The 49,987-nt window shown below is 37.4% G+C and carries 50 protein-coding genes and 1 pseudogene; 39 read left to right on the forward strand and 12 right to left on the reverse strand.

The features are described 5' to 3' along the window. The 4 genes from C9E89_RS16205 to C9E89_RS16220 all read right to left on the reverse strand — a co-directional run bounded on the left by C9E89_RS16205 (window position 1) and on the right by C9E89_RS16220 (window position 3,273). The gene (locus C9E89_RS16205; protein ID WP_107009378.1) at window positions 1-744 is read right to left on the reverse strand and encodes an amino acid ABC transporter ATP-binding protein; all 744 of its coding nucleotides are present in this window, start codon (window positions 742-744) and stop codon (window positions 1-3) included. 13 nt (window positions 745-757) lie between these two features. Further along, window positions 758-1,435: an amino acid ABC transporter permease gene (locus C9E89_RS16210; RefSeq protein WP_107009379.1), complete on the reverse strand. Its 678-nt coding sequence runs from the start codon at window positions 1,433-1,435 to the stop codon at window positions 758-760. Between the two features lie 2 nt (window positions 1,436-1,437). Continuing rightward, window positions 1,438-2,280, reverse strand: coding sequence for an amino acid ABC transporter permease (locus C9E89_RS16215; protein WP_107009380.1), 843 nt, complete (start codon window positions 2,278-2,280; stop codon window positions 1,438-1,440). A 93-nt stretch (window positions 2,281-2,373) separates the two neighbouring features. Further along, on the reverse strand, window positions 2,374-3,273 hold the full coding sequence (locus C9E89_RS16220) for an amino acid ABC transporter substrate-binding protein (RefSeq protein WP_107009381.1): 900 nt from the start codon (window positions 3,271-3,273) through the stop codon (window positions 2,374-2,376). Window positions 3,274-3,745: 472 nt separating this feature from the next. On the opposite strand from C9E89_RS16220, the gene C9E89_RS16225 reads away from it, so the two are divergent. The 5 genes from C9E89_RS16225 to hisG all read left to right on the forward strand — a co-directional run bounded on the left by C9E89_RS16225 (window position 3,746) and on the right by hisG (window position 8,078). After that, a complete protein-coding gene (locus C9E89_RS16225; protein ID WP_107009382.1) occupies window positions 3,746-5,203 on the forward strand; it encodes an RNA polymerase factor sigma-54 in 1,458 nt (485 codons plus the stop codon). Window positions 5,204-5,374: 171 nt separating this feature from the next. Beyond that, entirely contained in the window at window positions 5,375-5,713 is a 339-nt protein-coding gene (gene hpf / locus C9E89_RS16230; protein ID WP_107009383.1) for a ribosome hibernation-promoting factor, HPF/YfiA family, read from the forward strand. A gap of 141 nt (window positions 5,714-5,854) precedes the next feature. Further along, on the forward strand, window positions 5,855-6,106 hold the full coding sequence (gene ibaG, locus C9E89_RS16235) for a BolA family iron metabolism protein IbaG (RefSeq protein ID WP_107009384.1): 252 nt from the start codon (window positions 5,855-5,857) through the stop codon (window positions 6,104-6,106). A 6-nt stretch (window positions 6,107-6,112) separates the two neighbouring features. Further along, entirely contained in the window at window positions 6,113-7,372 is a 1,260-nt protein-coding gene (gene murA / locus C9E89_RS16240) for a UDP-N-acetylglucosamine 1-carboxyvinyltransferase (RefSeq protein WP_107009385.1), read from the forward strand. Between the two features lie 4 nt (window positions 7,373-7,376). Beyond that, on the forward strand, window positions 7,377-8,078 hold the full coding sequence (gene hisG / locus C9E89_RS16245) for an ATP phosphoribosyltransferase (RefSeq protein ID WP_107009386.1): 702 nt from the start codon (window positions 7,377-7,379) through the stop codon (window positions 8,076-8,078). Between the two features lie 68 nt (window positions 8,079-8,146). On the opposite strand, the gene C9E89_RS16250 is transcribed toward hisG, so the two are convergent. After that, window positions 8,147-8,755 carry a hypothetical protein gene (locus C9E89_RS16250; RefSeq protein ID WP_147305727.1) on the reverse strand — a complete coding sequence of 203 codons (609 nt, stop codon included), beginning with the start codon at window positions 8,753-8,755 and terminating at the stop codon, window positions 8,147-8,149. A 364-nt stretch (window positions 8,756-9,119) separates the two neighbouring features. Between C9E89_RS16250 and hisD the strand changes: the two genes are divergently transcribed. After that, on the forward strand, window positions 9,120-10,421 hold the full coding sequence (hisD, locus tag C9E89_RS16255; protein ID WP_107009388.1) for a histidinol dehydrogenase: 1,302 nt from the start codon (window positions 9,120-9,122) through the stop codon (window positions 10,419-10,421). A gap of 161 nt (window positions 10,422-10,582) precedes the next feature. Then, on the forward strand, window positions 10,583-11,674 hold the full coding sequence (gene hisC, locus C9E89_RS16260; protein WP_107009389.1) for a histidinol-phosphate transaminase: 1,092 nt from the start codon (window positions 10,583-10,585) through the stop codon (window positions 11,672-11,674). Window positions 11,675-11,725: 51 nt separating this feature from the next. Here hisC and C9E89_RS16265 read toward each other — a convergent pair whose 3' ends face one another. Further along, window positions 11,726-13,105, reverse strand: a complete 1,380-nt coding sequence (locus C9E89_RS16265) for an anthranilate synthase component I family protein (protein WP_107009390.1) — start codon at window positions 13,103-13,105, stop codon at window positions 11,726-11,728. 248 nt (window positions 13,106-13,353) lie between these two features. Here C9E89_RS16265 and filA point away from each other — a divergent pair, with 248 nt between their 5' ends. From filA to filF, 6 genes are all read left to right on the forward strand, one after another. After that, window positions 13,354-14,253 (forward strand): putative pilus system protein FilA, encoded by a 900-nt coding sequence (filA, locus tag C9E89_RS16270; RefSeq protein WP_107009391.1) that lies wholly within the window; start codon window positions 13,354-13,356, stop codon window positions 14,251-14,253. Window positions 14,254-14,452: 199 nt separating this feature from the next. Next, a complete protein-coding gene (filB, locus tag C9E89_RS16275; RefSeq protein WP_107009392.1) occupies window positions 14,453-15,286 on the forward strand; it encodes a putative pilus system C39 family peptidase FilB in 834 nt (277 codons plus the stop codon). A 49-nt stretch (window positions 15,287-15,335) separates the two neighbouring features. Next, on the forward strand, window positions 15,336-16,556 hold the full coding sequence (gene filC / locus C9E89_RS16280) for a putative pilus system protein FilC (RefSeq protein WP_107009393.1): 1,221 nt from the start codon (window positions 15,336-15,338) through the stop codon (window positions 16,554-16,556). Window positions 16,557-16,568: 12 nt separating this feature from the next. Next, window positions 16,569-18,233, forward strand: a complete 1,665-nt coding sequence (gene filD, locus C9E89_RS16285; RefSeq protein WP_107009394.1) for a putative pilus system OmpP1/FadL family transporter FilD — start codon at window positions 16,569-16,571, stop codon at window positions 18,231-18,233. Between the two features lie 26 nt (window positions 18,234-18,259). Next, window positions 18,260-19,462 (forward strand): putative pilus assembly protein FilE, encoded by a 1,203-nt coding sequence (gene filE, locus C9E89_RS16290; RefSeq protein WP_228199055.1) that lies wholly within the window; start codon window positions 18,260-18,262, stop codon window positions 19,460-19,462. A 10-nt stretch (window positions 19,463-19,472) separates the two neighbouring features. Beyond that, window positions 19,473-21,416 carry a putative pilus system protein FilF gene (filF, locus tag C9E89_RS16295; protein ID WP_107009396.1) on the forward strand — a complete coding sequence of 648 codons (1,944 nt, stop codon included), beginning with the start codon at window positions 19,473-19,475 and terminating at the stop codon, window positions 21,414-21,416. 71 nt (window positions 21,417-21,487) lie between these two features. Here filF and C9E89_RS16300 read toward each other — a convergent pair whose 3' ends face one another. Continuing rightward, window positions 21,488-22,036, reverse strand: a complete 549-nt coding sequence (locus C9E89_RS16300; protein ID WP_107009397.1) for an NUDIX hydrolase — start codon at window positions 22,034-22,036, stop codon at window positions 21,488-21,490. Window positions 22,037-22,161: 125 nt separating this feature from the next. Here C9E89_RS16300 and C9E89_RS16305 point away from each other — a divergent pair, with 125 nt between their 5' ends. The 9 genes from C9E89_RS16305 (at window position 22,162) to C9E89_RS16345 (ending at window position 30,645) form a co-directional block, all read left to right on the forward strand. After that, complete coding sequence (locus C9E89_RS16305) at window positions 22,162-22,776, forward strand: CoA pyrophosphatase (protein WP_107009398.1); 615 nt, start codon at window positions 22,162-22,164, stop codon at window positions 22,774-22,776. Between the two features lie 29 nt (window positions 22,777-22,805). Then, complete coding sequence (locus tag C9E89_RS16310) at window positions 22,806-23,336, forward strand: gamma carbonic anhydrase family protein (protein ID WP_107009399.1); 531 nt, start codon at window positions 22,806-22,808, stop codon at window positions 23,334-23,336. Between the two features lie 151 nt (window positions 23,337-23,487). Continuing rightward, window positions 23,488-24,153, forward strand: a complete 666-nt coding sequence (gene tsaB / locus C9E89_RS16315; protein ID WP_107009400.1) for a tRNA (adenosine(37)-N6)-threonylcarbamoyltransferase complex dimerization subunit type 1 TsaB — start codon at window positions 23,488-23,490, stop codon at window positions 24,151-24,153. Between the two features lie 15 nt (window positions 24,154-24,168). Then, entirely contained in the window at window positions 24,169-24,993 is an 825-nt protein-coding gene (locus C9E89_RS16320; RefSeq protein WP_107009401.1) for an undecaprenyl-diphosphate phosphatase, read from the forward strand. Continuing rightward, window positions 24,987-25,793, forward strand: coding sequence for a class I SAM-dependent methyltransferase (locus tag C9E89_RS16325; RefSeq protein ID WP_107009402.1), 807 nt, complete (start codon window positions 24,987-24,989; stop codon window positions 25,791-25,793). Before C9E89_RS16320 ends, C9E89_RS16325 begins: the two co-directional genes overlap by 7 nt. Before the next feature lie 150 nt (window positions 25,794-25,943). After that, entirely contained in the window at window positions 25,944-27,386 is a 1,443-nt protein-coding gene (locus tag C9E89_RS16330; RefSeq protein WP_107009403.1) for a C13 family peptidase, read from the forward strand. Window positions 27,387-27,399: 13 nt separating this feature from the next. Next, window positions 27,400-28,236 (forward strand): S-formylglutathione hydrolase, encoded by an 837-nt coding sequence (gene fghA / locus C9E89_RS16335; RefSeq protein ID WP_107009404.1) that lies wholly within the window; start codon window positions 27,400-27,402, stop codon window positions 28,234-28,236. A 184-nt stretch (window positions 28,237-28,420) separates the two neighbouring features. Further along, a complete protein-coding gene (locus C9E89_RS16340; protein ID WP_107009405.1) occupies window positions 28,421-29,536 on the forward strand; it encodes a YjgN family protein in 1,116 nt (371 codons plus the stop codon). Between the two features lie 20 nt (window positions 29,537-29,556). Then, a complete protein-coding gene (locus C9E89_RS16345) occupies window positions 29,557-30,645 on the forward strand; it encodes a M48 family metallopeptidase (RefSeq protein WP_107009406.1) in 1,089 nt (362 codons plus the stop codon). A 48-nt stretch (window positions 30,646-30,693) separates the two neighbouring features. Here the strand turns inward: C9E89_RS16345 and C9E89_RS16350 are convergent, their stop codons facing one another. Next, window positions 30,694-30,972: a DUF2218 domain-containing protein gene (locus tag C9E89_RS16350; RefSeq protein ID WP_107009407.1), complete on the reverse strand. Its 279-nt coding sequence runs from the start codon at window positions 30,970-30,972 to the stop codon at window positions 30,694-30,696. 189 nt (window positions 30,973-31,161) lie between these two features. Between C9E89_RS16350 and rpe the strand changes: the two genes are divergently transcribed. From rpe to C9E89_RS16390, 8 genes are all read left to right on the forward strand, one after another. Continuing rightward, on the forward strand, window positions 31,162-31,848 hold the full coding sequence (rpe, locus tag C9E89_RS16355; protein ID WP_107009408.1) for a ribulose-phosphate 3-epimerase: 687 nt from the start codon (window positions 31,162-31,164) through the stop codon (window positions 31,846-31,848). 233 nt (window positions 31,849-32,081) lie between these two features. Continuing rightward, the gene (locus C9E89_RS16360; RefSeq protein ID WP_228199056.1) at window positions 32,082-32,624 is read left to right on the forward strand and encodes a hypothetical protein; all 543 of its coding nucleotides are present in this window, start codon (window positions 32,082-32,084) and stop codon (window positions 32,622-32,624) included. A 54-nt stretch (window positions 32,625-32,678) separates the two neighbouring features. Continuing rightward, the gene (locus C9E89_RS16365) at window positions 32,679-34,433 is read left to right on the forward strand and encodes a multicopper oxidase domain-containing protein (RefSeq protein ID WP_107009409.1); all 1,755 of its coding nucleotides are present in this window, start codon (window positions 32,679-32,681) and stop codon (window positions 34,431-34,433) included. Further along, entirely contained in the window at window positions 34,420-35,352 is a 933-nt protein-coding gene (locus C9E89_RS16370) for a copper resistance protein B (protein WP_107009410.1), read from the forward strand. Before C9E89_RS16365 ends, C9E89_RS16370 begins: the two co-directional genes overlap by 14 nt. A gap of 228 nt (window positions 35,353-35,580) precedes the next feature. Further along, entirely contained in the window at window positions 35,581-35,898 is a 318-nt protein-coding gene (gene sugE / locus C9E89_RS16375) for a quaternary ammonium compound efflux SMR transporter SugE (RefSeq protein WP_107009411.1), read from the forward strand. An 85-nt stretch (window positions 35,899-35,983) separates the two neighbouring features. Then, window positions 35,984-36,301 carry a quaternary ammonium compound efflux SMR transporter SugE gene (gene sugE, locus C9E89_RS16380; RefSeq protein ID WP_107009412.1) on the forward strand — a complete coding sequence of 106 codons (318 nt, stop codon included), beginning with the start codon at window positions 35,984-35,986 and terminating at the stop codon, window positions 36,299-36,301. A gap of 25 nt (window positions 36,302-36,326) precedes the next feature. Then, entirely contained in the window at window positions 36,327-36,809 is a 483-nt protein-coding gene (locus tag C9E89_RS16385) for a methylated-DNA--[protein]-cysteine S-methyltransferase (protein WP_107009413.1), read from the forward strand. A gap of 35 nt (window positions 36,810-36,844) precedes the next feature. Beyond that, window positions 36,845-37,516: a nuclease-related domain-containing protein gene (locus C9E89_RS16390; RefSeq protein ID WP_107009414.1), complete on the forward strand. Its 672-nt coding sequence runs from the start codon at window positions 36,845-36,847 to the stop codon at window positions 37,514-37,516. 132 nt (window positions 37,517-37,648) lie between these two features. Here the strand turns inward: C9E89_RS16390 and C9E89_RS16395 are convergent, their stop codons facing one another. Next, window positions 37,649-38,416 (reverse strand): hydroxymethylpyrimidine/phosphomethylpyrimidine kinase, encoded by a 768-nt coding sequence (locus C9E89_RS16395; protein WP_107009415.1) that lies wholly within the window; start codon window positions 38,414-38,416, stop codon window positions 37,649-37,651. Window positions 38,417-38,517: 101 nt separating this feature from the next. Here C9E89_RS16395 and C9E89_RS16400 point away from each other — a divergent pair, with 101 nt between their 5' ends. Then, complete coding sequence (locus tag C9E89_RS16400; RefSeq protein ID WP_107009416.1) at window positions 38,518-39,165, forward strand: HAD-IA family hydrolase; 648 nt, start codon at window positions 38,518-38,520, stop codon at window positions 39,163-39,165. A gap of 30 nt (window positions 39,166-39,195) precedes the next feature. On the opposite strand, the gene C9E89_RS16405 is transcribed toward C9E89_RS16400, so the two are convergent. Next, a complete protein-coding gene (locus C9E89_RS16405) occupies window positions 39,196-39,939 on the reverse strand; it encodes a sporulation protein (protein WP_107009417.1) in 744 nt (247 codons plus the stop codon). 169 nt (window positions 39,940-40,108) lie between these two features. On the opposite strand from C9E89_RS16405, the gene C9E89_RS16410 reads away from it, so the two are divergent. The 3 genes from C9E89_RS16410 (at window position 40,109) to C9E89_RS16420 (ending at window position 43,015) form a co-directional block, all read left to right on the forward strand. Beyond that, on the forward strand, window positions 40,109-41,224 hold the full coding sequence (locus C9E89_RS16410) for an acyltransferase family protein (protein WP_107009418.1): 1,116 nt from the start codon (window positions 40,109-40,111) through the stop codon (window positions 41,222-41,224). Window positions 41,225-41,594: 370 nt separating this feature from the next. Beyond that, the gene (locus tag C9E89_RS16415; protein WP_107009419.1) at window positions 41,595-42,041 is read left to right on the forward strand and encodes an ABZJ_00895 family protein; all 447 of its coding nucleotides are present in this window, start codon (window positions 41,595-41,597) and stop codon (window positions 42,039-42,041) included. A 77-nt stretch (window positions 42,042-42,118) separates the two neighbouring features. Next, window positions 42,119-43,015, forward strand: coding sequence for a TIGR01777 family oxidoreductase (locus C9E89_RS16420; protein WP_107009420.1), 897 nt, complete (start codon window positions 42,119-42,121; stop codon window positions 43,013-43,015). A gap of 7 nt (window positions 43,016-43,022) precedes the next feature. Here C9E89_RS16420 and thiO read toward each other — a convergent pair whose 3' ends face one another. Together thiO and hemB are read right to left on the reverse strand one after the other, a co-directional pair. Further along, complete coding sequence (gene thiO, locus C9E89_RS16425; RefSeq protein WP_107009421.1) at window positions 43,023-44,138, reverse strand: glycine oxidase ThiO; 1,116 nt, start codon at window positions 44,136-44,138, stop codon at window positions 43,023-43,025. A gap of 270 nt (window positions 44,139-44,408) precedes the next feature. Continuing rightward, window positions 44,409-45,422 carry a porphobilinogen synthase gene (gene hemB, locus C9E89_RS16430; protein WP_171405154.1) on the reverse strand — a complete coding sequence of 338 codons (1,014 nt, stop codon included), beginning with the start codon at window positions 45,420-45,422 and terminating at the stop codon, window positions 44,409-44,411. A gap of 104 nt (window positions 45,423-45,526) precedes the next feature. Between hemB and C9E89_RS16435 the strand changes: the two genes are divergently transcribed. The 5 genes and pseudogenes from C9E89_RS16435 to C9E89_RS16455 form a co-directional block, all read left to right on the forward strand. After that, on the forward strand, window positions 45,527-46,054 hold the full coding sequence (locus C9E89_RS16435; protein WP_107009423.1) for a thioesterase family protein: 528 nt from the start codon (window positions 45,527-45,529) through the stop codon (window positions 46,052-46,054). A gap of 323 nt (window positions 46,055-46,377) precedes the next feature. Continuing rightward, window positions 46,378-47,532, forward strand: a complete 1,155-nt coding sequence (locus tag C9E89_RS16440) for an HlyD family secretion protein (protein ID WP_107009424.1) — start codon at window positions 46,378-46,380, stop codon at window positions 47,530-47,532. 6 nt (window positions 47,533-47,538) lie between these two features. Next, window positions 47,539-49,065, forward strand: coding sequence for a DHA2 family efflux MFS transporter permease subunit (locus tag C9E89_RS16445; RefSeq protein WP_107009425.1), 1,527 nt, complete (start codon window positions 47,539-47,541; stop codon window positions 49,063-49,065). Between the two features lie 151 nt (window positions 49,066-49,216). Beyond that, window positions 49,217-49,383: pseudogene (locus C9E89_RS16450) on the forward strand (IS5/IS1182 family transposase); the annotation flags it as partial. Between the two features lie 69 nt (window positions 49,384-49,452). Next, window positions 49,453-49,987 (forward strand): hypothetical protein (locus C9E89_RS16455; protein ID WP_147305728.1); only part of this gene is annotated, 535 nt, incomplete at its 3' end.

Raw genomic sequence — 49,987 nt, forward strand, 5'->3', positions numbered from 1 at the left:
TTAAACTACCATCGCAATTTTATCTAAGAAAAACTTAGTGCGTTCATGGCGTTCTTCAGGTTTATTGAAAAAGTCATTTGTTGCACAATCTTCTAAAATTTTGCCTTGATCCATAAAAATCACACGACTAGATACTTTACGGGCAAAACCCATTTCATGAGTTACACACATCATAGTCATGCCTTCTTTGGCTAGGCTGCTCATCACTTCAAGTACCTCACCTACCATTTCTGGGTCTAGTGCTGAGGTTGGTTCATCAAAGAGCATACAAACAGGGTCCATACAAAGACCACGTGCAATCGCAACACGTTGTTGTTGACCACCTGAAAGTTGACCAGGAAATTTATTTTTGTGTGCAGCTAAACCAACACGATCTAAATATTGTAAGGCTTTTTTTTCAGCTTCAGCTTTAGAGCGTTTGAGTACTTTGATTTGTCCAATGGTTAAATTGTCCAAAACAGTCATATGTGGGAATAGTTCAAAGTGCTGGAAAACCATTCCGACACGTGAGCGAAATTTTGCAAGATCTGTTTTTGGGTCTTTAAGCGCTGTTCCATCGACAACAATATTTCCTTGTTGAAAAGGTTCTAGTGCATTCACTGTTTTGATCAGTGTAGATTTCCCTGAACCAGAAGGTCCACAGACCACAACAACTTCACCTTTTTCAATTGATGTTGTACAGTCAGTTAAAACCTGAAAATCTCCATACCATTTTGAGATCTGTTGTATTTCTATCATTGGCATATTGATTCTCCAATTATCGAATTATTGCTATTTTTTGATGTAAACGCTTTACGAGTCTTGAAAGCGCAAAGGAGATACAGAAGTAAATGATTGCAACGACCAAGTAGAATGTTGCTTTAGTTTCGGCACCATATGTGTTCGCTAGTGTATTTGCATTGCCTAAGAAGTCGGGTGCGCTGATCACATAAACCAAGGAAACATCTTGAAATAACACAATGGACTGTGTCAGTAATACAGGCAACATATTTCTAAAAGCCTGTGGAAGTACCACATTGGACATCGTTTGCCCATAAGTAAAACCAAGTGCATATCCTGCATTGACCTGTCCCTTAGAGACGGATTGAATCCCTGAACGAACAATTTCTGAGAAAAAAGCCGCTTCAAAAATTGCAAAAGTCACTACACTAGAAAAGAGAGGTCCATAATATGTATCTGACTGAAACTCAAAAAACTTGGGAAGCAAAAAGTAAAATATAAAAATGACTTGAATCAGTGGTACGCCACGGAAGAAATCAACATATACTTTTGCAAAGTTACTCGCCACTTTGTTATTTGATAGACGCATCATGGCTAAGGGTGTACCAATGAGTATCCCACCAATGATCGATAAAATAGTGACTGTAACCGTAAATTTAAACCCAGCAAGAAGTGTTTGAAGAACATCTTGGTTTTGTAAAATACTAAAATCCATAGTTATTTACCTCCTGAGCCTAAACCAGGAACGGTCATACGTTTTTCAATCCAAGCCATGATTAACTTAATGGTATAAGTGATGATCAAATATACAGGTGTGGAAAGAATGAGAATGACAATATCTTGTGAGGTTTCTTCACGCATGGTTTTGGTATAAGCAAAGAAATTCAAAATACTTAAAGCATAGAGTACTGCTGAGTTTTTGAAAATATTCATTGCTTCTGAAGTCAGGGTTGGCCAAACGATACGGTATGCAACAGGGAGTATGACATAGCGATAGCTTTGACTTTGATTTAAACCAATCGCCAAGGCAGCATTTTTTTGCCCACGAGAAACAGTATTTATTCCTGAACGTATTTGTTCTGCAATACGCGCCGCCGTATAAAGTCCAAGTGCAAATACCCCAATTACAGCAGGATTATCATTGAGAATGTTTTGCCACCAGCCTCCATTGACCATTTCACCGCTACCTGTACTTAAGCTTTTTGGTAGTAATTCTGGAAATACAAAAGCCCAGAAAAAAAGCTGTACAATTAATGGGATATTTCGAAATAATTCCACATAACAAGTACCAATAAATGCTAATTTTTGATTTGGTAATGTTCTTAGAATACCAATCAGTGACCCCAATAAAAAAGCAATAAAGAATGCAGCAACGGCTGTCCAGACCATTGTCCAAACACCAGAACCAAGAAGTTGTAGCCATGTTGGTGCATCTGCGACTGCTGAATAGCTTTCGCCCCCAATAGCTTTACAAATAGATTCTGCCCACGCGGCTTTCTCTAAACTATATTCATTTGAAGGTAGACAATATGATGTCCAGTTAAGTGAGCCTACTGCCATGTGTGCTCCTTGTCATTTTAATTTTTCATGAAGTTAATGGATCAAAGCCGTTAAAATGTTTTGATCCATATGTTCTTTTTAAATTGAGATGATCTATTTAATCCCTGCATCTGTTGGTTTAGCCATCAAGTTTTTATAGGACGAACTCATTGGCATATTCATATTAATATTTTTAGGTGGAATTGGAGATAAGAACCATTTTTTGTATAGTGCAGCCATTTGCCCATTTTTCCACATACCTGTAACCACACGATCTGCAATCGCTTTATAGGCAGCATCGCCTTTTGGAATCATGATGCCGTAAGGCTCAGATGAAAGTACAGGTCCAACAACTTTGAAATCTTTAGGGTTAGATGATTTAGCGATTAAGCCTGCCAAAATATTATCATCCATGACAAAAGCAGCAGCACGACCTGACGCAACCATTGCAAATGAGTCTGAGTGATCTTTACCATAAACGTTGTTTACGTTGACTTTTTCGCCTTTTTCACCCATTTTGATGTATTTGTCAGAAGTTGTTCCTTGTGTTGTAACCACTGCTTTACCGTTCAGATCAGCGATTGATTTAATTGGAGAAGTGGCTTTGACAGCCATACGAACTTCTGTTGCATAGTAGTTGGTTGAGAAACTTACTTGTTGCTGGCGCTGGATAGAGTTTGTAGTTGTTCCACATTCCATATCAATATTGCCTGCAAGCATCTCAGGAATACGGGTTGACGATGTCACCGCTTTATATTCCACTTTAAGATTTGGTAGGTTTAAAGTTTTTTTCAACTCATTGGCAAAATTATTACAGATGTCAACGGCATAACCCATAGGTTTGCCACCCACCACATAGGAAATTGGATCAGAAGACTCACGATAACCGATGATGACTTTTCCAGATTGCTTAATTTTTGCAAGTGTGTCGGCTGCTTGAACCTGAGTAAATGCACCACCTGCAATTAAGACACCTAAAACCGTTGTTAAAACTTTGGTTGAGTTTTTATTCATTTTGATCACTCCAATCACAATTTATTTATGTCAATTCATCATGCTCAGTAAAAACAAAGCACGTCTTATGCCAAACTTTTTATTTAGAAATAAGGATCCTTCATATTTCTTATATCATTACTTTTATACGTTCATTTATGATAAGTAAAGTAATAAACAATATAAATTTTGTGCAAAAAACGAATAGATACTGAGTGATTGGGGTGGATGCTCATTTTATATAGTAAAATTGGTACGGATGTATTGCATTGAGTATTATTCTTGATTTAAATAAAACAAAGATGAAACTGTGCATAATTTCTTATCAAAACTAAGGATAATAAAAACTTATTCATTTTAATATGCACTATTTTTCTGAAATTTTTGAATATTGAGCTGCTATTTTTACTATGAACAGGTGAATTGCTGTGCTATAACAATAAAAAGGCATGATTTTTGCTTATTAGAAATGTGATTTTAAGGATGTCGCAAGATGAAATTATCGGTTGGGTTGAAAGTTGCAAACTCATTATCATTAACACCTCAATTGCAACAAGCCATTCGATTATTACAACTTTCTAGTTTAGAGCTTGAACAAGAAATCCAAATTCAATTAGATAGTAATCCTTTGCTTGAAAAAGTTGAAGATGAAAATAATGAAAACCTTGAAAGTTTAGAAAATCTTAAACAAGAACAACCAGAATATGAATTATCTGAAAGTTTAAATGCAGATCATTTACCTGATGAGTTGGCTGTAGATACAAATTGGGATGATATTTATACACACCAATCTACAGCAATGGAACGTCCTGAGTTTGATGATCGGGAAGATAACCGTTATGCCAATGCTTCATTGAAAGAGCATATGCTTGCACAAATTAATTTATTGCATTTCTCGCCTGTTGATAAACTCATTGCTTATTGCATTATTGACGCCTTAGATGAAAAAGGTTTTTTAGATGCGAGTCTTGATGAAATTGTGAGTTCAGTACAGCATTTATTACAGCAAATGGATTATGAAATAGAGGTTGAGGAAGACGAAGTTATTGTTGTGCTTAAACATATTCAACGTCTTGAACCTACGGGTATAGGAGCAAGAAATTTAGCAGAATGTCTTTTTGTACAAGTAGATGCATTGCCAAATACAACTTTGTTTAAAAAAGAAGCCTCTCTTTTGTTAACGCATTATGAACTGTTGCTAAGTAATGATTTAAATAAACTGATTAAACAAACAGGTTTAGATGCTGAACAATTAAAGTCTGCGGTGGATTTATTAAAAACCTTGAAGCCTTATCCTGGGGCGGAATTTGATCAAAAAGAATCTGATTATCAGATTCCAGATGTTGTTGTATCTAAGAAAAATGATCATTGGCATGTGCAACTTAATCCTGATATTTTGCCTAAATTACGTATTAATCCATTTTACTCAGGCATGATCAAACGTGCTGATCAAAGTGATGATAATCAATATTTGCGTAATCAAATGCTAGAAGCGAAGAATTTTATTAAAAGTGTTGATGAACGGCATAAAACCTTACTCAAGGTGACGACTTGTATTGTGCAACATCAACGTGACTTTTTAGAGCTCGGCGCAGAAGGAATGAAACCTTTGGTGCTACGTGATGTTGCAGATGAAGTGGAATTACATGAGTCTACAGTTTCCCGTGTCACGACCAATAAGTTTCTACTCACTCCACGTGGTTTATTTGAATTAAAATACTTTTTTTCAAGTCATGTCGGAACAACATCAGGTGGAGAAGCTTCTTCAACGGCAATTCGTGCAAAAATTAAAAAATTAGTCGCCGATGAAAATCCTCGTAAGCCATTGTCAGATAATAAAATTGCAGATTTGCTTAAAGAGGATGGGGTGGATGTAGCAAGGCGAACCGTTGCAAAGTATCGTGAATCGTTACATATTCCATCGTCTTCAGACAGAAAAGTCTTGATCTAAAATTTAAAGTGTGAGTATTCTAGAGATTCATTATGACGAAATAATGAATCTCTTTTTGTTTATATAGGTTACCAAAATGATGAATTAATACATTACGAATATTACTTTGTTATAGTTCAATCATTTTGGTGATGACATTTCATATCCTGAGAGAAGGAGAGGGATAGAATTATGCAAATTACAATTCGTGGACATCATTTAAGTATTACGCCTGCAATTGAAGAGAATATTCGTAATAAATTTGCTGAAATGACCAAACATATCGATCAGGTTAACAGCATGCAGGTCAAACTGAGTAAGGATCATCAGTTAGATAAAAGATCAAAAAAAGGCAGTGCCAATCATATTGCAGAAGCGATTGTACGATTGCCGGGGGTGGAACTCTTTGCACAAGCCTGTGCAGATGATATGTATAATGCAATTACAAAACTTACAGATAAATTAAAAAGACAATTGGAGCGACATCGTAAAATGCAGTTAAATTATCAAGCGATATTTGCACCGAGCTAATCATTTTATTTATTTGAAAAGAGGTTGAAATATACCTCTTTTTTTTATCAATAATTTTTGTACAAGATAATGCAATATTGTGATGAGTTTATAGTAAAATACTCGGTTTTTACACTGTCAGTCCTATAAAGAGGTCATGCAATGAATAGTGAACAGCTCACTGAAATCCTTAAAGCAGCTTTTCCTGATGCTGAAGTTGCTGTCAGTGGACAAGCAGGTAAGTTTGACCTCCGTATTGTTGATGATCAATTTGAAGGCAAACGTACTGTTGCACGCCAACAAGCAGTTTATCAACCACTTAATTCTTACATTGCCAGTGGTGAAGTACATGCTGTAACAATTCGTGCAATGACTAAAGAAGAATGGCGCAAAGCTAGTCTTTTTGGAGCTTAATAATAAATGGATAAGTTTTTAATTACAGGTGGCACAACACTTGAAGGCGAAGTCCGTATTTCGGGCGCGAAAAATGCAGCATTGCCTTTATTAGCGGCAATGATTTTGGCTGATACGCCCATTACCTTAAGAAATGTGCCTAATCTTAAGGATGTTAATACTTTAGTAAAACTAATCGGTGGCTTAGGTGTCACCATGAAGTATGAAGGCGATACCGTTATTGCGGATACGTCTACACTCGACAATCAGTTTGCCCCTTACGAACTTGTTAAAACCATGCGTGCATCAATTTTGGTGCTTGGTCCTTTGGTGGCGCGCTATGGCAGTGCAAAAGTTTCACTTCCTGGTGGTTGTGCCATTGGTTCACGCCCTGTCGATCAGCATTTAAAAGCCTTAGAAGCTTTAGGTGCTCAAATTGAAGTCGAAGCAGGTTATGTGCATGCTAAAGTTGATGGTCGCTTAAAAGGTGGTGAAGTCGTCTTTGATATGGTGACAGTTGGCGGTACTGAAAATATCTTGACTGCGGCAGTACTTGCAGATGGTGTTACAACAATCCGTAATGCTGCACGTGAACCTGAAATTACCGACCTTGCGCAAATGCTCATTAAAATGGGTGCAAAAATTGAAGGTTTAGACACAGATACCTTAGTGGTTACAGGTGTTGAAAGCTTACATGGTTGTGAATATTCAGTGGTTGCAGACCGTATTGAAACAGGTTCATATCTTGCGGCTGCTGCGATCACAGGCGGTAAAATAAAAACCACACATACCGATCCAAACTTGCTTGAATCAGTACTCGATAAATTTGAAGAAATGGGTGCAGAAGTTACTCGTGGTGATGACTGGATCGAACTTGATATGATGGGTAAACGTCCAAAAGCAGTCAGCTTTCAGACTTTACCACACCCTGATTTTCCAACTGATATGCAAGCACAAATCATGGCAGTGAATGCGATTGGTCGCGGTTTTGCAACGATTTCAGAAACGATTTTTGAAAACCGTTTTATGCATGTACCTGAATTGGCACGTATGGGTGCAAATATTCAGGTTGAAGGTAATGATGCTGTCGTGACAGGCGTGGAAAAATTATCTGCTGCACCTGTCATGGCAACAGATTTACGTGCTTCTTTCTCTTTGGTTTTAGCTGCCTTGGCCGCTGAAGGGGAAACTTTGATTGACCGTATTTATCATATTGACCGCGGTTATGAAGATATCGAAGCAAAATTACAAGGTCTAGGTGCCCAAATTAAGCGAGTGAGCGAGTAAGTTAATGAGCGATATGAGAAACGATGATCCAAACTTTGACGTAATGGGCAATTTTGATCATGGTTTAACTTTAGCACTAAGTAAAGGTCGTATTTTAAAAGAAACTTTACCTTTACTAGAAACCGCTGGAATCAACTTATTAGAAGATCCAGATAAATCTCGTAAGTTAATTTTTCCAACGACACATAAGCATGTACGTATTTTGATTTTACGTGCTTCAGATGTACCGACTTATGTAGAAAATGGTGCGGCAGATATTGGTGTTGCAGGTAAAGATGTATTGATGGAACATGGCGCGCAAAATGTCTATGAACCATTAGATCTTAAAATTGCCAACTGTAAATTGATGACCGCAGGTAAAGTTGGTATGGAACGTCCTAAAGGTCGTTTAAAAATTGCCACTAAATATGTCAATTTAACCCGTCAATACTATGCGAGCCTTGGTGAGCAAGTCGATGTAATTAAACTTTACGGTTCAATGGAGCTTGCGCCATTGGTGGGTTTAGGTGATTACATTGTCGATGTGGTCGATACTGGAAATACTTTACGTGCCAATGGTTTAGAGCCTTTGGAAGAGATTTGTAAAGTATCTTCACGTTTGATTGTTAATAAAGCCAGCTTTAAGCGCAAACAAACGTTATTGAACCCAATTCTTGCTCAGCTTGAAAAAGCAGTTGAAGAACGTGAAAATGCGAAAAAAGCTTAAATAGATTTAAGTGTAAATGACCGCCCAAAAGGGCGGTTTTTTATTTGTCTAAATTTTATTTTCATATTTCAAGAATTTGCTTTTGAGCCAAGTATATATGTCCTAAGGATCAAGATGTTTGCGATTAAAATCATGAATAAATAAAAATAACTCGCATATTTTTGCTTTTGATAATATTGCGTCAGTTCAGTATATGACCATGTTGTTGTTTCAGTTTCTAAATTGAGTAGCAGCGCTTCCTGTAGACTAAAATAAGGATATTCTGCAAAGTATTTAATTTTGGCAATTTGTTGATCAAATTTGATCAACTCTGGACATGCTTCTTTTGTATCAAAAAAATCACATTTAATTTTGAGTTGCGGATGTCCTTGCAGATTTAATAATTCTATATCGGTATAGATTGAAGAGCTTCTACCCGAACCTACGGTGTATTTATTTACATGAATTTTTCCTTCAGCGACTGTTTTTGCAGTGTTGAATTGAGTAGCTGTTAATGCATTGATCGATTTAAAATTGGAATAATTGGTGAAAAGGTAAAGATTAGCGATGATCAGTGACGCAATAATGCTTATATAAATGAGAAAAGAAGGTTCTTTATTTATTTTATCTTGGTCGGATTTTTTCATAAATATTGAAAGATTAATGAAAATTAAGTAAGCGAATGGCATAAAAGCCAAAAATTCCAGTGTCTTAAAGACATCAACAAAGAATAGGATGCTCAGCGTACAGATTGCAAATACTAAAGAAAAATATGTATTTTTCCGCTGAGCTTGTTGCGCAAGTTTGATTTGAATAGATTTTCTCATAAGTAATTTTTATCAATTTAAGATTTTAGATTTAAATAAAATGTTGTTATGAAATACATTCTACTTTGCTTTCACTCGTTGAAACAAACGACTTGAGATGAATTAGTGATAAATTTTAAATAGTTGAGATTTTTCATTTATCCAGTTTTCCTATCAAAGTGAATAAAATTGACCATGTTATCTTCCCCACAAATCATCTAAAACAAGGTAAACTAAATCTTTCTTAAATAACCTTGTGGGTAAATTGATGCGACGTTTATCGACTCAAGAGCCGAACTTCAAGCAAGACTTTGCTGATTTGTTGGCTTTTGAAACAGTGAGTGATCCTGAGCTTTTAAAAACAGTAGACCAAATTATTGCAGATGTACGCCATCATGGTGATGCACATGTACTGAAACTCACTCAACAGTTCGATCGACATCCAGCGCATCAATTTTCAGATTTAGAACTGTCACAAGTGCAACTGAAAGCTGCATTTGAAGGTTTAAGCACAGAAGTACGTGAAGCATTGGAAATGGCAGCCGATCGTATTCGCTCATTCCATGAAGCACAAAAACAGGATGGCTGGACTTATATCGATGCTTTAGGCAATACATTAGGTCAAAAAGTCACTCCACTTGATCGGGTTGGAATTTATGTGCCAGGTGGCTTGGCTTCTTACCCATCTTCAGTGCTCATGAATGCTGTACCTGCACATGTGGCAGGTGTAAAAGAAATTATTATGGTGGTACCTGCGCCCAATGGTGAATTAAATCCATTGGTATTAGCAGCAGCACATTTGGCGGGTGTGCATCGTGTCTTCACCATTGGTGGGGCGCAAGCGGTTGCGGCATTGGCTTATGGCACTGAAACTATTCCTCAGGTTGATAAAATTACAGGTCCGGGTAACCGCTTTGTGGCGGCTGCCAAACGTGCGGTGTTTGGTCAGGTCGGTATTGATATGATTGCAGGACCTTCTGAAATTTTAGTGTATGCAGAAGGTGAAAATAACGCCAAATGGCTCGCTATGGATTTATTGTCACAAGCGGAGCACGACACCGTTGCACAAGCAGTATTTATTACGCCTGATGAACAGTTGCTGAATGATGTTGCGCAAGCCATTGAGGAGCATCTTGAAGCATTGCCAAAAGCGGAAATTGCACGAACCTCAATTGCCAATCGTGGTGCTTTGATTTTGGTCAAAGACCGTGCAGAAGGTGAGGCATTGATTAATCAGGTTGCTCCAGAACATTTGATGTTATGTCTGGATGAAGCCGAGCAAATGTCGGAACAGATCCGTCATGCCGGTGCGATTTTCATGGGGCGCTATACCCCTGAAGCGATTGGTGACTATTGTGCAGGTCCAAATCATGTATTGCCAACATCGGGCACAGCACGATTCTCTTCACCACTTGGCGTCTATGATTTCCAAAAACGTTCAAGCTTGATCATGTGTTCTGAGCAAGGGGTGAAATCACTTGCCAAAACAGCGGATATTCTTGCACAACAGGAAAATCTGGATGCACATGCACGATCTGCACGTTATCGTTATAAATAAGTTAAATCCCTCATCCATTTAGAAATGAATGTCCCTCTCTCGGGGATGAGGGGAAACTAATTATTTTACTAAAGTTAAAATAGGATTGGCATCAATTGACCTCTCCCTAACCCTCTCCTAAAAGGAGAGGGAACTTTGGTGAATAAAAATGAGACAATAAAATGCCAAATATTACACCTGAACAAATGCGTTTTTGGAGCCCATCAGTACGTGAGTTAGAACCTTATGTACCGGGTGAACAACCTAAAATTCAGAACTTATTGAAACTGAATACCAATGAAAATCCATACCCACCATCGCCAAAAGTGGTTGCAGCAGTACAGGCGGTTTTGGAAAACTCTGCGGATGCTTTACGTCTATATCCTGACCCAGATGCAAGTGCATTAAAACAAGCCATTGCCAAACAGCAAAACGTTGCTGTGGAAAATGTCTTTGTAGGCAATGGTTCAGATGAAGTGCTTGCTCATATTTACAAAGCATTTTTTGTCCGTGATGAGCCGATTTTAAGTCCAGATATCAGCTATAGTTTCTATCCTGTTTATAGTCAGTTTTTTGCTGTCAACAGCAAACAGATTGCACTGAATGAAGATTTTGAAATAGATATTGCTGACTATAAACAAGCAAATGGCGGCGTGATTATTGCCAATCCAAATGCGCCGACCAGTATTGCATTGCCATTAACTAAAATTGAAGAATTGCTTGTTGCTAATCCTGATCGAGTGGTGGTGATTGATGAAGCCTATGTCGATTTTGGTGCAGAGTCTGCGGTAACATTGGTTGAAAAATACGACAATTTGGTGGTGTGCCAGACCACGTCCAAATCACGTTCACTTGCAGGTTTACGGGTTGGTTTTGCAATTGCACAGCCACATTTGATTGCGGCGCTTGAAGCGGTGAAAAATAGCTTTAACTCTTATCCAATTGACCGTTTTGCCATTGCTGCTGCGGTGGCTTCATTTGAAGATCAAGCCTATTTTGAAGCACAAAACCAAAAAGTGATTGCAAGCCGTGACAAGTTGACTGCACAACTGACTAATCTGGGTTTTAAGGTTTTGCCTTCTAAAGCAAATTTTATTTTTGCGACATTGCCAAGTAATGATGCAGGTGAGTTGGCGAGTAAATTACGTGAGCAAGGCATTATTGTGCGCTATTTCAATAAGCCACGTATCAATCAATTCTTACGCATTACCATTGGTACAGACGAGCAAAATCAACGTCTTGTCGATACCTTGAAAAATGATATTTTAGGTTGATTAGGAATCTCCCAAAACCCCTCTTTTCAAAAGAGGGGCTTAAAGTGCATCTCAGGATTCGCTTTTTTCTTTTAAATTTTCAGGTGAGTACCATGTGTTGAGTAAATCCAGCAATGCAGAAACTTTGTCAAAACATTCCTGATATTCCGCATCACAATCCGATGCGATGGTAATCCCTCCACCTGCCCAAACAGAGATTTGATCCTGATATTTTTGAATAGAACGAATTAAAATATTCCATGAACCTGTTCCATCAAAATTAAAATAACCCAATGAACCACAATACGCGCCACGTGGACTACTTTCTAACTCTTCAATAATTTGCATTGCACGAATTTTTGGGGCACCTGTGATAGAGCCACCGGGAAGCGCAGACATCAAAACATCAAAAGGGTTGACTTCAGGCTTTAAGGTTGCAGTAATTTCACTCACCATATGATGAACCTGATTAAATGACTCAATATTAAATAACTTCGGCGTTTTCACTGATCCTATTTCTGCATAAACACTCAAATCATTACGTAATAAATCCACGATCATGACATTTTCTGCTTGATCTTTTTTAGAGTGAATGAGCGTGTTCTTAGACTGTTCATCTAAAATTGGATCATCATAACGTGGCATCGTCCCTTTGATGGGTTTAGTCAAAATTTTATGATTATCCTCAAACTCAATAAATAATTCAGGCGAACAACTTAATAATTCAAAATCATCTATTTTTAAATAACCAGAGTAAGGTGCATTCGTTAATTGCCAAAATTTTTTAGCAGTATCAATTAATGTACCTTGAGCTTTTGCAGTAAACTCTTGGGTTAAATTTATTTGATAACAATCACCTGCTTTAATATAGTTTTGTATTTTTTCAAAAGCTTGAATATATTCATTTTTAGTCCATTTTGCCATACATAATGTATTTAATTTAAATCCTGTAGGTGGATGAGAATAAATATTGAGTTTAGATTTTAATATATCTAATATCCTTTGAGGATTATCTTCTTGACTATAAAAAGTCCATTGTCCTTGATGGTATTTTAAATAACTTAAATATTGACCTAAGAATAAATTAGGTTGAGATTTATATTGATTGTTTATATTTTTTTGTGCTGAAAAGTTATAGTCAATAAAGCCAATATAGCCACCTGAAAAGCCTATTTTTGTTTGTTTGGTTGACGTGGTTGGTATAATTTTTATAAATTCATAAACATTTGATTTTTTTTGTTTTTCTATATAGTTAAAGCTTTCTGTACGCTCAAAATAAGCATAATGCCCAGATTGATGCAATAAATATTGTTGAGGCAAAAAAGCAATAACAGGATGATGATCATCTTCAAGATAAACACAACCAAATAGTTCGTTTAGTCGTTGTAAAATATCAGCAGGTGTAAGTTCCTGAATATCTAAATTTATACTGAAAATTGATTGAGTTAGCATCTTTAAAACTAATAGAACAGGTGCTATGATTATACGATATTTTTTGTACACTGAGTCACAAAAACGCCGTTTATCGGGAATTACTGTTTTTTGATAAACAACTATTGAACAAAAAATAACATAAGGTTAATTTAATAGTGCAAATCGGACTACTCAAGGAAGAAAGTTTCTGTTGTAAAAAAACAAAAACAACGTGAAGCGACGGCGAGTGGTTAAAAATGAAAAAAAATGCTCTTGGGAGAGTACAGATGAAATTATTTACTAAAGTTGCTTTAGTTTCTGCGGTAGCAATCAGTTCGAATGCAATGGCTATGCAAGCTATGGATGATGCAGCATTAAGCGCAACAACTGGTCAAGATGGTATTTCAATTGGTATTGATATTGATACTGTTAATATTAGTAAGCTTCATGTTTTTGATGGTGATGGTCTAGCTGCAGCAGGTCAAGCAGGTTATGGTGGTACTGGTAAACCTGGTGCGATTACTGTTAATGATGTTGTTGTGCAAAAAAATGCTAATGCTTTGGCTAGTGGTAACTTAGCGGATTTAACAATTGATACTGATGCTGGTGGTGGTAGTCCTTTCCTTAATGTAGCTGCTGCTGTTTCTGGTTTAGATATTGATCTAGGTGTAATTGAAGTAAAAGATGCAACTGGTAGTGCAGGTGCATATAAAGCAGGTACGACTTCTGCTGAAATCTTAAGTGGCTTATCTTTATCTACAGGTTCAATTACTGCAAATATTCAATTGGGTAATACACCACAAGGTGCGATGATTAAACTAAATGGTGCAATGACAGGTGGTTTAGCAATTAACGACCTAGCAATTAAAGATGCTGCAAATGGTGGTTATATTTCACTTGGTGGTATTAAGGTTAATGACACAGGTAGTGGTGATTTAGCTTTGAATGCTGATGTGGCTGTAAAACCAGAAGGTTTAGCAATTACTGCACTTAAATCAAGTACAGATATTTATATTAAACAAGTTGTGTTAGGTGGTGGTACAGGCTTTACTGCACCTACAGGTGGTAACCCTGCAGTTTTAGGTAGTGGTATTGGTTCTGGTTCGATCGGTGATGTTGCAATCTCTGGTTTAACGGTTACAAATAGTGCTGGTGCTGGTGCTGTAATCAAAATTTCTGGTCACTAATCTGATCTGATTTAAAAAAGACGCGTGAATTTCACGCGTTTTTTTTTAACAAAATGATCAAATCAAACAAAAGTAAAAAAAAGCTGTTTTTTTTTGAAAAAACAGGTATCTTAAAAGCACATGGAAGTAGAGTGTTCACTCTAAAAATAAAATTAACACTTCAGGCAATTGTTTGCCGATACTTGAATAGTTTAAGAATATGTTAGAGATTACTTTAGGTTCGGCATTAATATACTATTTTGCCAGCCATGCATTAGATATCAAAGAAAAACCAACCGATGCTGTGTACTATACAGAGCTTACCGATCCTCGTAATGCCTCTTTTTCTCGAAACCATCGTGAGATGGTTCAAATCAAACCTGCCTTAGAAAATCAATTTCGTGGCATTGTCCGTCAGGCATATGACTATAGTTGTGGATCAGCAGCATTAACAACATTATTAAATGGATATGTTGGTACGAATCTTACTGAACAGCAGACAATGGAAGGTTTATTACGATATGGAGAATATAATCGAATCGTAGAACGTCGTAGCTTTTCGCTATTAGATATGAAACGTTTTGTTTCTGCGCTTGGCATTGAAAGTGGTGGCTATAAGGGCGAGTTCTCAGACTTAGTCAAACAACAACAGCCAGCAATCGTGCCAATTTCATATGCAGGTTTTAAACATTTTGTTGTCTTTAAGGCGTATAAAAATGGTCGAGTTTATGTCGCCGACCCTGCTTTAGGGAATATTAGCTTCGATGAAAATCGTTTTAAAGACATTTGGGAAAATAATACATTATTCTTAATTAATGTACCTAAAGATCAGCAGAAAGATTTTTTAGCCTTGCAGGATGCTGATTTACGACATGTTGAAGATGCCACAATTAATCGATATGCACTTGTTGATATGCAATACTCATATGATTATATTAATAAAATAGCAGATAAGGCATCTACAATGCGTAGAGTCATTGACCGTGGTGATAATTCAGAGACACAAGGTCAGCCAATTACATCATTCATGCGACTATATTATAAACGTAAGTAAAAGCAGATTAGAAAAAATTTAAATAATCACACTTTTAGGTAGGAATAAAATGAATAATCACTGGATGAGAAGAACTTTACTAGCCGTTAGTATTCAACTTGCGATAGGTGGAGTATATGCAGCAGAAACCGACAATGCTTCAGAAACAGCAGAGACTGTTCAAAGCAGTGAGGTAAATGATCAAGTTGCTACTGCAAGCACAGATGCGACTTTAGCTCAAGATAAAGTGGCAGAAGTTGCAACAACACAAGCTGCCCCAGTTTCTGATAAAGTCGAAATTGATAAAGATGCTACACCATCACTGGTACCATCTGCTGGCACTCAAGCGGCTAATGCTTTACAGCAGAAAGAGGGTGATGCAACTCAAGAAACAAACTTGCAAGAAGTATTTACATCAAATGAAAGACAATATTCATTAATTAAAAAAGGTGAAATTTCAGCTTTTTATGATTTAGATTATTCATATTATCGTGATCAGCAGATTAATCAAGCTATACAAGAGGGTGTGGTTTATCAATTACGTGTTGATGAAGATGCAAGCCATACCATTACCAATACATTTACAGCACAGTATGGTGTACTTGATAATTTAACTTTTAGTGCATCGTTACCTTTTGTTGCTAAGTCAAATAATATTAAAGATACCACTGCTGCAGGTTTAGGTGATATTAACTTTGGCGCACGTTGGGAACCTTTTCCATTAAAAGCGGGTCGTTTACCACTGATTTTATTTGGAAATCTATCAACTAAAACAGGCGATAGCCCATACGAAATTAATCCATACAAAGAGTTGTCAACAGGTAAAGGATATTACTCGGTTGGTGTTGGTGCGAGTACCCGTAAATATATAGATCCAGTCGTATTATTTGCCTCCGTTTCAGGTAACTATGGTTTTAAAGAAACGGGGTTAAATCAAGTGCGTGGTGGTGGTGATGGCGGTGCACGTATTTTAGATGAATTTGAACCAGGGATTACGGGGGGGTTCTCTTTCGGGTTTGCTTATTCATTTAACTACGATGTTTCTATGACGATGTCATATCAACAAACCTTCAATACAAATACATCGTTTACTTATACCAATGGCGAATCTTATAAAGCAGCAGATCAATCGAGTGGTATGTTCTCAATTGCTTTAGGTGTGCGTGTATCACCAGAAACGATTGTAAATGGTACTTTAGGAATTGGTTTAACTGAAGATTCACCTGATATTTCTCTAGGTCTATCATTCCCACTAGATATTTTAGGTTTCGGTAAGAAAAAAGCGAGCTAATGGAGAGGTGGTATGAAATACCCACGCTTACGCCCGTTAGTTACAGCTATTTTCTTAACGGGTTGTTCAACTCAAGTTTTTGCACATTTAGGTTTGAACTTATCTGTAGATATTCGTTCATTATCCATGGGGAACGCTGTTACTGCTGACCCTCCTGGTATTAGTGCAATTCACTTTAACCCTGCTGCGTTAACTAAGCTCAAGGGTTTGCAAACAGATGTACAAGGCATTGTTGCTAACTTTGATGTGCAACGAGAGTTTTCTGCACCTCAGGGTTATAACGTTTTTGGTTATTCTGATGACCCTTTAATTTGTAATGATACGCCAGATAATCAGTCAAATTTATGTACGGACTATAAGAGCTCTGTAAAAGGTGATGTGGAATATGCCAGTTTATATATTCCAATTTTGAAAAAAGTTGTTGATTTAGGTGCGGGTTGGCCTGTACTTGCACCTACAGGTGGTGTTTCTTATAACCCACCTGGTTCAAAGTTGACGTATGCAACGGCTGTTTATGCACCGATGGTTGCTGGCTTTGGTTCGGAAAATGGTAATGCTGGTAATTTCATGGGGCAACAAGTTGCGATTGAGCGTATTACATATTTATCACCATCTATTGCTTATGAAGTGAGTGATGAGTTATCAATCGGTGCATCTATTGGAATGTCTTATAATGCTATTGCCTTAAAAACAGACCTCCGTTTCCCAAATGAAATGATTGGTGTGTTACGAATGGTTGATGAAGCTGTTTGTGCACCATTTAGAGAAAATTCAAACGTTATTACAGATTTACTTTTATTTGGTATTTGTAATGGTAATGAAGCGGTTAGCCCATTTAATAAATTTGCTGCGATGGAGGTTTCTTTAGAGCAGAGTTTAAGTCCAAGTTATAATCTTGGTTTAATGTGGGAACCGAATGAAGAGTTTGGTTTTGGTATGGTTTATCAAAGTGCAGCAAAAATGCGCATGAAGGGTAAATATTTTATTGATAATGCCAATGCACCTCGTGAATTAATTAAAGGTTTGAACTCTTCTGCAACAGGGCAAATTTTAGCTGCTATTTTAGGCTTTCCTGGTTATATTCCTCCAACAGAATCTGGCTTAATTGCAATGGATTTAGAATATCCTGCGCATTTTCAAGCAGGGATAAAATATAAGGTCTTACCTGATTTACAAGTGAATTTTGACTTGGGATGGACAGATTTCAAAGCATGGGAGAAATTCCAATTTGAATTCGATCGTCAAATTTCAGCACTTAAAATTGCAAAATTACTATCAAATCAGGTAACAGATAGTTCTTTATCACTTCCTTTAGGATTTAAATCACCTTGGAGTTGGGGAATTGGTGTGGAGTATTCAGCAACAGATCGTCTGAAACTTCGTGCAGGTTATGAACCACGTGCAAGTGCAATTCCTGATGATAAACGTAATACTTTAGTTCCTATTAATAATGCACAATTATTCGGTTTAGGATTGGGTTATCGTTTTGATGAAGATACAGATATTGATTTATCTGTAGGTTTTTTACGTAGCCGAGATAATATTCCTGCAAATACCAGTAGTATGGCAAACCAAACCGGGGTCGATAATTTATTATTAAATCCTTATGCAGGTTTAGATATTAAAACCAATACCAAAGTCACCATTTTAGGTCTTAATTATAGAACGAGATGGTAATGTTGTTGCACAAGAAGAGAGTTAGCATGATGAGATTAAGTTTTGTATTTCTAGCAATGAGCTGTATATCTGTAACTTATGCTGCTAACTTTTATACTATTATTGGTCCAGATGGACGACCGATGGTCGTCCAAAAACCAAATGAATCTGATAAAAAAGAAAAAGTGCAGCTTCAACCTCAGGTTGAACATAAACCCATAGCTTCAACTCAAAAAGAGCAAGCTGTTTCTCCATCTGAAAAAATAAATGTCGTAAAGCCTGAAAAACCACAGCAGATTGAATCAGTTCCAGTGGCTAAGCTGAATAATGAAACTGTAACCACAGCTAAAAATGTAGAAGTGAAAAGAGAAATTAAAGCGGAACAAAAACAAACTGCGGCTATACAGGAAGTTGAAAAAACCGTTAAACCTAAACAGTCAGATCATGTCATTCCGTCTAATGTATCCACTTCAGTTACAGTTCAAAATCAGCCTGTAACTCAGCAGCAAGTAGAAACTGTACCAAACAATAAAACGGTGTCTGCTTCTAACGATAATGTCAATATTACAGAAATTGATGGTGTTAAGTATGTCAATAATGAATATTTAGAAGATCATGAGTTTAATTTAGAAGGAAAAAAACGTTTTTATGTCATGCCTGAAACGGGAGCAATGGCAGGAGGACGTTTCGAAACTGTTGAACGACAAAAAGGGTTAAGCCAATCTTTACTTGATAAAATTCGTCAACCAAAACACAAAGAACATAAAGCCATTGCATTAGCTACAACTTATTATCGTTTACCTAAAGATGAAGTGATCCAAACTTTAGAACAGTCTTGTTTTTCAGGTAAAAAGATAGATAAAGCAAAAACAATTTCTTTGAAAAATCAGGAAGTCAGCTTTTTCCCAGTTGTTCCGATCAAAGAAAATTTTGCATATGAAGTTGTAAAGTTAGACAAGAATATTGAGAATATTTTATTTTCCTCATATGCATCTTCAAAGAAAAAGCCAAGTTACTATTGGCCTTTGGTGGTTTTTTTAGATGAAAAAGGTTGTGTTGTTGAAGGCGTAAGTGGCTTTAAGAATGATGAACAAAATGAAAGTGCAACACAGTATTCTTCTTTAGAAGGTATTCTGAAAAAGCCAAATTCAGCATATTACTTATTTATGACACCTTTATCAGAAGCTATTGATATTCAAGATCGTGAATTAACAAATCAAGGACAAATTAAGCTGAGTGTTATTCAGTAAGGATTAAACAATGAAAAAAAAATTTATACTCCCTTTTGCATTAACTGGTTTAGTTGCAGCATTGACAGCTTGTGGCGGTGGTGAAAGTGCCACGATTCATGAAGATCCAAATAAAGGTGTGGCGACATCAACAAATGGATGTGAAGAGACCAGTACAAATAAATGCCAATCTTTTGTTATTGATTATCCTGTTGCTGGTTTAAACTTTGATTGTAGCAGTGACACCAATAACCATTTTGTGACCGAGTTAGTCAGTAGTGTGGCAATGGGAGCTTGTCCTTCTACAGATAAAGTGAGTTTTTATATTCAAGGTGTTGAGTCTGCTAATAAAATATCTTTAGGTACTGTAGACCTAGCAAAAATACGTCCATTAAAAATAAATGGTCAACCTGCACAAATTAGTTTATTAGATTTAGCGAGTGCAATGACAGGGAAAGCGGCTGTAACCAGTAATGCTAACGATGAAACATATCGAGTGATGATCGCGCTGGTGCGTATTTTACAGACTGTCGGTGTAACACAAGATGCAAATATTGTAGGTGATATACAGCCGATTACTTTGTCTAAAGATATTAAAGAAAAGTTAAAAAATATTAAATCAGATGTTGTTGCATTAAATTTATCAAATGGCACTTATGCTGAAATTATTAAGCCATGGATGGATGTTGAAAAAGTAAATGCAGCAAGTGCCCAAGATGTGACAGAGCGTTTAGTTAAACAAAATCAGGTTGGCGTTTATACCACTAACTTCTTAACATTTACGGGTAGTAATGTTGATATTCGTGGCTTTAGTGGAGCAAGTCTGACCAATAGTAAAAAAGAGTCAATTGCAAACTTATATTTATTAACAACACGTCAAGGTTATACCACAGGATATACTGTCCAATGGACAGGTATTCCAGTGAATACGAATACTGAAAACCCAATTAGTTCTTCAATATTAAAATACTTTTTGTTAACTCAAGCTGAGCCTAAAAAGCTAAATGCAGATGCCCAAGGCGCTTTACTCAATCAGTTTAGTAATAAAATCACAAAACCATTTATTTTTAAAACAGCCAATAGTAATACAGATACTTTAGAGTTAACGCAGGGTGCTTTGGCGAATGGTACAAATATCGCTGGTACAGCGGACATGTATGAGCGTGTGACAGGAACTTCAACAAAACCTACAGACGAAACAGTATATGGAAAATGGCGTCAAACTTTAAATAATGAGAGTTTTGCTGGAACGATTGATGTCTATAAGTCAAATCCTGCAACATATTTAGATAAACGCGTATTCCGTACAGTGAATACGGTAAAAACAGGTGAAAAATATATTTTCCCGCTATATGCCAATATTGTATTTAACTTTACAGACAAAACGATTGCGCCTGTGAAGTTGGGTATTGTTATTGATGAACATGGTGATATTCGTACTAATATTGGTCCAAATGCTACAGCAAATAATTTAGCCTCAAATCAATGTACAAATGTGAATGCTTCTACCTATAAAGATGAAACAACAGGCGTTCAACAGTATCGAATTGGTACAACGGGTGCCGCAAACTATACGACTACAGATCCAGATAAATCAATCACGATTCGTATGATTTTAGCGAACCCTGTTTTTGGTAATCTAGACGGTGCTTTATTAGGACTAAATGATGCAATCGTATATTTACCAAGTACTTCTGTTGGTGGTGATGAGACTCTTGTTCCAGGCGGTGTTCGTTTGAATTTACAACGTTTATTGGCTGATGAAACAACAGATCGTGGGATTAATATTACAGGTTGGGAAGGCGATAAAGCGATTACAGCACAATGGGCAAATATGCATTCAGTTTATCAAACAGTTTATAACGCAGCACATAAAGATAAACTAAGCGATGCACAAAAAGCTTTAGCTGCACGTGCAAGTGGTACTTTAGGGGTTGAGTTACCAAGCTGTTATAAAATTTTGACTAAGCAATAATTAGCTTATCGTTTGAAATAAAAACCATCTTTCGAGATGGTTTTTTTATTTGCAAATATTGTATAAGGTGTTTAGCCAGTATGATCTAAACGTGAGCCTAATGTTTCTAGATGTAGTTGGAATTGATTGTTTTTTCGGTCAGCAAAGTAATGACGAAGCGTTCTTTCTACACTTGGAAAGGCAAGTTCATTCCATGGGATATCTTCTTCTGCAAATAAACGGCTTTCTATCGTTTCTTCGCCTGCACCAAACTGCCCATCTTTAATATTTCCCTTAAATAGAACATAAATTTGCCCAATACGTGGAATATTATACATACAGTAAAGTTGTTCAATCTCAATTTCAGCTTCAGATTCTTCGCGAGTTTCACGTGCTGCACCTTGTTCCATGGTTTCAAATAATTCCATGTAACCCGCAGGTAATGTCCAAAGTCCATAACGCGGTTCAATGGCACGACGACAAAGTAAAACTTTACCTTCCCAAAGTGCAAGGGCGCCACAAATCACTTTAGGATTCACATAGTGAATGGTGCCGCAATGGGTACACACTTTTCTAACTTGATGATCACCCAAAGGAATTTTTTCTATCGTTGTATGTCCACAGGCTGTACAAAAACTCATAAGCTTCATTGAAAAATGAATGATGACTCAGCATAACTGAATTTTCTGAATTTCGCATCATTTATAGCCCCTTGTATGAAATTTCATATATGATGTAAAAATAACAAAAAAGCGAGTGAGGTTTTATGCAGGAGCAATTATTAACACAAGTTTTACAGCAACGGTTACGTTTCGCTAAGCGAACTTACCCTGCACAGGCTGCTGTGTTAATCGCCATCACTCAAGAAGAAGATCCAAAAATATTATTAACTCGTCGTTCTGCTTATTTAAAAAATCATGCAGGAGAAGTGTCATTTCCGGGAGGAAAAAGAGACCCAAATGATACCAGTAATATTGTGGTTGCTTTACGTGAGGCTTGGGAAGAAACCGCATTGGATCCTTTTGAAGTGACTTTATTGGGTGATTTACCTATGGAGCGCGCAAAAAGTGGTATGTCTGTTAAGCCTGTGGTTGGTTTGATTCCACCAGATTTGAAACTAATTGCACAACCAACTGAAATTGATCGTATTTTTTATGCACCTTTAAGAAAGCTAATGGAGTCTCAGCCGATTCCTTATGAGGTACGATTAGCTCACCAGTCCGTTTATTTTCCAAGTTTAAGAGTTGAAAATGAAATTGTGTGGGGGCTTACGGCACGTATTTTAATTTCATTATTTCAGTATGGTTTGAATTATCAAAAAAATTGGCCATTTTTATTAAATTCACCAACTTTTCGTTCAAGAGTAATGAATAAAAAATAGCAACATTTTAAATAAAGGAATTGCATAAAATGATGTATAAATTTAAGGGATATGCTCCAAAAGCGCTACATGTACCTTTTGATGGTTGGGTTGCACCGAATGCAACGGTTATTGGGCAAGTTGAACTAGGGCAAAAAGTTAGTATATGGTTTGGTGCAGTGGTGCGAGGAGATAACAGTTGTATTCGTATTGGAGATTTTAGTAATGTACAAGAAAATGCAGTATTACATACGGATGCGGGTATTGAATTAAATATAGGGGAATACGTTACAATTGGACATCAGGCGATGCTGCATGGTTGTACCATTGGAAATAATAGCTTGATTGGAATTAATGCGGTTGTTTTAAATCATGCTGTGATTGGGAAAAATTGTATTATTGGTGCAAATGCTTTGGTGCCCGAAGGTAAAGTGATCCCTGATAATTCTTTGGTGGTTGGTTCTCCTGCTCGTGTGATTAAAACTTTAGATGATCAGGCTGAGATTCGTTTGAAAATGAGTGCGATGCATTATGCTGAACATTTTCAAGATTTTGTAAATTTAGAAGAAGTACATTTTTAACTCTATGCAATCACGCAATAGATGGATGCAGATTAGACCAAGTTTTGACTTGGTTTTTTTATGTCAGATCAATGAATCTGGACAGAAATGGTCGCACGAAGTAAATGAGTGGAGTATTATAGTCAGCATTTTTAAGATAGGTTAATTGTGCATGAAATTGCTGGCATTGGAAACTGCCAATGAGCAGTGTTCCGTTTCGATAGTTGATGAAACTAAAACACTTTTTTTTCAACTTGATACGCGGGCAAAGGCACAAACTCAAACCATTTTGCCAATGATAGAGCAAGGTTTTGAGCAAACACAAACGCAAAATTCTGATTTAACTGTTATTGCTTTTAGTCGTGGTCCTGGCTCATTTAGTGGTGTACGTATTAATGCCGCAGTCACGCAGGCTTTGGCTTGGGCAAATGATATTCCTGTGATTCCTGTATCTACTTTACAAGCTTTAGCACAAGCAGCTTATCGTTTATTGGGTTTAGCTGAGGTTTCTGCTGTGCTTGATGCTCGTATGAAAGAAGTCTATATGGCAAGTTTTCGTTTAAATGAAAATAACATTATGCAACTTGTAGATGAAGAAAAATTACTAGATTATCAGCAAGCTTCTGACTATCAAAAATTTACCTTGGTGGGTTCTGGTTCAGCTTTAGTTAAGCCTGATGCAATAGAATTTCAAGGTTTAGTTGCGAATGCTGAAGATATTGCAACGATCGCACGTCAGCAAGCTTTACAACAAGATTGGCTGAGTGCTGAATTAGCATTGCCTGTTTATTTGCGTGACGATGCGTGGAAAAAAATTCCAGAACAAGGTAAACCTTAATTTTTAGGATTGAATATGGATCTTTTACTGCTCTTAAAAGCAGCGATTATGGGAATTGTTGAAGGGATCACAGAATTCCTTCCAATCTCAAGTACAGGGCATTTAATTCTTGCATCAGAATTAATGAATTTTTGGACCAAAGAAAAAAGTGATGTTTTTGTCATTGCAATTCAAATGGGGGCGATTGCAGCCGTTATTTATGAATATTGGGCAAAACTTTGGGGAGCGGCAACAGGGCTAGTTTCCGGTGAGCCTAAAGGTCGCCATTTAGGAATTAGTTTAATTCTTGCTTCGATCCCGATTATGCTGGTTGGGCTCACATTTGGTCAGACAGTAAAAGCATATTTATTTAATGATATTTCAATTGCGCTTGGCTTGATTATTGGTGGTTTAATCATTTGGTGGGTAGAGAAAAATCCACCGAAAGTAAATGCACAAGAAGTTGAAAATATTTCAATTAAAGAAGCCATTTATATTGGTTTAATCCAAGTGTTAGCTTTAGTACCAGGTACATCACGTTCAGGTGCAACGATTATTGGCGCGATGATGTTGGGTGTATCACGTAAAGCAGCGACTGAGTTTTCATTTTTCTTAGGTATTCCTGTCATTGTGGGTGCAGGGCTGCTTGATTTATATCAAAGTTATCATGTATTCCAAGGTACTCAAGATTGGGTTGTATTGGCTTTTGGTACATTGGTTTCTTTTGTTTCAGCTTTGATCTTGATTCGAGTTCTCGTTGCTTATGTGGCAAAACGTGATTTCATGGTTTTTGCTTGGTATCGTATTGCATCAGGTTTGATTATTTTGTTATTTGCATTAACAGGTTGGAAATTATGGTAAGCGAAATTCGCTTATTTACCGAAACCGCATTTTTTGAGAAAGCACAGTCTTACCAGTCTGTGCTTTCTTTACGTGGAGTGTTGGTAAATATTGAAGTGATTGAAAAGTTAAATGCTCGCTTTCTTCGTTTAAATCCAGAAATTGCTTTATGTGTAGATGAGTCAGGACTGAGTTTATGTGCGAATGGCATGAAAATGCAGCCTGATTGGAAAGCCGAAATTCCACGCTTAAAACGTGCGAGTTTAAAGTCGGAAATGATTGCACGTGCTTGTAACTTATCTGAAAAGCCTCAGCTTTTGGATGCAACAGCAGGTTTAGGTCATGATAGTTTATTATTGGCGAGTTTAGGGGCTGAGGTGACTTTAGTTGAGCGTCATCCTATTTTATTTACCTTGCTTGAAGACAGCAAAGCACAAGCTGAAAATGATCCATTTTTAGCAAAAGTTGTTGCTCGGATTCATTTGGTTTTTTCTGACTCTGGTGATTATTTACAACAGCAAATTGATCAAAATAATCATGTCGATGTTATCTATCTAGATCCAATGTTTCCACAGCGTGACCAAAATCAACAAGCTGTAAAAAAGCAAGCACAAGTCAAAAAACAAATGCAATTGTTGCATTTATTATTGCCTGAAGATGGAGAGATGGATTTAGGAGATCATCTTTTAGTCTTAGCACAAGATATTGCGAAGCGAGTTGTGGTAAAAAGACCAAGGCTTGCTGTATTTTTAAACGATCAACAACCTAACCATCAATGGCAAGGCGATGCTTGTCGTTTTGACGCTTATTTCAATGTCTAGCTCAGTCACTTGGTCACTTCTGGGGGAGTTTGGTAACTGCCTCAAAAAACATCAGAAAATTGGTATATAGTTGAAATACACATTGATAATATTTTAAGCAAGCATAAACTAGCTATGCTGATTTAAGTCACCTGCAATTATAGAATCTTTATGATAGACCTCAAACCCTCAATTAATTTTTGGCATGATTTCAAAAGTAATCAGCGTGCGGGACTTTGGTTATTTTTAGGGTCACGTAAATCTTTACAAATTGTACGTCCTTCAATATTACAGTTGATTTTTTGGGGAGTTTTGGGTGGTTGTGCAAACAGTTTATTTAGTTGGTTAGTTGCTGGAGATGGCGGTGTTTTTAATCGACAAGGTTTAATTAGCTACGCTTTATGGCCTTTTATTGCTTTAATTGTCGGGATTTTTCTATCACAACGTACTGAAAACCCACGTTTAATGTTAGTACCCGCCTTGTTATGGTTGGTTTTAGATACACATATTGCATTTTTGCAAAGTTTTATTCAGTTTTTAGGTTCTTTAGAATATTTACCTGATTTTACTTATGATTATTTGCCCATTATTTTTATGGTGCTTTTTGTTTGGCAAAGTTTAGCTGTTGTTTGGGTTTTTGCACGTGAATTACAATGGCCATGGTGGGAACGTGCGCTCATTATGTTGGCAACTTTATTTACTTTAGTTGTTTGGCAAATGTCAGTCAAAGATCAACCGATTTGGAAGGTTGAAGAAAGCCCTGCAACTTTTGCAGAAAATGCTTTTTATGCGCAAAGTCGTGTTTTAAATAAAGCTTTAGATCAAATTCAATATGGCGAGTTTGCACAAACACATTGGTATTTTCTTGGTGTAGCAGGTGTGGGTTATCAAGATGTATTTAAGTATGAAATCGAACGGATCAAAGAGCAGTTCGATACACGTTTTGGTACCTTTGGACGTTCGATTGAACTGATTAATAACCCTGCTACACGTACCACGATTCCTTTAGCATCTAAAACCAGTATGGAGCTGGCTTTACGTCGTATTGGACAGCAAATGAATCGTGAAAGTGATGTGTTATTTTTATATATGACATCGCATGGCTTGCAAAATCAATTTGAAATGGAAAATGATCCATTAGATTTAAATGATGTTGATCCAAAATGGTTAAGAGATACCCTAGATAAATCGGGGATTCGTTGGAAAGTTATCGTTATTTCTGCATGTTATTCAGGAAGTTTTATTCCTGCTTTACAAGCACCTGATACTTTAATTATTACTGCATCGGCAGCAGATCGTGCTTCATTTGGCTGTTCAAATGAAGCAGATTATACATATTTTGGTCGAGCGTTTTTCGATCAGGCAATGCGTGAGCAAACAACCCTCAAAGCCGCGTTTCAACAAGCAGCCGAAACTGTTGGAAAATGGGAAAGTGCTCAAGGTTTTGAGCCTTCTGAACCACAATGGGTGATGGGGAAAAATATTGAATTAGTTTTACCACAGCTTGAGCAACATTTATTTCCTCAAACTAATTCACAAGCCGTTGTTGATATAGAACATATGAATAGCCATGAGAAAAAAACAGCTCAGGTAATTCCTGTAACCACACAATAGGATAGGAAATGATATGGAACTTTTACAAAAAAATAAGTGTTTTGATGGTGAACAACGAATTTATCAAACAACTTCAAAATCTTTAAAGCAAGTCAGTAAGTTTGGGGTCTTTTTACCGCCACAAGCATTAAAAATGCAAAAATGTCCTGCTGTGATTTATTTAGCAGGTCTAACCTGTACCGAAGAAACATTTGTGATTAAAGCACATGCACAGCGTTTGGCTGCGCAGTTGGGGCTGATTTTAATTAGTCCAGATACTTCGCCACGTGGTGATGACGTAGAACAGGGCGATTCTTGGGATATTGGTCAAGGTGCTGGTTTTTATTTAGATGCGATACAACAACCTTGGGCTGAACATTTTCAAATGGAGTCTTATTTAATCAAAGAATTATATCCTTTGTTAATGAAAGAATTTCCGATTGCTGAACAAAAGATTGGCATTTTTGGGCATTCTATGGGAGGGCATGGCGCGCTGACTTTGGCATGGAAATATCCTGAGAAATTTAGTTCTATCTCTGCATTTGCTCCAATTTGTGAGCCTAGTGCTTGTCCTTGGGGAGAAAAGGCATTTTCAAATTATTTAGGAGTAGATCAAACTGAATGGGCAAAGCACGATGCAACTCAGTTGGTGTTGAATAAAGGTGCTTTGTTTAGTGAGGTTCTGATTGATCAAGGCTTAAATGATCAATTTTATAGTCAATTACATCCTGAAAACTATCAAGCCGCTTGTCATAAAGTTGGGCAAAAACTAACATTACGTATGCATGATGGCTATGATCATGGCTATTTTTTCATTCAAAGTTTTATCGATGAACATTTACAGTTTCATGCTTTGCAATTACAAAAATAACGAATAGATCCAATACAGTGAATAAGATAGTTTGTATTATTTTATTCACTGTATCGTATTTTAAATGACATTATGCGTATAGTTTATTTTAAGTTCAAAAGTAGCTAAACTGATTTTGATTTATTTTATTGAATCCTTCTTTTAGTGTCTTGTGACAGTCACATATTAAAAATAAGAGATAATTATGCAAGAACAAATACCTCCACCATTCCCAAGCCAAGGTGGTTTAGATTTAACGAAAACCTCCGACCCTTTCTCTGATCATTCAAGTCATACAACCTCAAATCCTTCAGCGCAGGGGCGAGTTTATCGCTTCAAGTTTCATGGCGATGCGATGGAGTATTTTGGTATCTGGATCGTTAATATTTTATTAACAATTGTGACTTTGAGTTTATATGCACCGTGGGCAAAAGTACGCCGTCTACGTTATTTTTATGGCAATACTGAATTTTTTAGACGACGCTTTGACTTTACGGGTGTGCCGAAAAAAATTCTGATCGGACGTTTGATTGCACTTGGGATTTATGGCGCAATTTCGGCTATTTCTCAATATTCGATGACCGCAACTTTGATTGGTTTTATCGTGCTTTATTTGGCTGTGCCATGGTTGATTCGTGCAACCATTCGCTTTACTGCGCGAAATAGTAAATATGCCAATAGTCGATTTTATTTTGCAGGTACAACCAAACAAGCCTACGGTGTTTTTTTGAAATGTGTTGCGATTTATATTTTTACTTTAGGTTTATTTTTTCCTGTTTTGATTTGGTTATATAAAAGTTATTGTATTAATAATCTATATGCAGGACAGTTAAAATTTAAATTACAAGCAGATTGGTCAGCCTATATGGGCGCTGTTTATATTCCTGTATTTATGTTTATGGGTTTATTAATGGTTGTCGGAATTATTTCCAGTGTGTTTGGTGCTTTATCAAATCCACAAGCTTTTCTTGCCGTTTTTGGGGTTGTGTATGTCATTGCAGGCTTGTTCATATTTCCTTTAATGAGTGCTCGTGTTTTTATGACGACATGGAATAACACGATTATTGGTAATAGTAAATTTGAAACGGATTGCAACCAATGGCGTTATGCTTGGATTGTTGGCACAAATTGGATTGCTAAAATTTTCTCTTTAGGTTTGATGTCAGCTTGGGCTGCTATTCGTCTTTATCGATATCAAATTGATTCTTTAAGTTTAGTATTACTTGATGATCCAGACCAAATGATGAATTTAGCACAAGCAGATCATAGTGCTTTAGCAGAAGAAATCAGTGACATTTTTGACATTGATGTTTCACTTTAATTGAATGAGCTAATAATCAGATGATGCAATCTGTACAGGTAATTTTTTATGATGGTGTTGTGTCAAAGCCACACCAAGCTGAGGTTTTTGCTCTAGATGATGAACATATTCAAGTTCGTTATGCTGAGCAAACACGAAACTATTCTTATGCTGATATGCAGTTGATAGGTGCTTTAGGGCAGCTAAAACCTGTAGTTGAGTTAAAGGATGATGCTCGCATTGAGTTTCAAGACCATTTACCTGATTGGTTTCAGATTGCACCTAAAAAAATTTATGGCTCGATTTGGAAATTGGAACGTTCTCCTTCGCTTATTTTGTTTAGTGTCATTTTTGTGGTGTTTTTTGGCTTTGCTTTAGTAAAATGGGGCATTCCAAGCGCTTCACATTATATTGCTTTTCAATTGCCTAAAAATAGTATGCAGCGTTTAGGCGATGAAGCTGAAAAATATGTCAATGAATATTGGACTGAACCGACAAAGTTGAGTAAAAAGCAACAAGAACAAATTCGGCAGCAATACCTCAAACAAATTGCAGAAGGTCAGCCTGCCAAACTTGTATTTAGAAAGGGAACACGATTAGGTGCGAACGCGATTGCATTGCCAAATAATACAATTTTAGTGACAGATGAATTGGTTGAGTTGGCACATAGTGACCAAGAAATTTTAGGGGTTTTAGCTCATGAGCAAGGGCATTTAATCGAACGCCATAGTTTGCAACAAGGTTTATCTAGCCTAGGGATCAGCATATTATATATTGCGATTACAGGGGACAGTTCAGATTTATTTTCATCCTTACCTACAGCAATGTTAGGCGCAAAATATTCACGTAAATTTGAGCAAGAAGCTGATTTATATGCATTGAAATTAATGGATCGTCAACATATTGAAGTTGCGCATTTTGCTAATTTTTTACAAAGATTAAGCGATGAATATGAAAAAGAAGAAGGAACAGTCACGCAACAAAAAGATCAAAAACAAAAGAAAAATGAACAATCTGAAAAAGATGATCAATTTTCTCAAGTATATGAAATCTTTGAGTCACATCCTGCAACTGCAAAACGTATTCAAATGGTCAGAGACTTTGAAAAACAACAGAAAAAGTCTCCTTAACCTCATGAGATCTTTATTTTTATATCGAAATAAACATCAAGCTTGCCATTAAGCTTGATGTTGCCACTGTACACTAAACTCTTGTTGTGCCATGCGATTGAGATGATCTAAGATCACTTGCTCTAAACGGCTATAATCTTCACGATCTGTACGTAATTCTACGAATAACTGTTGTGCTTCAGGTGTCAGTACAACAGTTGCATCAGGCATGAAAATACTCAAATTTTCTTCAGTTTCGGCAACTTCAAATTTATGTTTCCAGTGGTTGAGTAGACGTTTTGCAATGCGTTTAGCGTCATCTGTTGAAATAATAGTATTGCTTTTCATTCTCATTTGCTCCATGTTGAGTTGATAAACTAACAAAAACAACGTGTAAAATGTGTTGCATAAATGGAACGCTTCGTTACAGATTTGCGATGATCTGATTGAAATTGTCCATTTTTCATGTCTTTTAGCAATGTGTCTGTGGAAGTTTGCTATAATTTCATGATTCCATATTTATCGCTAGGTTGATCCATGTCCAAGCCATTTTTGATTGCACCTTCAATTTTATCTGCTGATTTTGCTCGCTTAGGTGAGGAAGTTGAAAATGTACTTGCAGCAGGTGCTGATGTTGTTCATTTTGATGTGATGGATAATCATTATGTACCCAATTTAACTTTTGGTGCAGGTGTATGTAAGGCATTGAAAAAATATGGAATTAAAGCTCCAATTGATGTGCATTTGATGGTGTCACCTGTAGATCGTATGATTGGTGATTTTCTGGAAGCGGGTGCAGATATTATTACTTTCCATCCTGAAGCAACACATCATATTGACCGTTCATTACAATTGATTAAAGATGGTGGAGCAAAAGCAGGTTTAGTTTTTAATCCAGCAACTCCTTTGCATTATCTTGATTATGTTTTAGATAAAGTTGATCAAGTGTTATTGATGAGTGTAAACCCTGGTTTTGGTGGTCAAAAATTCATTCCTGGCACTTTGGATAAATTACGTCAAGCACGTAAAATTATTGATGCTTCAGGACGTGATATTCGCTTAGAAGTAGATGGCGGTGTAACACCTGCAAATATCCGTGAAATTGCTGAAGCAGGTGCGGATATGTTTGTGGCAGGCTCAGCAATTTTTGGTAAACCAGATTATCAAGCAGTCATTAATGAAATGCGCGCTGAACTGGCTTTAGTTGGCGCTCAAAAAGCGTAATCAATAGATGCTTGAGCTTTAAAAAGCGATATTATTTTTTATAAATTTTAAGAAAGAACTCATCTGAGTTCTTTTTTATTATGAGCATTTTATTCAAGCTATTGATTTTAAAATTTCAACATAGATTTTAAACCTTTCATCTATACACAAAGAAATATTTTATGGATGTGTGAAGTAGGTTTGCGCATTGCATGATTGTTGTATATGCTTAAATCGAATTTAGTTTTTATTTAATGAACATGTTGACGCAACTCTGCAAACAGGCTTGGTTTGTTTTGCTGATGGTTTTTGCCATTGGCTGGAGTGGTGTGTCTATGGCTTCTGTAAAAACCATGCAAATGGGTATGCAGATGCAACATCAACAGGATTCACAACAAAATTTACAAAATCAGTCAAACAATCATCCAAATGAACCGCTGTCTCATGCACAGATGATGCAAGGTATGTCCGTGCAGGAGATGAAAAATCATTGCACAGATCTGCAACAGCAAGCGGTTGCTGATTCCAAGCAGAATCATGATGATAGCCATGATCAGCAGATGAAAAATCTGAAAGCTTGTCATGCGCAACTGATACAGAGCAAACAGCTACAGCATAATGACTGTCAGGAATGCACGCTGTTTTCGTGTCAGTCTTCCATCGTGTGGTTTAATGCGGACATTCCTCAGTTGAGTCCGCCCGAACATCTACAAAACCGCAATGTGATTTCCATTGCTTACCAGGCTCAGCACCTTGCAGGGCATTGGCAGGAAATTCTACGTCCACCTAAAGCTTAACCCGTTTTTCCGAAGCATTATTTTCAAAATAATTTCAGAAATTTAGGTTGAGTTATGTCTATTCAATTTTCAAAAAGCGTTATTGTCGCTGTGGCTGTGTTGTCTTCAACATGGAGTTTTGCAGCCGTTAAGGAATATCACCTGAACATTGATGAAGGAATGGTCAATGTCACAGGCAAAGCGGTCAAACGTATTACGGTCAATGGCAAGTTTCCCGCCCCTTTACTCGAGTTTGAGGAAGGCGATGATGCGGTGATTCATGTACATAATAATTTAAAAAATCAGGATTCTTCGATCCATTGGCATGGTCTGTTATTGCCCGGTATTATGGATGGCGTTCCGGGCTTTAATGGTTTTAACGGGATTCGACCGCAAGGTGATTTTGTCTATAAGTTTAAGGTTCGCCAAAGTGGAACCTATTGGTATCACGCGCATTCCAAAGGTCAGGAACAGGACGGTTTATATGGCGCTTTGGTGATTTATCCCAAGGACAAAAAACCACTTGCTGCACATGAACAAACTGAGCGTGACTATGTGGTGATGCTGTCAGATTTTCATGACAAAACCAGTGATCAAATTCAAAAAGATCTGAAAATTTCGGCTGAATATTATCAAGATCGGCGTGAAACTTTGGGGGATGTATGGAAGCAAGTGCAACGTGATGGTGTCAAAGCCACATGGTCTGACCGCAAAATGTGGAATCAGATGCGTATGCTGAAAACTGATCTGTCTGATGTCACGGGCTATACTTTTTTGATCAATGGCAAAACGCCTGAACAAAACTGGACAGGCATGTTTAAACCGAATGAAAAAGTTCGTTTGCGTTTTATCAATGCTTCAGCCATGTCCTTTTTTGATGTACGCATTCCGAACTTAAAAATGACAGTAGTCGGTGCAGATGGTCAGCCTGTACAGCCTGTGCCTGTGGATGAGTTCCGTATAGGGACAGCCGAAACTTATGATGTGGTGGTTGAACCGAAGGCTGGGCATTATCAAATTGAAGCGGAGTCGATTGACCGTTCAGGTTTTGCCATTGGGACGTTGCACAATGAGTTGACAGCAAATACGCATGGAATTCATCTGCCACAAGCACGTCCTCGCGCTATTTTAAATATGGCAGACATGGGGCATGGCAGTGCTGATATGCAAGGCATGGATCACTCAACTATTCATCAAAAAGCAGAGAATCATGGCGATATGCAGGGCATGGATCACTCACAACATCAACCAACAGCGACAAAAAAATCTGATGCTGTGGTCGAAGGTTGGGCAAATGCATCGACCCCGCAAGGTGATAAAGCGTTGCAATATAGTGATCTGAAATCCTTAACCCCACAACCCGATACCCGTGAAGCGACAAGTGAATTGGTGATTCGTTTGGGCGGAACTATGGAGCGGTATATCTGGACGATTAATGGTAAAAAATTTAGCGATGCTGAACCTTTAAAAGTGAAGTATGGCGAGCGGATTCGCATTAAATTTATTAATGACAGTATGATGGCGCACCCGATGCATTTACATGGCATGTTTATGCAACTGGAAAATGGTCAGCCTGCGGTGGATATGCCGAATAAACACACGATTGTTGTACCTCCTGCAAAAACGGTGACTGCATTGTTAACAGCTGATGAACTGGGAGAATGGGCGATTCATTGTCATTTGCTTTATCACATGAGCGCAGGAATGATGAATAAACTGATTGTTGCCAATGTTTCCGAGGGAGAAACCACCACTACACCGATTCAAAAATCCAATGAAAACACATCAAATCAAGCTGAACAGCAAGGAGATCAACATGCACACCACTAAGTTATTTCCGTATACTGTTTTAGCAAGTTCATTATTGATGATGAGTAGTTGGGCAATGGCGCATGAAGGACATGACATGATGTCAGCATCGCCAACCACAACGACGCCAAATAGTGAAATGGTGGATCACTCGCAAATGAATCATACGCAGATGGATCATTCAAAAATAGATCATTCACAGCATCAGCAACATCAGAATCCTGCGGTATCTACTGAAAATCGTACAGCACATCAAGGACATGATCATCGTAAGGAACATGGCGCACAGATTTATGCCATCAGTACTATAGATACAAAATGGCTGGTCAATGAAGATGGTGAAGGTGCATTAAAGTCTGAAATTGAAACCCGAATCGGGACGGATGAAAATAAGCTCTTCATTAAGATTCATACGGATAAAGCGGAATCTCATGATGCGCACTTTGATGCCAAAGTTTTATATAGCCGTATGATTGCAGATTTTTGGGATGTTCAGGCAGGTGTGCGTTACCGATCTCAAAAGGTTGAGCTGGATCATCATGTTAAAGATAGTGAAGAACAACTCGATGCGGTGATAGGTTTACATGGAATGGCGCCGTATTTCTTTGAAACGGATGCTTATTTTTATGCAGGCGAAGAGAATTATTCAGGGTTGAGTCTGGAGACCGAACGAGATTTGCTGTTGACGCAAAAACTGATTTTTAAACCCTATTTGGATCTCGATGTGGTTTTCAGTGATGATTCTAAATATGCAAAAAAATCGGGTTTAAGCAGTCTGACTACAGGCATTGAAACCCGTTATGAGATCAGTAAAAAAGTCATGCCGTATCTGGATATTGCCTATGAATACAGTAAGGGCAATGATGAAACACCATGGCAAGTTGAAAGTGATTCTGAACAGGGTTGGCTCTATGGTGCAGGGGTGCGGTTTAAGTTTTAATTTTCTGATATAAAATGATGGATGCGAGGGCTTTAATTTTTTAAAGCCCTCATTTTTGTAGGTGTATTTTGGGTCAAGATTTGTAAAACACGCTCATTTCTAGGGCGAAATGCATTAATATGTGTTTATTCAAAGGAGGAACGACCTCCCTTTGTGCGATATCATCAAAATCTGCACCAAGAAAACTCGTCAGGACGACCTGACTCTAATTTAAATTTGGAGCTGGTCATGGCTTGGGTCATTCTTGTTTTTGCAGGCATCTTTGAAATTGTTTGGGCATATACCATGAAAATGTCCGAAGGTTTCACAAAGCTCACCCCGAGCGTCATTACGATTTTCTTTATGATCCTGAGTTTTGGTTTATTGGCTTATGCCATGAAATCTTTGCCCTTGGGAACGGCTTATACGATTTGGACAGGAATTGGGGCAATTGGTTCATTCCTTGTGGGTATTTTTATTTTAGGTGAACCTGCCACGGCAATGCGTATGTTGGCGGCGGTACTGATTGTATCGGGTTTGATTCTGATGAAACTGTCTTCTTCTTAAACCCTCTATTTTCTGATCCAAGTTGACTGATGTGGTTAACTTGGATTTTTTTGATTTTAATACATTGATTTTTAGGAGTATTGGTATGGCTTGGGTATTACTTGTGGTAGCGGGTTTATTGGAAGTGGTCTGGGCATATTTTATGAAGGTGTCAGATGGCTTTAGCAAACTCATGCCCAGTATTCTGACGATTGTATTTATGATCGCAAGTTTTGCTCTATTGTCCTATGCCATGAAATCCTTGCCTTTGGGTACAGCCTATACCGTTTGGACAGGTATTGGTGCAGTCGGCTCATTTGCCGTCGGTATTTTCTTTTTGGGCGAACCTGCTACTGCCATGCGAATGTTGGCTGCAGTTTTAATCATTTCTGGGTTAGTATTGATGAAGCTCTCATCATCTTAAAGTGTATTTGTCCAAGGAGAAGTCGATGAAATTATCATTTATGGAAATGCCTTCTCCCGTGGGCATTTTAAAATTGGTTGCAACGGACACCGCTTTGGTGGCAGTCCTTTGGGAAAATGAAGATCCCAAGCGTGTTCGGTTGGCTGAACTGATTGAAAATACACAACATTCGATTTTGCTTGAAACGCAAAAGCAGTTGAATGAATATTTTGCAGGGCAGCGTCAAAAGTTTGACGTGCCTTTAGACTTTGAAGGGACAGAGTTTCAACAAAAAGTCTGGCAAGCATTACTCACCATTCCATTTGGAGAAACCCGCAGTTATAAAGATATTGCTGAACAGATCGGCAATGTCAAAGCCGTTCGTGCGGTGGGTGCTGCAAATGGTAAAAATCCGATTTCAATTATTGCGCCGTGTCATCGGGTGGTGGGCGCAAATGGCAAATTGGTTGGCTTTGCAGGTGGCTTGGAGAATAAGGATATTCTTTTAAAAATTGAGAAACTACATTAAAATAGTCTTAATTATTGATAATAATAGAATTCTAAATGGATGCTACACAAATACTTGCACCATTATTTTCACAACTATGGTGGATGATTCCATTATTTTTGATTGTTGGGGCAATCAAGGCATTCAAACCATTTTTAAAAGGAAAAATGGGGGAGTTTGCGGTTAGTACACATGCTAAACTTTATTTGGATAAAGAAAAGTACATTTTATTTAATGATTGTACTTTGCCTGATGAACAGAACACGACAACACAAATTGATCATATTGTATTGAGTCCTTATGGCATTTTTGTGGTTGAAACCAAGAATTATAAGGGTTGGATTTTTGGTGGCGAACGCCAGAAAACATGGACGCAAAAAATCTATAAAAACAGCTATAAATTTCAAAATCCTTTGCATCAAAATTATAAACATCAAAAAGTTCTGGAAACTATTTTGGCAGATATTGTTGATCCTGCTGTGATTCATTCCATTGTGGTTTTTATGCCTGACTGTGAGTTTAAAACGCAAATGCCTGCCAATGTGTTTCGCGGTGCAGCTTGGACGGATTATGTGAAAGGTTTTAGAGATGAGGTCATTTCATCAACCAAATTAAAGCGAATTCAATTACGTATAGAAAAAGAAGTTCTTGAAAAATCATGGAAAACCAATCGTCAGCATGTGCAGAATCTTAAAAACAGTCATAGTGCCAAAAAAATTAATAATTAAGTCAAATATAAATTTTAATCGAGTAAATATCTCACTTTATCCAAAGAGTTTTCTTTCTGCTGTTTTAATTCTTATAATTTTAAATCAAATCATTCAAGCTTCAATGTGATGAAGCTTGAATATCTGGCAAGATTAGAATCGTTTTGGTATTTTCTGTCCACCTTCAATAGGTGTTTCAGCATTTTTTAACACACCAAATAACCAGCTTTCTGCATGATTCACCGCAACATTCAAAGCATCACCCAACGCCAGACGACCTGCAATAAAACTTGCAAGCGAGCAGCCTGAACCATGATATTCACCCTCTAAGCGTGGGCATTTGGTTTCAGAAATCATTTCACCATTTACATACAAGGCATTACGAATATGATCAGGCGTATCTTCATGTCCACCTTTGACCAAGACTGCTTTGGCACCCATTTCAAACAACTTGGCTGTGGCTTTTTCTAAGTCTTGTTCGCCTGTTAAAGCACGTAATTCAACGGTATTTGGTGTGAGTACAGTCGCGAGCGGAACCAGTTCGACAAAGGCTTTAACCAAAGTTTCCTGATTGCCCAATGAGCCACCGCTATTTGCAACTAAAACAGGATCAAGCACATATAAATAATCAGGATGTTCACGTAAAAATTCAGCCAAAGCTGCAATATTATCGGTAGTGCCAAGCATGCCAGATTTGACCGCTTTGATGGGTAAATCCTGAACCACAGCATTGGCTTGTGCCAGCAGTAATTCTTTTGAAGTGGCTTCAAAACCAAAAACCTGTTGCGAGTTTTGAATGGTCAGCGCGGTACAGGCAATTGCTGCATGTGCGCCACTTTGTCCAATGGCTTCAATATCTGCTTGCAAACCTGCACCACCAGAAGGATCGAGACCAGAAAAACACAATACAGTAGGGCGCACAATGATGTCCTTAAATTTATAAATTTGAGTTAGTATAGGCAACTTTAGCAAAACTCTCGACTGTAATTTTGCATCGCTTGAATTTAGTAAAAGGTAAATCTGTGCTTAAAAATATTCTGATTGATTTGGATGGAACATTGACTGATCCTAAAGTCGGTATTACCACTTCGGCACGTTATGGTCTGGCAAAAGTCGGGCATCCGATTCCTGAGTCTGAAAATATTGATTGGATCATTGGTCCACCGCTGAAAGCTTCTTTGGCAAAATTACTTGGTGTTGATGCCAATGATATTTTGGCTGAACAAGCATTACTTGGTTATCGTGAGCGCTTTGCTGTTACAGGTCTATTTGAAAATCATGTTTTTGAAGATGTGGCACAAACGCTTGAAACACTAAAGAATCAAGGCTATCGATTATTTTTAGCCACAGCCAAACCTGAAGTTTATGCACGTCAGATTTTAGATCATTTTAATTTATTGCAATATTTTGAATATCCATATGGTAGTGAACTGAATGGTGAGCGTACTAACAAAGGGGATTTGATCGCTTATATTTTGGAAAAAGAGCAGCTCAAGCCTGAAGAGTGTTTAATGGTTGGTGATCGTGAGCATGATATTTTTGGCGCACGTAAAAATGGCATTGAAACTATTGCAGTGGAATATGGCTATGGTTCGGCTCAGGAACTGGATGAAGCACAGCCTAAAGCGCGAATTAAAACTTTTGCAGCACTTTTACATGTGATTGCCTAAGCGTGACTCAGCAATCACATGTGATAAAAATTAAATATTCAAGAGTTGTCTAATTTGCTGAACCAAATGTGGTGTCGAAATTTGATGATGTGGAATGGTGATACTGCGTAGTTGATCGCCACGAAATTTACGATCAACTTCAAGCATAACATGGGTTTGATGTTCTTGAGCGACAAATGAGACTTCAACTTCATTGATGCCACTAAAATGCTGTGTTGGTAAAAATTCAAGCTCTTGGTAACAACCAATCGTAGAAAAATAGTGACCACCACGTAATTGACCTTTTTCTACATCAGCAGTTGCTAAAAAGAAGCCACATTGTTGCATGGCTTGTAAAAATGCTTGCATCGCAGGTGTAGGAGCGATGTTTAGATTATCTTTGTCTGTAGCGTCAACCGCCCAATCAATGTCTAAATGGGTATGTAGCCATACACGTGTTTTGTTATGACGACATTGTATTTCAGTGATTGGCGTTTCAAAAGGTAATTGTATAGAAAATGGAAAACTATGTGATTGATTTGCTTTAAGTTCAAAAGCACCACTCACATGCCATTGTTGAATGGTTAAATCTTGGTTAAATTCATGATCACTGCTTTCAACCTCAGCAGAGGTCATGAGTTTCAAATAAATACCATTAATATTTTTATTAGATGCAGCACCTTTAAAAATAATCTCACCATTCACGATTTGACCTGCTTGTGGTGTAGATGTATAGATGCAAGTATTGACTTCAACACCTTGTAAACCAAGGTTAGACATAAGCTTACTGAACATTTTTATAGAAAACCAATATTTAGTGTTGTTAATATGGCTATTGAAATCAGAATTTAAAATCCTGTCAATGCCATGATTGTGTTTATTTTCAGATCAACTTTATTTTTTTAATTTAAAATAAAATGAAAAATATTCTATGAATGATAAAAGTCTAAGGTAAAGGATATCTGTGCGAAATTATAAAATAGATGTATTACGTGGTATTTCAATTTTATTGGTCTTAATTCACCATTTTAATATTCCATATAAATTACATGATACCTTTTTAGGGATACAGATTTTTGGTGAGAGCCTAAGTACCTTGATTGCTCGTAATGGGAATTATGGCGTGACGATGTTCTTTGTGATCTCAGGTTTTTTAATTACTCAGCATAGTTTGCAACGTCACGGCTCATTGGCACAGATAAAACTTAAAGACTTTTATATACGCCGTGTTGCACGAATTATTCCATGTTTGGTTTTATTGGTGGCTATGGTGACAGTATTGGGAAGTTTTGGGTTAAAACCTTTTATCAACCAAGCACCGAATGGCATAGACGTGTCTTATGGTTTAACTATATTTGCAGCATTTAGTTTTTGGATGAACATTCTGATTATTGAAAATGGTTGGGTAAATTATGCTTTAGGTGTGCTGTGGTCATTGTCTGTAGAAGAAGTTTTTTATCTTGCATTTCCACTTTTATGTTTGCTTTTAGGGCGTAGTCAAAAACACTTTATTTTACTGTTGCTTGCTATTATTGCTTATGCACCTTATTTCCGTTCACTGCATTTTGGTGCAGAAAATGGTGCTTATCTTTACCATTATTTTTCCAGTTTTGATGGAATAGCAATAGGTTGTTTAACTGCAATTGTCGTGCAAAATTTTAAAGGAAGCCTCGCTTATAAAAATCTGATTGTGAGCATTGTTTCAATCATGATGGTCATGCTTTATTTTTATGCGCCCATCAAAGAAGTCAGTACTTGGGGAATTTCGGTCTTTGCTTTGTTCGCTGCAATATTAATTTTCTGTTTCTCGCAAAATGCTGCATCAAAAGCATCTTCTATCACCTCAAAAACGATGGTCTGGATTGGGCAACGCAGTTATGAAATGTACCTATTTCATTTAATTATTTTAGGGTTATTTAAAGTGGTTTATTTTCCTAAAGAAACGCTGCCTGCTGAAAAATTAATGTTATTACCGATTTATTTTATTTTGGTGTTTATTTTAAGCTGGATGATCGAAAAATATTATTCAACACCTTTAAATCGAAAAATTCGGCAACGTTTTATACGGTCGAGTTCTTAGGAAATGAGAACTGAGCTGCTCAATCTTTAAGTTTGAGTGATTCGCTGAGAAAATGATTGAGCATCAGAAAGCAGAATTTACAGACAAAAATAAACCGACGATTCGAGTGATGAATAAATCGTCGGTCAAAATACTTCGCTTAATTTGATTTAGGCTGCTGTTCCAAATCAAATTATAAGAAGCATGAGTTTATAGGTCTCATGGGATAGAAGGTTACCGAGTCAAATCTGCGGATGCCAGTGCAAATTGTTCGCGGTTGCTGCAACCTTATACTTATATAACGACAGCTCTTTTGCTTTGGTTGACAAGAAAGTGAAAAAAAATTAAAAAATTTTCCTATAATGTATTTTTGAGTTGTGGAAATTCCCATATGACATCACTAAGTAAATATTTTTTATGGTTTTTTGTACTTTGTTTGATGTTGACAATGGTGGTTGGCGTTTTGGTCGCTTTATTACCTAGTCAGGTTGCAGGTGTTTTAACGGCATTACCTTATCTGATTTCTATGCTTATTGTTTTACACTTATTTCTAAAGCAGCAAAAGCGCGCTCCAAGTAAAGCAGAACAAAAAAAATTCTCTATCGGGTTTAGTCTGATTTTTTGGACATATAATTTTATTGGCATCTTCATTGGGGTGATGATTTTTGCACGTCATGATGCTGAAGTCTGGAATAATTTTTTACTCTATATGCAAAGCCCACAATTTTTAATGATTTCGGCAATGATGTTATTGATGTTAGCAATTCCATTATTTCTGATTACTTACTGGTTTTATGGTAAACAGGCGCAACGTATGGCAGCGAAAATGTTTTCATAGGTAAATAATGCAGCTTTATGAGTGTTTAAAAAGTATGCTTGAATGGAATTTATAATAATCAAAAGAGTATTTCATTCATGCAGACCGTTTTAGTTACTGGTGCAACAGGTTTTATTGGCAGCCATTTGTTGCGCTATTTGTTACAGCATCATTTTCAGGTCATTGCATTGTCACGGAAAATGCATATTTCAAACCATGTAAATTTACAATGGATTGATTCACTCACTGCACTCGAAAATATTTCACTAGATTATGTGGTGAATTTGGCAGGTGAGAGTATTGGTCAAGGTCGTTGGACAGCAGCACGAAAACAAAAACTGATTCAGAGCCGAGTCGATACCACAAAAAAACTGTATCAGGCACTCACACAATATCAAATTAAGCCTAAATGTATTATTTCAGGTTCTGCGATTGGCTATTATGGAGTTGATTTTACTGAGCAATGGTTAAATGTTTGTGATGAATCTTCATCTCCTCAAGCGATTTTTATGTCTGAACTTTGCCAAAAATGGGAAGCTGAAGCGTTGTCTGATCCATTGCAAAACACCAAAATCATGCGTTTAGGCGTCGTGTTTGGTAAAAATGGTGGCATTCTTCCGCAAATGTTATTGCCAATTAAATTAAATTTAGTCGGGCGAATTGGGTCAGGACGCCAGCCCATGACTTGGGTGCATATTGATGATGTCATTCAAGCGATTTTATTTTTATTTCAAAGCGCATCAGACCAAAAAATTTATAATGTGGTTGCACCTGATCATATTGACCAAATGCAATTTGTCAATGTTGCTAGTAAAGTATTTAAGCGTAAACCATTTTTGCCATTACCGAGTTTTGTGATGAAACTCTTGATGGGCGAGCAGTCTCAATTGGTGTTAAATGGTCAATATGTGCAACCCAAAGCTTTACTGAATGAAGGCTTTAAATTTCAATATGCAGACTTGGACAGTGCTTTAAGACAAATCATCCATTCATAATTTTGCATCATACTGTGTCAAGTTGGGTTAAACGTTGAGTTGAGTACGCATATGGGTCAGCTAAGGTTTCTTGTTTGAGCATCATCTGACGCAGTAAGCGCGCTGATGCAGGACCCATACAAAGCCCATTACGATAGTGCCCAAAGTTTGCCCAAAGGTTTTTTATATTTGGCATTTGCCCGATATAGGGAATCCCTGTAGGTGAACTTGGTCTCAAGCCTGCCCATTGTTTTACGATTGGAAAATTGGCGAGTTCAGGCACCATTTCAAGACAGGCTTTATAAATATTTTGCTGTGTTTGAATACTTGGACGTTGGTCAAAACCAAGATGATTCATGCTTGAGCCACATACAACATGTCCATCCATACGGGGAATAAGGTACATGACATTGTTCATACACATGGTGGGTAACCAATTTTCAGGGGTTTTAAAAAGCATCATTTGCCCCTGCACAGGCTCAACGGGAATGCTGCATTTTAGCTGTGTTGACCATGTGTTTGACCAAGCACCTGTCGTCATCACAAATTGATCTGCTGCAAAATGTTGACCATTTGAGGTTTGAAGAGACTGAATTTGATTATTTTGAAGATTAAACTTTTCAATCCAAGTATTTTCAATCACTTCGGCATTAGGATGCTGTTTTAAATATGAAATTAATGATTTGAGTAATCTTGGATTACGCACATTTGCTAAGTATGGGAAATAAATCGCATGTTGGAATTGTTCGGCAATATGTGGGTTAACGGCTTCCAGTGATTCACGTTGTAAATACTCACAATGTTGCATCGGTTCTTGGTATTGGTCTTTGTAATTCAAACCAATTTCAAAATCAGCTTCATCAAAGATCAACATTCCTGTTTCATGAATTTCAAAATCAATACCTGTTTCAGGCAAAAGTTTTTGATTCCAATCTTGATAGAGTTGTTTACCATGTTGTGCGAGATGATTCACTTCTCGTGGATAACGCCAAGGATACATTGGAGAAAGAATTCCTCCACCTGCCCATGAGGCTGCATGACCTGCATGTTGTTGGTCAAATATGGTGACTGTGCAACCTTGTTCAACAAGTTCGAGGGCGGTGAGTAAGCCACTTACTCCTGCACCAATGATGGCGATATGCATGAAAATCAATACCACTTTTTTTAAGTTGAAATGATCTGGATTAGATTTCAACTCATAACACTAAAAAATGAGTACAACCACAAATATTGATTTGAGGGCATGTACCTTTGCGTAGGTAATTCCTTACTTTTCAGAGATGAAAAGTAACAAAAATCTTTTGTTGGACTGAGGGGAATTCCTTTTCCCCCAGTCCAACGGTGGCATCCATGCCACCTATCGCGAATTAAATACTGAGTAGAATTTAAATTAAAAAATAAGAAGTAGAAAGTCTTACTTCATCTCTTTTAGTTGGCGTGCTGCTTGTTCTGCATAGTACGTCCAAATTCCATCTGCACCTGCGCGGCGGAAGCACATGAGTGATTCCATAATCACGCTTTCAGAAAGCCAACCATTTTGAATGGCAGCAGCCAACATCGCATATTCACCACTAACTTGATAAACAAAAGTAGGCACGCCAAAGGTATCTTTGACTTCACGAACAACATCAAGATAAGGCATACCAGGTTTAACGATCACCATGTCAGCGCCTTCTTGAATATCTAAAGCGATTTCATGTAAAGCTTCTGCACGGTTACCGACATCCATTTGATAGTTATATTTATTACCACCTTTAAGGTTGGATGAAGAACCAACAGCATCACGGAAAGGGCCATAGAAGCTAGACGCATATTTTGCTGAATACGCCATAATGCTCGTATAAATATGACCATTGCTTTCTAAAGCTTGACGAATTGCACCAATACGTCCATCCATCATATCACTTGGTGCAATAACATCTGCACCTGCTTCAGCATGACTAAGTGATTGTTTAATTAGACATTGTACGGTTTCATCATTTAGTACATAACCCGTATCATCAATGATACCGTCTTGACCATGCGTTGTGTACGGATCTAATGCGCCATCTGTAATTAGAACCATTTCTGGTAGTTCTTTTTTTAGTAAACGTAAGGTATTTTGCACTAAACCATCTTCGTGCCATGCAGCTTCTGCGGTTAAGCTTTTATCTTCTTGCGGTGTTACTGGAAATAATGCGAGTTTAGATACACCAAGTTCTAACAAAGTTTCTGCTTTTTTCAACAATAAATCCGCAGATAAACGTTGTACGTTTGGCATACTAGGTACATCTTGGGTTTGATTTTGCCCAGGAAGTACAAATACTGGATAAATGAGATGATCTGCTGTGAGTTGAGTTTCTCTGACCATGGCACGGAGCTTGTCATTTTTACGGATACGGCGCATACGAGTGGCTGGAAAAGCAGGACGATTGAACGTATAAGTCATAACAATCTCAATATTCAGTATTAAACTAAGCATTATTGTAGCCCTTTCACATATTTTTTGGGGAAAAGCTGCATTTTTTTCTTAAGATTGGTTTTGTATTTATTATGAGTGATTCTCCTAAAATTGATTCGACCTCGAGCGAGTCACAAAAAAAGTGGACTGGAAATTTACATCTAGGCGCTAAAGCTGATTTAAATGTTGTTCTGAAACAGTTAACCAAAGCATTTAATAGTTCACCTTATTTTGCACATAACACCATGCAAATGCGTGTGGTCAATGATGAAATCGAAGGCTACATTGAGATGCAACCTTTTTTGATTGGCAATGTTGCATTTCAAATTTTACATGGTGGCGTCGCTGCAACTTTACTCGACAGTATTGGTGGAATTGTGGCAATGGGTGAGTTATATAAAAGAGCTGAACCTGATCAATTGCCTGATACCTTGAAAAAGGTTTCTCGTTTAGCCACTGTAGATATGCGTGTCGATTATTTATCACCGGGTCGTGGAAAGTTTTTTATTGCTAAAGCTGAAACGTTGAGAATGGGGCGTAAAGGCTGCACCATGCGTATGACCATGGTGAATGATGAAGGTAAAGCGATAGCAACAGCGATTGCTTCATATGCTTACTAAAAAATAGTGTACTGCCCAGTACACATTGTATTTATTCTGTCAATATAAGTGGTCGAAATTTAGATTTTGATCACTGAGTCTTGCAAAAAAATAAGATGAATATCAATAGTTTTCTATAAAATCAGACAATAAACTCTAGAGTAAATATTTTTATTCTCATATTATGATTTTTACCTGTAAAATTGACCGCCACATTTTTAAAACAACCTTGACGCTTTCATTGGCATCATTTCAAGTGATTTTGAACATTAAAACCATGATTCAGTTCGATCTCTAGTTTGATGTAATGTGGTGATGAGGTTCCTAAAAGCTAGGAATATGCGATGACTGAAGCGCAGATGACGAATGCCTCTCCAAATGAAACTCCATCTCAAGCAGATGATGAAGCAAAACAAAAACGTAAAAAAATGCTGAAAATATTTGCATTATTGGTGCTTGTTATTGGCATCTTATATGCACTTTGGACATTTTTTTTCGGAAATAAGGTTGAAACTGACAATGCTTATGTTGGGGCTGAAACTGCTGAAATTACCTCTATGGTCAGTGGTCAAGTTGAAAAAGTGCTGGTGAGTGATACACAGCAAGTCAAGAAAGGGGATGTCTTAGCAATTATTGACAATCGTGATGCCAAAATCGCAGTTGCACAGGCAGAGGCAGAATTGACGAAAGCGAAACGTCAATATACACAAAGCTCAGCAAATAGCAGTTCATTATCTTCACAAATTTTAGTCAGTGCCGATGATATTAACAGTGCAAAAGCACAAGTGGCACAAGCTGAAGTGGGTTATCAGCAAGCGCAGCAAGAATTTGCCCGTCGTCAACAATTAAGTGCTTCAGGAGCGATTTCTAAAGAAGAATTTACCAAGTCACAAAGTGCTTTGAATAATGCAAAAGCCAGTGTCGATGTTGCTAAAGCCTTTTTAGCTCAAGCAGAATCAAAACGTAAAGCAGCACAAAGTAATTTAGATGCAAATGAAGCACTCATTAAAGGTACATCACAAACATCAACACCAGATGTTTTAGTGGCTCAAGCCAAACTTGATCAGGCACTTTTAGATTTAGAGCGTACAGAGATCAAAGCGCCATTGGATGGGGTGATTGCACGTCGTAATATTCAAGTTGGACAGCGTGTTGCTCTTGGTGCAAGTCTAATGAAAATTGTGCCATTGTCTGAGTTGTACGTCGATGCAAACTTTAAAGAAAGCCAATTACAAAATGTGAAAGTCGGACAGAAAGCGACTTTAACTTCAGATTTATACGGTAAAAAAGTTGAATATCATGGCACTGTAATTGGTTTCTCTGGGGGTACTGGTTCTGCATTTGCTTTGATTCCTGCGCAAAATGCCACAGGAAACTGGATTAAAGTAGTACAGCGTTTACCTGTGCGTATCAAGTTAGATCCTAAAGAGTTAGCAGAGCATCCTCTACGTGTAGGATTATCGATGACAGCTGAGGTTGATACCTCATCAGCGAAGTAATCGCCTATGAACAGCTCAACATTTCAAGGTGAGTTAAAGGGCGCTAAGTTATTACTGGCTGCTTTTTTCTTGGCATTGGCAAACTTTATGGTCGTCTTAGATATGACCATTGCCAATGTATCTGTTCCTCATATTACAGGCAGTTTGGCAGTTTCAAGTTCACAAGGAACTTGGGTGATTACCTCTTATGCGGTTGCTGAAGCAATTTGTGTTCCATTAACTGGATGGTTGGCAGGGCGTTTTGGCGCTGTTCGCGTTTTTAGCATTTGTTTGATTGGATTTACGACATTTTCAATTTTATGTGGTTTATCAAATAGTTTAGCAATGTTGGTAATTTGTCGTATTGGTCAAGGTTTGTTTGGTGGACCGATTATGCCACTCAGCCAAACTTTACTGATGCATATTTTCCCTCCTGAAAAGCATTCGCAAGCCATGGGAATGTGGGCAATGACGACTGTCGTAGGTCCAATTTTAGGACCGATTTTAGGCGGTACGATCAGCGATAACTGGTCATGGCATTGGATTTTCTTTATCAATATTCCTGTAGGGTTGTTGTGTGCTGTAGGTGTTATGCGTCTGCTCAAAGTTGCAGAAACACCAACTGCAAAATTGCCGATTGATGGGATTGGTTTGGCTTTGCTGATTGTTTGGATTGGCGCTTTACAGTTAATGCTCGATTTGGGGCATGAACGAGATTGGTTTAGTAGTGGTCTAATTTGTGCTTTAGCCGTTATTTTGGTGGTTGGTTTTATTGCTTTCTTTATTTGGGAATATTACGAAAAGCATCCAATTGTGAATATTCAAATCTTTAGATATCGTGGTTTTACCATTGCGACCTTATCTCTTGCTTTTGCCTTCGCGGCATTCTTTGGCAGTATTGTACTCATTCCACAATGGTTACAAATTAACTTAGGATATACCGCATCATGGGCAGGTTATCTGACTGCAACTATGGGTTTTGGTAGTTTGATGATGTCACCTATTGTGGCGAAGTTAGCCACCAAATATGACCCACGAGCTTTGTCGAGTTTTGGTCTCATGATTTTGGGTGGCGTGACCTTGATACGGTCATTCTGGACCAGTGATGCTGACTTTATGGCATTGGCATTACCGCAAATTATTCAAGGTTTTGCGGTACCATTTTTCTTTATTCCCCTTTCAAATATTGCATTGGGTGTGGTACGCCCTGATGAAGTTGCTTCAGCAGCAGGTTTGATGAACTTTATGCGAACGATGGCGGGTGCGATTGGGGCATCCATTGCAGTAACGATTTGGGATGATCATACCAAAATAGCACGCAGCGAAATTGTTTCTACAATGCATGTTGAAGAGACTCAGCGGAATTTGGTCAATAGCGGCTTTAGCCCAGAAATGGCACTTGGTACAATTTCAAACTTGGTGGATAAAGAAGCTTTAACCATTTCAGTGAATCATGTGTTTTTAATCTTTGCGATGGTTTTTATTTTCGCAGGTTTAATCATTTGGTTATGCCCAAGACCAAAAGGTAATGTGGGGGCAGGGCATTCACATTAATAAATAGTTATCTAGAAAGCCCGATATTTATCGGGCTTGTTTTTATGTCTGTGAATAAAAATAGAGGTATTTTGAATACATTCTCATGTGGATTGAACAATTGAACTGTCCAAAGAAATCAGCAAACAATATTGGTCAAGATAGCTCACCAAAAAATGCAAAGCCTTGAAAAGATGAGCAAACGAGATCTATAGAGCGAAATGAGTTATTGAAAATAGTCAAAGGTTTGGAAGATCACCTTGGAGAAAATAGTCTGGTTATCATCGACGTAGTTTGGTTGAAATCAAGATACACTGTATCAAACTTTTAGAAGATAAATGAACAGCAAGGAGTTTTTCTAGTCAGGTGAAAGAGATTTATGGTTTTAATTTTAGTTGAGAAAACACAATGGTAATATTTGGAAAACCTTTTGGAACATGGGTGTTTACGAAAGAAATAAACTCGATAGAAGATGATTCTATTAAAGATCAATTAATTAATAACTTATGTAGCTTGCTAATAATATTAGAAAAGTATGGTTTTTTTTTTCCAAAACTTATAGAACTATATGATAATGCAGAAACTAAAGAAAGTTCTTCAATTGATTATAATTTTGAAAAATATTCAGTTTCAGATCAGGATGATTATAAGCAGAGTAACTATTGGTATCAATTATTTTATAAGTTTAATCATGTAGAAAGAAAACTTCCATTTACAGTTGATATTAGTGGCTTGACTCTGTTGTTGGATAATAGCAATAAAATTTTTGTAGAGGATGGTTTCTTTGTTAACACTTATTTTAAAAACCATAAAGTAATATTTATTTTGTCAACCTATGCAACGGATTGGTTACCTTATCGTGCGGATTTACGAGGAGGGGTTAATCCTGATTATGAAGTGAATGCAATACGTTTGGAGCAAGTTTTAATAGAACTCACAAAAA

Origin of the sequence: Acinetobacter sichuanensis (assembly GCF_003024515.2) — a bacterium.
Taxonomy (GTDB): domain Bacteria; phylum Pseudomonadota; class Gammaproteobacteria; order Pseudomonadales; family Moraxellaceae; genus Acinetobacter; species Acinetobacter sichuanensis.

Bases quoted from the DNA above. Each gene is read 5' to 3' on its own strand.
- C9E89_RS16370 (WP_107009410.1), top strand. From the start codon at position 34,420: ATGCACACCACTAAGTTATTTCCGTATACTGTTTTAGCAAGTTCATTA.
- sugE (WP_107009412.1), top strand. From the start codon at position 35,984: ATGGCTTGGGTATTACTTGTGGTAGCGGGTTTATTGGAAGTGGTCTGG.
- C9E89_RS16225 (WP_107009382.1), top strand. From the start codon at position 3,746: ATGAAATTATCGGTTGGGTTGAAAGTTGCAAACTCATTATCATTAACA.
- C9E89_RS16435 (WP_107009423.1), top strand. From the start codon at position 45,527: ATGAGTGATTCTCCTAAAATTGATTCGACCTCGAGCGAGTCACAAAAA.
- fghA (WP_107009404.1), top strand. From the start codon at position 27,400: ATGGAACTTTTACAAAAAAATAAGTGTTTTGATGGTGAACAACGAATT.
- hisG (WP_107009386.1), top strand. From the start codon at position 7,377: ATGAGCGATATGAGAAACGATGATCCAAACTTTGACGTAATGGGCAAT.
- C9E89_RS16325 (WP_107009402.1), top strand. From the start codon at position 24,987: ATGGTAAGCGAAATTCGCTTATTTACCGAAACCGCATTTTTTGAGAAA.
- C9E89_RS16330 (WP_107009403.1), top strand. From the start codon at position 25,944: ATGATAGACCTCAAACCCTCAATTAATTTTTGGCATGATTTCAAAAGT.
- C9E89_RS16205 (WP_107009378.1), bottom strand. From the start codon at position 744: ATGCCAATGATAGAAATACAACAGATCTCAAAATGGTATGGAGATTTT.
- C9E89_RS16350 (WP_107009407.1), bottom strand. From the start codon at position 30,972: ATGAAAAGCAATACTATTATTTCAACAGATGACGCTAAACGCATTGCA.
- tsaB (WP_107009400.1), top strand. From the start codon at position 23,488: ATGAAATTGCTGGCATTGGAAACTGCCAATGAGCAGTGTTCCGTTTCG.
- C9E89_RS16300 (WP_107009397.1), bottom strand. From the start codon at position 22,036: ATGAGTTTTTGTACAGCCTGTGGACATACAACGATAGAAAAAATTCCT.
- rpe (WP_107009408.1), top strand. From the start codon at position 31,162: ATGTCCAAGCCATTTTTGATTGCACCTTCAATTTTATCTGCTGATTTT.
- hemB (WP_171405154.1), bottom strand. From the start codon at position 45,422: ATGACTTATACGTTCAATCGTCCTGCTTTTCCAGCCACTCGTATGCGC.
- C9E89_RS16215 (WP_107009380.1), bottom strand. From the start codon at position 2,280: ATGGCAGTAGGCTCACTTAACTGGACATCATATTGTCTACCTTCAAAT.
- C9E89_RS16445 (WP_107009425.1), top strand. From the start codon at position 47,539: ATGAACAGCTCAACATTTCAAGGTGAGTTAAAGGGCGCTAAGTTATTA.
- C9E89_RS16405 (WP_107009417.1), bottom strand. From the start codon at position 39,939: ATGTTCAGTAAGCTTATGTCTAACCTTGGTTTACAAGGTGTTGAAGTC.
- filF (WP_107009396.1), top strand. From the start codon at position 19,473: ATGAAAAAAAAATTTATACTCCCTTTTGCATTAACTGGTTTAGTTGCA.
- C9E89_RS16340 (WP_107009405.1), top strand. From the start codon at position 28,421: ATGCAAGAACAAATACCTCCACCATTCCCAAGCCAAGGTGGTTTAGAT.
- C9E89_RS16415 (WP_107009419.1), top strand. From the start codon at position 41,595: ATGACATCACTAAGTAAATATTTTTTATGGTTTTTTGTACTTTGTTTG.
- murA (WP_107009385.1), top strand. From the start codon at position 6,113: ATGGATAAGTTTTTAATTACAGGTGGCACAACACTTGAAGGCGAAGTC.
- filE (WP_228199055.1), top strand. From the start codon at position 18,260: ATGATGAGATTAAGTTTTGTATTTCTAGCAATGAGCTGTATATCTGTA.
- C9E89_RS16385 (WP_107009413.1), top strand. From the start codon at position 36,327: ATGAAATTATCATTTATGGAAATGCCTTCTCCCGTGGGCATTTTAAAA.
- filD (WP_107009394.1), top strand. From the start codon at position 16,569: ATGAAATACCCACGCTTACGCCCGTTAGTTACAGCTATTTTCTTAACG.
- filC (WP_107009393.1), top strand. From the start codon at position 15,336: ATGAATAATCACTGGATGAGAAGAACTTTACTAGCCGTTAGTATTCAA.
- C9E89_RS16310 (WP_107009399.1), top strand. From the start codon at position 22,806: ATGATGTATAAATTTAAGGGATATGCTCCAAAAGCGCTACATGTACCT.
- C9E89_RS16345 (WP_107009406.1), top strand. From the start codon at position 29,557: ATGATGCAATCTGTACAGGTAATTTTTTATGATGGTGTTGTGTCAAAG.
- C9E89_RS16390 (WP_107009414.1), top strand. From the start codon at position 36,845: ATGGATGCTACACAAATACTTGCACCATTATTTTCACAACTATGGTGG.
- C9E89_RS16210 (WP_107009379.1), bottom strand. From the start codon at position 1,435: ATGGATTTTAGTATTTTACAAAACCAAGATGTTCTTCAAACACTTCTT.
- C9E89_RS16220 (WP_107009381.1), bottom strand. From the start codon at position 3,273: ATGAATAAAAACTCAACCAAAGTTTTAACAACGGTTTTAGGTGTCTTA.
- C9E89_RS16420 (WP_107009420.1), top strand. From the start codon at position 42,119: ATGCAGACCGTTTTAGTTACTGGTGCAACAGGTTTTATTGGCAGCCAT.
- ibaG (WP_107009384.1), top strand. From the start codon at position 5,855: ATGAATAGTGAACAGCTCACTGAAATCCTTAAAGCAGCTTTTCCTGAT.
- hisC (WP_107009389.1), top strand. From the start codon at position 10,583: ATGCCAAATATTACACCTGAACAAATGCGTTTTTGGAGCCCATCAGTA.
- C9E89_RS16440 (WP_107009424.1), top strand. From the start codon at position 46,378: ATGACTGAAGCGCAGATGACGAATGCCTCTCCAAATGAAACTCCATCT.
- C9E89_RS16265 (WP_107009390.1), bottom strand. From the start codon at position 13,105: ATGCTAACTCAATCAATTTTCAGTATAAATTTAGATATTCAGGAACTT.
- sugE (WP_107009411.1), top strand. From the start codon at position 35,581: ATGGCTTGGGTCATTCTTGTTTTTGCAGGCATCTTTGAAATTGTTTGG.
- C9E89_RS16320 (WP_107009401.1), top strand. From the start codon at position 24,169: ATGGATCTTTTACTGCTCTTAAAAGCAGCGATTATGGGAATTGTTGAA.
- thiO (WP_107009421.1), bottom strand. From the start codon at position 44,138: ATGCATATCGCCATCATTGGTGCAGGAGTAAGTGGCTTACTCACCGCC.
- C9E89_RS16305 (WP_107009398.1), top strand. From the start codon at position 22,162: ATGCAGGAGCAATTATTAACACAAGTTTTACAGCAACGGTTACGTTTC.
- filA (WP_107009391.1), top strand. From the start codon at position 13,354: ATGAAATTATTTACTAAAGTTGCTTTAGTTTCTGCGGTAGCAATCAGT.
- C9E89_RS16365 (WP_107009409.1), top strand. From the start codon at position 32,679: ATGTCTATTCAATTTTCAAAAAGCGTTATTGTCGCTGTGGCTGTGTTG.
- C9E89_RS16360 (WP_228199056.1), top strand. From the start codon at position 32,082: ATGAACATGTTGACGCAACTCTGCAAACAGGCTTGGTTTGTTTTGCTG.
- hpf (WP_107009383.1), top strand. From the start codon at position 5,375: ATGCAAATTACAATTCGTGGACATCATTTAAGTATTACGCCTGCAATT.
- filB (WP_107009392.1), top strand. From the start codon at position 14,453: ATGTTAGAGATTACTTTAGGTTCGGCATTAATATACTATTTTGCCAGC.